We start from the raw sequence: 55,287 nt of genomic DNA, 5'->3' as shown, positions 1-55,287 counted from the left end.
TGCCTCGTACACGTTACAAATCGAGGTTTACGGAGGGGATACTCCCCCACCGGCGCTGATAACACGCGGCGCCGGTTAACTTCTTGGTGTCCAGGCCTTCGCGGTTACTGTTGCGAGGCCCAGCAGTTGACGCCCTGCTTCTTCAGCGCTTTGCAGGTATTCACGGCCGCGGTCTGGTTCTCGAAGCCGGCGAAGCGAGCGCGATAAAGGTTCTGACCGTTCGCATTGACGGCAACGGTGAAGGGTTTGGCGGAACGCAATACCTTTCCGCCCTTGTCCTGCGCTTTCTGCAGGAGTTCCGATGCCATGCCAGCGTCAGGCGAGACGCCGACCTGGATCACCCAGCCCGAAACCGTATCGGCTGGAACTGCAGCCTTGGTCGAAGCGGTGGTTACGACATCGACCTCGCCGGAGGTGTCGCCTTGCTCGGTAACGGCGACGTCTTCAGGCGGAAGATATTCCGGAGCCGGCGTAGGCGTGGCGACATTGGCAATGGCGCGCATGGCATCGCCGCCGCGTTTTGCAGAGGAGGGAGGCGAGTAGGCCGAGGCCACCTGCTGCTCCTCGTAGCGCGCCTGCGGTACCGGCCCACTGCTCGGGAGATCGAAAGCCGCAAGGCGATCGGCTGCGGCGATGACATCACCAACCGGGGCAGAGGGGGCCTGGGCAATCAGGGCGCCCTTGCCACCGCGAGATGCCTTTGGAAGGTACTGCCCAACGAGCTTGCGCATCTGCGCATCGCGGCTAGCGCCTGTACGCCCGCCGATCACGACGGCAACAATCGAGCGACCGTCCTTCTGCAACGAGGTAACCAGGTTGAAGCCCGAGGCCCGGATGTAGCCGGTCTTGATGCCATCGACGCCTTCGACCGAACCGAGCAGGCGGTTGTGATTGCCGATCGTCTGCTTGCCGAACTTGAAGCTGCGTGTGGAGAAGTAGCCGTAATACTGCGGGAAGTGCTGACGGAGAGCCATGCCCAATCGCGCCTGGTCCCGCGCGGTGGTCATCTGCGCGGTGTTGGGCAGGCCGTGGGCGTTGCGATAGGTGGTCCTGGTCATACCAAGGGCGCGCGCCTTGTTCGTCATGATCTGGGCGAAACGCGATTCCGATCCCCCAAGGAATTCGCCGAGCGCGGTGGCGACATCGTTGGCAGAGCGCGTGACCAGTGCCTTGATGGCCTGCTCGACGGTGAGGCTGTTGCCAGCGCCGACGCCAAGCTTGGAGGGCGGCTCCGCAGCTGCCTTCTTCGACATCGGCACCTTGGAATCGAGGCGGATGCGACCAGCTTCGAGCGCCTCGAAGGTCAGGTAGAGGGTCATCATCTTGGTGAGCGACGCGGGGTAGCGAAGGCCATCAGGGTCGTCGCTATAGAGGACCTTGCCCGTGTTGGCGTCGACCACGATGCCCGCATATTTCGGCGCGGCCTGCGCATCGCGGGACGGAGCCCCCACGAGGAAGGTGAGGGTGAGGGCAAGGCCAAGCAAAAGGTTGAGAATATTCGCAGGCCGATTGGGGAGAAGGATCGAAAAGTCTGCTTTCAACACTGTCGCGCTCATTGCTTGCATTAGAATACTCACCTTCCGGACGCGCCCCCGCCACGAACCGTTGGCGTCAATCTAGACAGGCAGCGTTACCAAGAGGTTTATGGTGAACGGCAATTCCCCGGTTTGAATTGCATTTTAGTGATTGCCCCGGCTCGGCCCCGTCGTCCATTCGTAAAAATCCGGTAATGACGGCATGAATATGATGCCGCGGCGCTATTTGCTCCTGATCATGCAGATTGGGGTAGCGAGCCTGACGCGGCATAGGTCGTGGAACGAGAAGAGCGCCAACCCGCTGGTACGGGTGGCGCTCTGGGAAGGGAAGGATCGGTTCGATTATCGGGACACGCTCGATACGGCGGTCGCGCGCCCGTCCTGCAGCTTTACCCAGCGGCCCGCATGATCGGCGGCCTGTCGCTTCAGGAATGTGTACTCGGTATCCGACCAGAGAAGGACGGTGTTGCGCATGTTGTCGAGCACGAAGTCGCCGCGGTCGGTGCGGACCGTGAGGACGGCGTGCCCTTCGCCGTTCGGCTGCAAGACGACGGTGATCAGCAGGTCGGACGGGTCAAATCCCTTCGCCATCAGCATCTTTCGCTTGAGCAGGACGAAATCCTCGCAATCGCCGACGCTGCGCGGATAGGCCCAGCGCTCTTCGACGCCATAGATCTCCTGGTCGGTCAGGGGCTGGATTGCCGTGTTGACGGTATAGTTGATGTCGAGCATCGTCCGCCACCTGTCCTGCGTGAGGGTCATTGGGCCGGGGTCGTGCGATGCTGGCCCGCATTCGCTGGCATAGACGCGGCAGAACTCGTAATGGCCGATAGGCGGATTGGCCTTGCCGATAACCTGCATGCCAAGTGGCATGGCAAATGAAGTCGGTGCTGCGATCAACGCGAAAAGAGCGGTGGCGATGGCGACACTGAGTTTTCTGCCGGTCATGATCTTGTCTCCCCGTGGTGAGGATCAAGATGGCACAAGCATGTTGAGTGCACGAAAAATTACGTAGTAAAATCAATACAGTAATCGATTCAATGTTGCGGCGAATTCGAACTGAACTCGACTCAAATCCGATGAAAACTTGCTGTGAATTTGTCGATCTGTTGATTCAAATTGTCCCGACACAGGTAACGCCCGGAGGAGGCTGCTGGTCACCCCGCAGCCGTGTACCGGATCCTCGGGCGAGCAAAGGGTTAACGGCGATCAGCTATGACAATGGAGCAAGTGTCCGAGACTCGACCGGTGCTGCGGGTCGAACGGGGAGAGTAGCTGCTTCGTTGGCTCGCAGCGGAGCCGGAAGGCGGCACCACTTCTATCCATCTCCATGGATTTTTTTCGCAATTCAGCGCTATGCAACCCGAGCCTGTTCCATTTCGGCGCAGGTGAGTCCGTGAAGCTGAAACAGAAACGGCGGCCCACGGCCGCCGTCTGGTCCTGCATACTGAGACGAAGATCAAAGGAACTCGCGCAGAGACTCCCGTGATTGCACACTGGCGAACTCGATCGCGACACCTTCCATGAAATGCCGCACCACGCGTCCGCGCACGCTTCCGAGGCGCACTGGCGTCCCGAGCGGCGGGCGGATCTCGACATCGATCGCCGCGCCGGACAACGAAAGGTCCATGAGGCGGCAGCTGTAGCGGGTTCCATCCTCGAGGAAGAGCTCGGTCGCGGACTTCCTGGGCGTGAGACGGTCGTGGCGACGATCCTCGGGAAGGCCCAGCTCATGCTTGTTGGCGATCCACGTCAACTGTGCCGCAAGTTTCTCGCGCTTGCGGTCGGTTGCATTGATGACCACCGAGAAGCCGTTGGTCCCGACCTCATTCACCACCCCTTCGATCCGCCCCAGGTGGTCGAGGTAAGCGATCACCCGCTCGTTGATCCTTGGGCGGCCGAAGCAGGAGAATTCGACGTCTCCGGGCGACATCTCGGTCGCCGTGCAGGGGTATTCCTCATGGTCCGCCAGCATAAGTCTGCCCTCGACATTGACCGTGACACGCTGAAACGCACGCGCTGGGGGCGGCTGTCTCTGGCCCACGTTGTGAGGTGTCTGCTGTGAATACATTGCGGGTTTTCCTGTGCGCAGGTTGCCCATGCATAGCACCCGGGGGGTTAAGATTGCGTGTTTTCGCGGGTTGCCATTGCGTGCAATAGCGATTGTTCCCGACTACCGCTTCGCTTCTCGGGTCGGCTTCGCCTATATGACTGACTGATGGCGCAGGAAGGATAGGTAGATGGATCGGCAGAACCAGGTGGACGACAACGGCGACGCGGAATACCGGCCAGAGCGCCAGCCCGTTTTTAACCTGCCGCGCACCCTCGTGCTGACGATCCTGCTGCTCGTGGCGCTCTATCTCATGGAGGCATTCCTCTTGAACGAGGAGGCGGTTGGGGCCTTCATGTTCTACATGGCCTTTACTCCGTTGCGGTATGTCTATCCGCTGGCCGAGCAGGGGCCGGAGTGGTTTACCACGCCTGTGACCTATTCGCTGCTCCACGGGAGCATCGAGCACCTCGCCTTCAACATCCTGTGGCTGACAGCCTTCGGAGCCCCTTTGGTGCGCCGGATCGGCGCGGTGAGATACCTGGTCTTTTGGGTGCTCTCCGCTGCTGCTGCCGCATTCTTCCATGCGGCCCTCCATTGGGGCGCGCAAACGGTGCTGATCGGAGCGTCAGGTGTGGTTTCCGCCCTGATGGGGGCGGCATGTCGCTTCGCCTTTCCCGTCCGTGGCGGCTTCAACCGCACCTATGGACATCTCTATCCACGGCAGTCGGTCCTGGGCGCGTTGCGAAACCGGACGGTCGCCGTCTTTGTGGGAATATGGTTCGCCGGCAACATGCTGATCGCAATTGGTCTGCCGCTGGTGGGGCAAGGCGCGAGCCAGATCGCCTGGGACGCGCATATCGGCGGCTTCCTCTTCGGGTACCTGTTGTTCGCGCTCTTCGACCCGCTTCCGTCCGCCCGCCATTGATGCTGCTGCACCGGTATATTGCAATCCCTCTCATGTAAGGGCACCATCTGTGGACGGATATCGCTCTGATGGGGGAGGGCGCTACCCGCGTGCACTGGTATGCGAGGAGAAAGCCATGGCCATCGTCGTCAAGAACATGCTGGACGCCAAGGGGCGAGATGTCGTCACAGTCAGCCCGGATAAGTCGCTTCTGCAGGTTGCGGGAATTCTTCACGAAAGAAAGATCGGCGCGCTTGTCGTGACGGGCGTCGACGGGCGCATTGCCGGTATCTTCACCGAGCGCGATATGGTGCGCGCACTGGCCGAGAAGGGTGCGGCGATCCTCGATCAGCCCGTCTCCTCCGTGATGACTGTGAATGTGCAGACATGCCGGGAGGAAACGACGGTCAACGCGCTGATGGAGATGATGAGCAGCGGCCGGTTCCGTCACGTGCCGGTAGAAGACGGCGGCCGGCTTAACGGTATCATCTCCATCGGCGACGTCGTGAAGTCGCGCATCCGCGAGGTGGAAATGGAGGCGGAAGAGATCAAGGCCTATATCGCAGGTTGACCGCGGTGCGGTTGCTTTACCGCGCGAACACTTCCTGCATCCGTTGCAGCGCAGCGATCTGGTTCATCGTCTCCATGTAGCCGCGATCGATCGCCTCGCCGGCCCGATGAAATTCGGACAGGCCGATGTCGCTGAGACGCGGGTGCAGGGCAAGATCAGGCGGATCGCCGGCGAGCCTTGCGCGCGAGATGCGCTCCTGGATGATGTTGAATGCCTGTACCATGACGCCCGGAAGGCCGAGGTGATGTTCCTTCACCTTGGTCCGGGGCTGTTCAACCGTCTGGAAGCTGGCGCTGTGCTTCACGACGGCGGATCGCCCGAAGATGTCGTAGTTGAGGTTTACCGCCACGACGAGCGGCTGCTCGTAGGCGCGGCAGACCGATGTCGGAACCGGGTTTACCAGAGCGCCGTCCACCAATGTCCGGTTGTTGCAGGTCACCGGTTCAAAGATGCCGGGCAGTGCGTAGGAGGCTCGCAGCGCCGTGATCAGCGAGCCGTTGCCGATCCAGACCTCATGGCCTGTGTGGAGTTCCGTTGCGACGGCCACGAACGGACGATCCAGTTCTTCGATGGACAGTCCTTCGAGATGCTCCTGCATGCGTTTGGTCAAGCGCATCCCACCGAGCAGACCGCTACCCCCGATGGTAAGGTCGAGGAGTCCGGCAAGTCGGCGCATGGTCAGCGAGCGTGCAAAACTCTCCAACTCATCGAGCTTGCCGGCGAGGTAGCATCCGCCCACCAGTGCACCAATGGATGTGCCGGCGACCATGCCGACTTCGATGCCCGCCTCGTCAAGGGCGCGCAGAACGCCGATATGTGCCCAGCCGCGGGCCGCCCCGCCACCGAGCGCAAGGGCCAGTTTCGCCTTCTTCGGAACATCGATCGCTGTCGGTGGTTCTGAGGGACGTGCGGAAGAGGGATCTGCAGGCGTTACTGCGTGATCACTGCGATTCCAACTCCAGTTCAGCATCGGCACCTCCAGGCTGAACGATTTCCCGACACCCAGGAAAGCACAGACTAGTTGCGAAATGGTGTAGGTGTGCGCCCGCCTGTTACAGAATGCGACGCGCCGCTACTTAGTTCCATCCGGTTTGTAGACTTGGGCGGGGTCGAAGTGCCGGTGATCGTCGGCAATCCTGAGGACGCCCTCATCCCCCTGTTTCTCCACGACACGATAGAAGCAGGAGCGTCGACCAGTGTGACATGTGGCATCATGTCCGGCCACCGAAACCTTCAGCCAGATGGCATCCTGGTCGCAGTCCGTGCGGATCTCATGCACGGTCTGCAGGTTTCCGGAGGTTTCACCCTTCTTCCAGATATTCCGGCGGGATCGGCTATAATAGTGGGCAATACCCGTGTCGATGGTCAGTGCCAGCGCCTCGGCGTTCATGTGGGCGACCATCAGAAGCTCGCCGTCGGCAGCATCGGTCACGACCGCGGTAACAAGGCCATTGGCATCGAAGGCGGGTGCCAGGGGGCCAGCGCCTTCCTGCTCCGCCTTGTCGGAAGAGGGTTCGGGGAATTCGCGAATCATATGTGGCTCAGCGGTTGCGAACGAGCGTGAGGAAGCGGGCCTGTTCGGCGGCGTTGTCCCTGTACTCGCCGGTAAACGTCGTGGTGAGCGTCGTCGAGCCCTGCTTCTGCACGCCCCGCATGGCCATGCACATGTGCTCCGCCTCGATCATCACTGCAACGCCGCGTGGGCGGAGCGTCTTTTCGATGGCAGCTGCAATCTGTGCCGTCAGGTTCTCCTGGGTCTGCAGGCGACGGCCGAAGATGTCGACGACGCGGGCGATCTTCGAAAGCCCCAGGACGCGGCCATTGGGCAGATAGGCGACATGGGCCTTTCCGCTGATGGGCAACATGTGGTGCTCGCAATGGGAGAAGAAGGGAATGTCGCGCACCAGCACCGCATCGCCATAGCCCGAGACTTCCTCGAAGGTGCGCCCGAGAACCTCATCGGCGGAGAGAGAGTAGCCGGAGAAGAGTTCGCGATAGGCAGCGGCGACACGTTTGGGGGTATCCAGCAGGCCTTCCCGCTCCGGGTTCTCGCCGACCCAGCGAAGCAGCACGCGAACGGCCTCCTCGGCCTGTTCCTGCGTCGGGGCGCTATCGGTCTGGCCGGAGGCCGGGAAGTTCTTCACAACTGCATCCATTGCTGTCTCCCGGGAGCGTTCATCGAGCCCCCATGTCGTCATCCGCCGCAGCGAGAGGCGGATGGTCGCTTCAAACCGGGTAATTGACGCCTTGGCGCTTCATTTACAAGATATTATGGTCTCATTTTCCAGCATTTGGCGAGAAAGCATCGCTTTCTTGATACCTGCAGGCGTTCGTCACATATAATGATGACATCATAAAACTGACATCAGCGGAGCCGCGCGAGCCGGATGCGCTCCAGGAAACGCAGCGGGATCGATCTGCAAATGGACGATATCTACAATAGCAAGATCCTTGAACTGGCAGGCAACATCCCGCGTGCCGGCCGGCTTGAGGATGCCGATGCCACGTCGGAGAAGCACTCGAAGCTCTGTGGTTCACGCGTACGCGTCTACCTGAAGCTGAGCGACGGCGTCGTCACCGACTTTGCCCATGAGGTCCGTGCCTGCGCACTTGGTCAGGCATCCTCTTCGGTGATGGGTAGCCAGGTCGTTGGGGCCACGCCTGTCGAAATCCGCCAGGCGCGCGAAGACATGCTGGCCATGCTGAAGGCGGATGGCGAAGGGCCATCGGGACGGTTCGAGGACATGCGCTACCTTAAGCCTGTGAAGGATTACAAGGCGCGGCATGCCTCGACCATGCTGACATTCGATGCGGTGGTCGACGCGCTTGACCAGATCGACGCCAAGACGCCTCAAACAGTGTCCGCGTGACATGTGCGACGAACCCGGCTGCAGGCATTCTCTGCGCGTCGGGCGGTCCCGCAACTGGCAGGGTCCGTTTCGCAGGACCCCGGGCCGGCTGGCGGGAATGGGGCTCATCCGACTTTATCAGCTGACGCTCTCGGGCTTCATCGGGAACTCCTGCCGCCATATTCCCACCTGTTCCGAGTACGGCTACGAGGCAATTGGGCGCCACGGGCTGTGGGCCGGCGGCTGGATGACGCTGTTCCGGGTCGGTCGCTGCGGGCCGGGCGGCACGTCCGGCCTGGACCCGGTGCCGGAGACGCTCCAGCAACGTCAGCAATGGTGGCTACCCTGGCGATATTGGCGTCCTCACCCGTGACGGCCGCGCTTGAATAGGTACGGGAAAAGCACTATCAACCGGCCCGTTCGCACTCGGCAGCGCAAGATCAGCGCCGATCATTCACCACCACCCGCATTCGTTGGCGGGACTGGATCCAGGAGCAGTCATGTCCCAAACCGTTTCCCTTACTTTCCCCGATGGCTCCGTCCGCGCGTTTGATGCCGGTACGACGGGTCGCGACGTCGCGGAATCCATCTCGAAGTCGTTGGTCAAGAAGGCCGTCGCGGTCACCATTGACGGTATGCTGTGCGATCTCTCCGATCCCGTCACCGACGGTGCGATCGAGATCGTCACCCGCACCGATCCTCGTGCGCTGGAGCTGATCCGCCACGATACCGCGCACGTGATGGCAGAGGCCGTGCAGGAACTCTGGCCATCGACGCAGGTAACGATCGGCCCGGTCATCGAGAACGGATTCTACTACGATTTCGCCCGCGATACGCCGTTCACGCCGGAGGACCTGCCCAGGATCGAGGCGAAGATGAAGGAGATCATCGCCCGCAACAAGCCATTCACAAAGGAAGTCTGGCCGCGAAACAAGGCAAAGGAGGTCTTCGCTTCCAAGGGCGAGGACTACAAGGTCGAGCTGGTAGACGCCATTCCGGAAGACCAGGACGTCAAGATCTACTACCAGGGCGACTGGTTCGACCTCTGCCGTGGACCGCACATGGCTTCGACCGGACAGATCGGTACTGCCTTCAAGCTGATGAAGGTGGCCGGCGCCTATTGGCGGGGCGATTCCAATAATCCGATGCTGACCCGCATCTATGGCACTGCCTGGGCGACGCAGGAGGAACTCGATCAGTACCTTCATGTCCTGGCCGAGGCGGAAAAGCGCGACCATCGCAAGCTGGGCCGGGAGATGGATCTTTTCCATTTCCAGGAGGAAGGTCCAGGCGTCGTCTTCTGGCACGGCAAAGGCTGGCGGATGTTCCAGACGCTGGTGGCCTATATGCGCCGCCGGCTTGCCGGTGCCTATGAGGAGGTCAATGCGCCGCAGGTGCTGGACACGTCCCTTTGGGAGACCTCCGGCCACTGGGGCTGGTACCAGGAAAACATGTTCGCGGTGAAATCCGCCCATTCGCTGACTAACCCGGATGACCCGGAGGCGGATGATCGTGTGTTCGCGCTGAAGCCGATGAACTGCCCGGGCCATGTCCAGATCTTCAAGCACGGTCTGAAGTCTTATCGGGAACTGCCTATCCGCCTTGCCGAATTCGGTCTTGTGCACCGCTACGAGCCCTCCGGCGCGCTACACGGTCTGATGCGCGTGCGCGCCTTTACCCAGGACGATGCGCATGTCTTCTGCACCGATGAGCAGATGGCGGCCGAGTGCCTGCGCATCAACGACCTCATCCTGTCCGTCTACGAGGATTTCGGCTTCAAGGAGATCGTCGTCAAGCTCTCCACCCGACCGGACAAGCGTGTCGGCTCGGACGATCTTTGGGATCGCGCCGAATCGGTGATGATGGAGGTCCTGAAGACGATCGAAGCGCAGTCCGGCGGCCGCATCAAGACCGGTATCCTGCCGGGCGAGGGCGCTTTCTACGGGCCGAAGTTCGAGTACACGCTGAAGGATGCGATCGGCCGCGAGTGGCAGTGCGGCACCACTCAGGTCGACTTCAATCTGCCCGAGCGCTTTGGGGCCTTCTATATCGACCAGAACTCGGAGAAGCGTCAGCCGGTGATGATCCACCGGGCGATCTGCGGCTCCATGGAGCGCTTCCTCGGCATCCTGATCGAGAATTTTGCTGGTCACATGCCGCTCTGGTTCGCGCCGGTGCAGGTCGTTGTCGCGACGATCACCTCCGATGCCGACGATTACGGTCGCGAAGTGGCTGACGCCCTTCGCGAGGCTGGCATGGCGGTCGAGACCGATTTCCGCAACGAGAAGATCAACTACAAGATCCGCGAGCACTCGGTCACCAAGGTGCCGGTGATCATCGTCTGCGGCAAGAAGGAGGCCGAAGAACGCTCGGTCAATATCCGCCGGCTGGGGTCGCAAGCACAGACGTCCATGTCGCTCGGTGAGGCGGTGGGCGCGCTCGCTCTGGAAGCCACGCCGCCAGACCTTCTTCGCAAGGCGAAGGCCCGCAAGTCTGCTGCCTGAACAGATATGCGCCCGCCTCGAAAGGGGCGGGCGGAATTTCGGGCCGTGGTCAGTTCCGCAGTTCGGTATCATTGAGCAGCCCCATTTCAGCGGGCTGCTCCTTCATCAGGACCTCGACATCCACGTTCTCGGCGGCCTTCACGCTGAAGGCCCGCTGATAGATCCTGTCCTTGTTACGGGCGATTGCCAGGTAATCGCCTTCCGCGAGTACCATTGTGGAGAAGGCGCTGACGCTTTCGTTGACGATGTCACCGGCCGCCGTGAGCACCGACCACGCAGTGTCGGCGATCGCCTCGCCACCCGGCTGGGAAACGAGCTTCAGGGTGATCTCGGCGGCGCGGTGCTGCAAGGTTGCCTCGAGTAGCTTGCCGGCTTCGACCTGAATATCGGCGCGAACGACCGCGTTGATGTCGCCGTACTCGGAAACGACGTGATAGGTGCCGGCATTGAGGCGGACGATCGTATCGGGGCGGACATCGGCCATGACCAGTCCGCGCTCGCCGTCCTCGCGAACTTCGGATGAGTAGATCGAGAATCTGAGACGATTGGCGGGCACGGGGGCATCGGAATCCGAGACCGCGTCAAGAACGACACCGCCGGCGTCCAGCACGAGAACCTGTGGTTCGACGTCGCCATCCGTCGGCACGGTGAGCTTCTTGGTAACCCCGGCGCGTCCGAACGCGACGTTGACGAAATAGTCTCCGGGCAGGAGCTGGAACGAGGCGTCTCCCCCCTCGGAACTCGCGACGAGAGGCAGCTTTCCGTCCTCGCCCGAGATCGGGCTGAAGACACGCCAGGTCAGGCCTTCCTTCAGCATCTCCTCGCTGTTGACCAACTTGGCACGGAAAGCTACGTCTTTCGCCGTAGCAGTCGCCAGTCCGCCGCCCGTGGCGGAGAACGCGCTGAGCTTCGGCATTTTCGAAGTGCTGCTGAGCTGCTTGAACGTCTGGAAGGCTTCCTCCGCGGAGGCGCCCGTGACCGGCATGAGGAACATGGCGCCGGCCATGGCATAACGGGCCGCGATGGAAATGCCTGTCATTGATCGTGAACCGGTTGACTCTTCTGGTGCTAAGCCTCACTTCAAGACCAATCCTGAGGCAATTTCAAGACCTTCCTACCATGACTGTTCCCCAAGGACGACTCAAGTATGCAAACTGACATCAAGCTTGTGGACTACCTGCGCAACCGCCACTCCACCCCGGTCGCGCAGATCGGCGAACCGGGTCCGTCCACCTCTGAACTGGAATCGATTCTCGCTTTCGCATCACGCGTCCCCGATCATGGAAAACTGGCGCCGTGGCGCTTCATCGTCTACCGCGGTGATGAGAGGGTTAGGCTTGGAGAAGTCTTCCTTTCCCTCCAGAAGCAGTCCGGTGAACTGGAGGAAGCGGCACGTGACGCCGAGCGATACCGGTTCCTGCGGGCTCCAGTCGTGGTCGGGGTCGTCAGCACAGCCGCACCCCATGCGAAAATCCCGGAATGGGAGCAGGTGCTGTCCGCCGGTGCCCTTTGCCTGAACATGCTAATGGCCGCCAATGCCCACGGATATGTAGCCAACTGGCGCACGGAGTGGATCGCCTATGACGATCATGCCCTTGCCGCGCTCGGGGTGAAGCAGGGAGAACGTGTTGCGGGCTTCATCCATATTGGTTCGAGTAATTTTCCTGTTCCGGACCGTCCACGGCCGGACCTCGATAGCATCGTCACATATGCGGGCGAAGGCGAATCCTGATGTTCTATGCGACCGACACCAACGCCCACGGCCTGCGGCATGACCCATTCAAGGCGATCGTCGCACCAAGGCCGATTGGTTGGATCGGTACGAAAGGGAGGGATGGTTCGCTCAACCTTTCGCCCTACTCCTTCTTCAACATCGTTTCCGACACGCCGAAGATCGTAATGTTCTCGTCGAGTGGGAGGAAGGACAGCCTTCGCAATGCCGAGGAGACAGGGGTGTTTACTGCAAGCCTTGCGAGCCGTCATCTCGCGGAGCAGGTGAATGCATCGTCGGTCTCCGTCCCTTACGGAAGGGACGAATTCGAGATCGCGGGGCTGTCGCCGAAAATGGGCTGCCTGATCGATGCTCCATACGTCGAGGAAGCCTACACGGCACTCGAGTGCAGGGTGACCGAGATCATCCAGCCTCGAACCATAGAGGGCGGTCATGCAGACGCTTACATGGTGTTCGGTCAGGTCGTTGGTATCCACATCCGTGAAGAGATCATCCGCGACGGTCGCATCGACATGAGCATCATGCGGCCGATCGCCCGAATGGGCTACCACGACTATTGCGACGGCGGCGCGGACGTATTCCAGATGACCCGCCCTAGTGCCTCCTAGGATCGTGCAGGCGTTAATCCGTATGGTGAACCAATCATAAATATTTACCGGCTACCGTTCGGTCATTCGGTGATGCGCGGCAGGCGCTTCCCGTCAGCCGGGGTTGGTAGTGATTATTCAGGCATTTCTTCGATGGCTCGAAACAGCGGCCGCGTGTGACAGGGCCAGGGCCGCCAATGCGTTGGCGCGAGCCTATTTAGCGTCGCGTCTTCAGTCGGATCAGCAGCATGCGGCGTTGCTTGCCATGTCTCATCTCCTCGATGATCCGGCGCCGCAGGTGCGCCTCGGTCTCGCCCGGGCGCTGGCCACAAATCCCGGCGCACCTCGGCCTATCATCCTTGCCCTTGCCGAGGACCAGCCAGAGATCGCTTGCACGGTGATCGCCCAGTCCCCCGTCTTCCAGGATGCCGATCTGGTTGATCTGGTGGGGCGGGGGGACGGCCTGACCCGGGGGCTCATTGCAACCCGGTCCGGCCTCTCCCGAGTTGTCTCGGCTGCCCTTGTGGAGGTCGGGGAGGTGGGCGAGATTGTCCTTCTCCTCGAGAATGCAGACGCTGCGCTGTCTCGCGGATGCCTGGCACGGATCGCGGATCGATTCGGTCACGACGGTGAGGTGAGAAAACTGTTGCTCGATCGCGCCGACCTCGCTCCCGAGGTTCGCCAACGGCTGGTGTCGAAAGTTGGCGAGGCACTTGCCGAGTCGAGCCTGGTCTCCAACCTGCTAACCGGTTCCCGACTGGAGCGCCTGACGCTGGAGGCAACCGAGACGGCGACATTGGCGATCGCCGGATCCGCCTCCCGATTCGAACTGCCGGCGCTGGTCGAGCACATGCGCTCATCGGGAGCGCTTACGCCTGCGCTTCTCATCAATGCGCTCTGCACCGGCAAGGCAGACTTCCTGTCGGAAGCCATGGCAGCGCTTTCGGGGCTGGACGAGCCGCGCGTGAGAGCTCTGCTGGCGAGCGGTCGGGCTCCGGCTGTCCGTGCCATGTTCCAGGCGGGGGGTCTTCACCGGGACGTGGCGGCTGTCTTCGTGGCCGGAACGCTCCTCTGGCGTCAGGCGGGCATCATGGAAACCGGCGCTGGCATATGCGGGGCACTGCTTTCGGAGTGCCGCCAACTGCGGGCAAGGTCGCCGGTGGTCGCTGACCTGCTGGACATCGTCGACAGGCTTCAGCGCTCAGAACTGCGTGCGGCGGCTCGTTCCTACGCGCAGGAGACCGCGCTAGCGGCCTGACGAGTTCAGTCCCGAAGCTTCTTTGCGACCCAGGAATAGCTTTCCTCGACGAGGCGGATGGGCTGCCGCATCAAGGTGCGCACGCCCTCCGTGGTTGGCAACACGGCACGTACGCGCTCGATAGCCCTCGATGCGAGGTCAGACTTGGCTTCCTGCGTCAGATCGGTTTCAGGATGTTGAGTATTGGACTTGTCTGGGGGCGTTGCCGCGACCTCGTTCTCACCCGGTCTCTGGCAAACCGCGATTACCATCGGATAGGCAACATTGGCGTGACTTGCCAGTTCCTCCTCCGAATCCGCGGTGCACAGCTCGATGGTCGGCCATCGTTTCTCCGAGGTGGAGACATAGTGGCACTCTGTCGCGCTGTCGTCACAGCCGAGGATGGTCAGCACGATGATGGCGGCGTTCATGTTGATTTCCTGTCAACGACGCTGTGGCGGCTCATGGTGACGAGACGGTCCGGATCGGAGCCACCTCCGGGTCGAAGGGAACGCTGCTATCAGTCACCAAGTCCTCGTCGCCTTCCGCGGGATCCACAAGCTTCACTTCGCGGATCCATTCCCGCCAGATCGATACGATCAGGGCCATGAGCACCGGTCCGATGAACAGCCCGAGGAAGCCCATCGTCTTCACGCCGCCGACGAGGCCAAAAAATGTCGGAAGAAAGGGAAGCTTGATCGGCCCCCCGACCAGCCGAGGACGGATCGTCTTGTCGACGATGAAGAGTTCAACCGAGCCCCAGACGAAGAGCCCGATCCCCGCGAAATACGAGCCGCTTGCTACGAGGTAGACGGAGACAAGCGTGAAGGACAGGGGCGCGCCGCCGGGGATGAGGGCCATGATCCCTGTTAGTACGCCGAGGGTGACCGGCGAGGGGACGCCAGCGATCCAGTAGGCAATGCCGAGGACGATGCCCTCGCCGATGGCGATGAGTGTCATGCCTGTCACGGTCGAGCTGATCGTTGCCGGCACGACACGAGAAATCCGCTCCCAGCGCGTCGGCAGGATGCGCTCCCCGAGAAGATCGATCTGCCTGCTGAAGGATGCGCCGTCACGGTAGACGAAGAAGAGAGCGATCAACATGAACAGCAGTGTCAGGAGCAGGTGGAAGGCACCGTCACCAGCCGCGATGACGGCCCGGTAGATGTTGCCGATATTTGCACCACTGACGATCTGGATCAGTTCTCCGATCGCTCCCGGCGAACCGACATGCCGGTCCCACTGCTGCGTCAGCCAGTCACCCACACCCGGAAGAGCCGCTATCCAGGCGGGCACCTCTGCGCCCTGATTGTTGACCTGGAGAACCCAGCCCACCCAGTCCCGCACTTCCCCGATCGTATAGGAGATCGCGATGCCGATCGGTACAACGAGGAAGGCAATGATGAAGATGATGGCGAGGGTGGCGCCGATGGTCGTGTTGCCGCCGATGTTCTGCAGCAACTTGCGGTAAAGCGGCCAGCTGGCAAAGCCGATGACCAGCGCCGCGAGGACCGGTACAAGAAAGCCGTGGAAGAAATAGATCCCCGCGATCACGATGAGGACCAGAAGCCAGCGAGCGGCCGAAATCGGCGGGATCAGGGCCGAGCGGCTGTGGGCCACCGGTCCCAGCCAACGAGGTCCATCCTGTAATTGTGGGGGTCTGCTCACCGGTGCTCCTAGTCCTGTCCGATCGCGCCATTGCGGTATCTGATAACTATTGCACAGGTTACACGCAGGACGATCACAAAATCACTAACTCGCACTTGTCGCAGATGAGGTAGGAGCTAAATATGACGGACATTCAACTCATAGAACTGTTCTGATGAATTTATCTTCACGTCGGTTCCTCGTCAGGGATCGCACTTCGCTGTCCCATGCACGGGTCGAAGCCATTGTCGGATCTTTCTCCACGATAGCAGACTATCATCGCTACCTGAGGGGGACCTACGCGTTTCGTTCCGCATACGAGGAGGCGATGGCAGGTTTTGACTGGCCAGCCGACCTTCCGCCGCTCGACCACGCTCCTCAGCTTTTGCCCCTTCTGCGCCAGGATCTTGGCGATCTGGGATTGCAGCCGCCTGCAATGCATGAATCATCGCTGCAGGTATCGGATCGGGAGACTCTTCTCGGAACTCTTTATGTCGCCGAGGGATCCTCGCTCGGCGCCCGTATTCTCTATCGGCGGGCGCAGGAATTGGGCTTGACCGGCGAGTTTGGAGCCCGCCACCTTTTCGCGCAGTCGGAAAGCCTCGCTCGCTGGCGGCAGCTCGTCAAACTGCTCGACGAAGCTCCGGAGCTCGACCTGGACAAGCTGGTGGCAGCGTCCGAAACAGTCTTTGCCGCCGTCGGTGGAGCCTTCGAAAGGCTGCAGGATGCGTGAGGCTCAAACCGTCGACCTCACGAATTGCGACCGTGAACCAATCCAGATTCCCGGTAGCATCCAGGCCCATGGCTGCCTGATCGCCTGCGACCACGCGGGTGCCGAGGTGAGGCGGTTTTCAGCCAATGCCGCCGAGATGCTAGCGATTCCTGGCCTCACTGCTGGAGCACGGCTGGAGGAAATATTCGGCCGTGAGCTTGCGCACACACTGCGAAACGCCATCGCGACTGCAGGCGACCCAGCGCGTCCGGCGCTTCGCCATGGGATGGAGCTGCCCGACGGCAACAGGTTTGATGTGGCGGTGCATGTCCACGATGCGGGCGCCATCATGGAGTTCGAGCCGGTCACTGCAACCAACGACCAGCCGCTCGAAGTCGCGCGAATGCTCATCAGCCGGATACGGAACATCAGAAATGTGGAGCAGTTGCTTGAGCGCTCAAGCCGCCTGATCCATGCCCTGCTGGGTTATGATCGGGTGATGATCTATCGCTTCGAGGAAGATGGCTCGGGCCAGGTCATCAGCGAGCACAAGCGGCGTGACCTCGAGAGTTTCAAGGGTCAGTATTTCCCGGCCAGCGACATCCCCAAGCAAGCGCGTGTCCTTTATCTGAAGAACACGATCCGCGTCATTTCCGACGCGAGAGACGTGAGGGTCGCGATCCTTCCCGAGCAGGAAGAAAGGGAGCATCCGCTCGACCTGTCCTTCGCCCATCTGCGAAGCGTGTCCTCCGTTCACTGCGAATATCTTCGCAACATGGGCGTGGCGGCATCGATGTCGATCTCGATCGTTGTTGACGGTGATCTGTGGGGACTGATCGCCTGCCACCACTATTCGCCGAAGACGCTTTCGATGCCTCAGCGTATCGCCGCAGAGACTTTCGGCGAGTTCTTTTCCCTTCACCTTGCCGCTTTGTTGCAGAAGCAGGTGGTCGAGAAGAACCGTGAGGTGAGGGTGGCTCTGGATCGTTTTCTGCAGGTCGCCTCTCACCACGCCGACATCCGAGACCTTCTCCGGACCTCGCTGGGCGAATTCGGCGAGATGCTTGCGTGCGACGGCATGGGCCTATGGCTGGGTGGCGTCTGGACAAGCACCGGGGCCGCGCCCTCGGCGGAACAAGCGGTGGAGCTTGTTGAACTTCGCGGCGAAGCCTCCGCCGGACGGACATGGTGGACCGATCAGATTTCTGCGGATCTGCCGGGATCGACCATCTCCCCCGCCGATATTTGCGGCGTCCTCGCCATCCCGCTTTCACAACGGTCCCGGGATTATCTCTATTTCTTCCGAAGGGAATTGGTTCAGACCCTGAACTGGGCAGGGAACCCGGAGAAATCCTACGAGAGCGGCCCGCTTGGTGACCGGCTGACGCCAAGGAAGAGCTTCGCGATTTGGAAAGAGGCAGTCCACAATCGGGCACAGCCCTGGTCGGAGGCGGATCGAGAGGTTGCAGAGGTCATCCGCGGCGTGCTGGTCGAGATCGTCCTTCACCATAACGAGCTCATGGCGGATGAGCGGGGCAAGGCGGACGTCCGGCAGAGGATGCTGAACGAAGAGCTCAACCATCGCGTCAAGAACATCCTGTCCGTAATCAAGTCCCTGATTGGCAGGCCCGTCGACACGCAGCAGGGGCTGGATACGTACATCGCCTCGTTGAAGGGCAGGGTGCAGGCGCTCTCTCTGGCCCATGACCAGATCGTCCGTAGCGGCGACGGAGGCTTTCTTCGCGACCTTTTGCAGGCGGAACTGCAGCCTTACCAGGCTGGCGACCGCCAGATCCTGCTGCAGGGACCGTCTGTCTGGCTCGATGCCCGGTCCTTCTCGGTTATGGCGCTGGTGCTTCACGAGATGGCAACGAACGCCGCAAAATATGGTGGTCTCTCCCTGTCTGGCGGCAATCTTTCTGTCCGCTGGCAGAAGGGCGAAGCGGGCGAGTGCGAGATCTGGTGGAGCGAGAACGGCGGACCCGCCGTGACGGCGCCCGTGCGGACTGGCTTCGGCAGCGTTTTGATCGGTCGCAGCATCTCCTACGAACTGGGTGGGCACAGCCGGATCGACTATGCGCCGACTGGGCTTCAGGGTTACTTCTGCATCCCGTCGAAACATGTGCAGGCCGAGAGCGAGAACGAGGAGGCGCAGTCGGTCGAGGCTGCCGCAGATGGCCACGAACAGGGACAGCCCGATCTTTCGGACGTCGAGTTGCTGCTGGTGGAGGACCAGATGCTGATCGCGGCGGATGTCGAGATGATTCTCGCAGAGCATGGTCTGCAGAAGGTGACGACGGCGCCGTCCGCGGCGGAAGCACTTCGGCGGCTCGAAAAGCTGACGCCGCACCTCGCGATCCTTGATGTCAACCTCGGCAGTGGCACGTCGTTACCGGTGGCGCAGGAACTGCTAAGTCGCAACATCCCGTTCATGTTTGCCACTGGCTACAGTGACCGCTCCACGATTCCCGAACATCTTGACGTTCCGGTCCTGCGCAAGCCGTATGAGAGTTCCGTCCTCATACGAGCGATCGGCCGCGTTCTAGCGGGCCGGCAGGGCAACGCCTAGGGTGCCGCACCGGCCCGCCGTCACGATTTTTCAGATATCCAGATTGTCGGCGAAAGCCGAGCGTTCCTGAATGAAGCGGAAGCGCGCCTCCGGCTTTGTCCCCATCAGGTTCTCCACCGCCTCACGGGTACCCTCGAAGTCCACCTCGTCGATCCCGACACGCAGGAGCGTGCGCTTGGCGGGGTCCATGGTTGTTTCCTTGAGCTGCGCCGGCATCATCTCCCCGAGGCCCTTGAACCGGCCGATCTCCACCTTCTTGCCCTTGAAGACAGTCTCCATCAGCTCGGCTCGGTGGGCGTCATCGCGCGCATAGACGGTCTTTGCACCCTGCCGCAGGACATAAAGGGGCGGGACAGCGAGATAGAGGTGATTCCCGCGAATGAGTTCCGGCATCTCCTGGTAGAAGAAAGTGATCAGCAGGGAAGCAATGTGCGCGCCATCGACATCGGCATCGGTCATGATGATGACGCGCTCGTAGCGAAGATCTTCCTCGCGGTATTTCGTACGCGTTCCGCAGCCGAGGGCCTGGATCAGATCGGCAATCTGCTGGTTGGCGGAGAGCTTGTCCCGGCTCGCGCTGCCGACGTTGAGAATCTTGCCGCGCAACGGCAGGATCGCCTGGTTTGACCGGTTTCTGCCCTGCTTCGCCGAGCCTCCCGCCGAGTCACCTTCGACGATGAACAATTCCGCGCCTTCGGCCGTGCTTTGCGAGCAGTCCGCGAGCTTGCCGGGCAGGCGCAACTTGCGCACCGCCGTCTTGCGGTTGACTTCCTTTTCCTTGCGCCGCCGAAGGCGTTCCTCGGCGCGTTCGATCACCCAGTCCAGCAGCTTTGCCGCCTCACCCGGATTGCCGGCGAGGTAGTGGTCGAACGGGTCGCGGAGTGCATTCTCGACGATACGCTGTGCTTCGACAGTCGCCAGCTTGTCCTTCGTCTGGCCGACGAATTCCGGCTCGCGGATGAAGACCGACAGCATGCCGACGGCAGAGATCATCACGTCGTCGGTCGTGATCTGCGCCGCGCGCTTGTTCTGCGTCAGGTCGGCGTAGTTTTTCAGCCCCTTGGTCAGGGCGATTCGCAAGCCTGCCTCGTGCGTTCCACCTTCAGGAGTTGGGATGGTGTTGCAGTAGGAGTGGACCTGCGGATCGCCGCCATACCACGTAATGGCCCATTCGAGGGCGCCGTGCCCCCCGGTCTTCTCGGTCCGTCCGGCGAAGATCTCGCGGGTAACGGTGAAATCCTTGCCGAGCGTGGCCGAGAGATAGTCCTTGAGGCCGCCGGGGAAATGGAAGACCGCCTTTTCGGGAATGTCACCGCCTGGCGGCACCATGCCGTCATCGCACGACCAGCGAATTTCTACGCCACCGAACAAATAGGCTTTCGAGCGCGCCATCCGGAAGATGCGGCCCGGATCGAACCTGGCATGCTCGCCGAAGATCTGCGGATCCGGATGAAAACGAACGCGCGTTCCGCGTCGGTTATGCACCGGACCGAGTTCCTCCAGCCCGCCCTGGGGCACGCCGCGTGAAAAACGTTGGCGATAGAGCTTGCGGTCCCGGGCGACCTCAACCTCGAGCAGATCCGAAAGCGCGTTGACCACCGAGACTCCGACGCCGTGCAAGCCGCCGGAGGTCTCGTATGCCTTGCCGTCGAACTTGCCGCCCGCATGGAGCTTGGTCATGATGACTTCGAGGGTGGACTTGCCCGGTACCTGCGGGTGGTTCTCGACAGGGATGCCGCGGCCGTTGTCCGTGACGGTCAGGAAGCCTTCGCGGTCCAGATGAACCTCGATGAAGTTGGCGTGGCCGGCCACGGCTTCGTCCATCGAATTGTCGATGACCTCGGCGAACAGGTGGTGGAGGGCCTTCTCGTCCGTACCGCCGATGTACATGCCCGGACGCATACGCACAGGCTCCAGTCCCTCCAGGACCCGGATCGAGGATGCGCCATAGTCATCTGTAGACGGTATCGACCGTTGTACTGGCACTGGTGCCGGCACTGCGTCCTTTGGCGCGTCCTGCTCTAGAGCCGCCGGTCTGGTGAGGGGCAGGTCGGCGAAAAGGTCGTTGTTGTCATCCATCGGGTCAGTCGGTACTACCTGTCGAGGGGCTGAAGGTGAGGCCATCGCCATCTCATGCTGTTTCGAATCACCGGCAATTCTGCCAGAAAGCTGGCTTTTTCGCGATGCGGCAGGGAAACGGTGCTCAGGCAGCAATGCGGCGCCCGCCCGCGAATGGCAAGGCGCCGAGGCGTGATCAGGCAGCCGGAGAGGTGCATGTCCACAGTTCATTTCGCATTAGCCACAGCTTTTGCCCTCGTCATGATCGCCTTCTCCGCAGCACCGGCCTTGCCACAGGAAGGATCGATCAAGCCGTACAAGGATGCCCTGTTCTCCCGCTTCCCCGTCTTGGAAACCGCCGACGGCGGTGCTTACGAAGTGATCGACTACCAGGAACTGCGCGACATCAACGAGCGCGACCAGGTGCCGGAACGACGTGTGAAGTCGAGTTACGTGTCGATGGGCGTCAAGCGTTACCAGGAAAACGAGACGCTACAGCTCGGCGGTCGTCTCATCGACGTCACCCGCGTCGGGAAGCAGAAATACGCCGCCTTTACGGTGATCTTCGTCCACGGCCGCGGCGGCGATAGGCGCCTTGGCGCAAACGACTACAGCTTCGGCGGCAACTTCAATCGCCTGAAGAACCTCGCCGTGATGAATGGCGGCACCTATTATGCCCCGAGCGTCACCTCCTTTGACGGGAGCGGTGCACAGGAGATCGCGCTCCTGATCCGTCACGCTTTCGAACAGTCACGCGGGCGGCCGGTGCTGCTTGCCTGTGCCTCCATGGGCGGGACTGTCTGCTCGCATATTGCCCGGGACCGGGAAGCTGTACATTACCTGAGCGGGCTTGCGGTTCTGGGCGGTCCGCCCGACCCGGGCTACGCCACCACGCCTGCGGCGAAGCGTCGGCTGCCGCTCTACCTGTCCCACGGGAGTTCCGACAGCGTCTACTCCCTGGAGGGGCAGGCGGCCGTGTATCGCAAGCTGCAACAGTCCGGCTACCCGGTGCGACTTACGGTTTTCAACACCGGTGGACACGGGACGCCGATCCGCATGACGGACTGGCGCAAGCTCCTCACTTTCCTGTTGAACGGGAACTGATCGAACATCCCATTTTTCGTGGATTTTCCCGTCTGAGGAACTAAAACGCTTTGGGGAAACAGCGGGCTGCGGCCCGCGGGCAAGGAGCAGATAGATGACGCCTGACGTACGGCCGCTGGTGGCGGGAAACTGGAAGATGAACGGGACCCGGGGTTCTCTGGACCAGATCAAGGCGATCAGCGAAGGCGTGAGGGGAGGGCTGTCCAGCAAGGTCGATGCGCTGATCTGCCCGCCCGCGACGCTGCTCTACGTGGCCACGGCCCTCTGCACCGACAGCCCATTGTCGATCGGTGCCCAGGACTGCCATCAGAATGCAAGCGGCGCCCATACCGGTGACATCTCGGCGGAGATGATCGCCGACTGTTTCGGAACCTACGTCATCGTCGGGCACTCCGAGCGCCGCACCGACCACGACGAGGAAGACGCGCTGGTTCGCGCCAAGGCCGAGGCCGCCCATGCGGCCGATCTGACCGCCATCATCTGCATTGGCGAGACCGAGGAGCAGCGCAGGAAGGGCGAGACGCTCGACGTGCTGAAGCGCCAGCTCGCCGGCTCGATCCCCGATGGAGCCAACGCGGCGCGTACCGTCATCGCCTATGAACCGGTCTGGGCCATCGGCACCGGCCTGACCCCCACCGTTGCCGACGTGGAGGAGGCGCACGCCTTCATGCGCAGGGAACTGTCGGAGCGGTTCGGGGAGCAAGGAAGCACCATGCGCATCCTTTATGGGGGGTCGGTGAAGCCATCGAATGCGAAAGAGCTGATGGCCGTCCCGAACGTCGATGGTGCACTCATCGGCGGCGCCAGCTTGAAAGCGGAGGATTTCCTCGCCATCTACCGGGTCTATGAAGAACTGATGGCGTAAACCTGCCCGCAAGGGCTTGGAATGCGCAACAGCCTCATGTAAAGAGCCGCCAACCTTATGTTATTGCCCTTGCGAAGGGCAGGGATTTTGCCATGCAAACCGTTCTGATCGTCATCCACCTCATGATCGTGCTCGCGCTCGTCGGCGTCGTGCTGATTCAGCGTTCGGAAGGCGGCGGACTGGGCGTTGGCGGCGGCTCCGGCTTCATGTCGGCCCGCGGAACGGCCAATGCGCTGACCCGCACCACGGCCATTCTCGCAACGCTTTTCTTCGTGACGTCCATGACCCTCGGCATCCTGGCGCGCTACGAGTCGCGGCCCACCGACATCCTCGATCGGATTCCGGCAACGCAGGGTACCGGTAGCGGCATTCTCGACGCACTCGGTCCGGCACCGACGTCCGAAGCCCCGGCTGATGCTCCCGCACAGGATGGCGTCCCGACCGGTGGTGAGGCACCTGCACAGGGTGGGGCTGCAGCGCCGTCTGCAGGCCAGGCCCCGGCGCCGGCTGCTCCCGCCAATTCGACGGGCGTGCCGACGGGCCAATAAACGCCCTCGCTGCAACAATCTCCGGCAGGCCAAAAGCCTGCCGGTTTTCTTTTGTCCAGATTCCGTGGACCAGCGTCACCAAGGTGAATTATAGGGCTGGCGGAATCGCTCATGAACAGGTATCCGGTGACTCCCATGGCGCGATATGTATTCATCACAGGCGGCGTGGTTTCTTCCCTCGGAAAAGGAATTGCTGCCGCGGCACTCGGAGCGTTGTTGCAGGCCCGTGGTTATCGGGTACGCCTTCGCAAGCTTGATCCCTATCTGAACGTCGATCCGGGCACCATGAGCCCGACGCAGCACGGTGAGGTCTTCGTCACCGACGACGGCGCGGAAACCGACCTTGATCTCGGACACTACGAACGTTTCACCGGGCGCTCTGCCACCAAGACCGACAACATAACCACCGGCCGGATCTACAAGAACATCATCGACAAGGAGCGACGTGGCGACTACCTCGGCGCCACCGTCCAGGTGATCCCGCACGTCACCAACGAGATCAAGGACTTCGTGGTCGAGGGAAATGACGACTACGACTTCGTCATCTGCGAGATCGGCGGTACGGTCGGCGATATCGAAGCCATGCCTTTCGTCGAGGCGATCCGCCAGCTTGGCAACGAATTGCCGCGCGGCTCGGCCGTCTACCTTCACCTGACCCTGATGCCCTACATCCCGGCTGCCGGCGAATTGAAGACCAAGCCGACGCAGCATTCGGTCAAGGAACTGCAGGCGCTCGGCATCGCGCCGGACATCCTGCTGGTCCGGGCAGACCGCGAGATCCCGGAGGCGGAGCGTCGCAAGCTGTCGCTGTTCTGCAATGTGCGCCCGTCCGCGGTTATCCAGGCGCTGGATGTCGCGAATATCTACGACGTTCCCATGGCCTATCACAAGGAAGGCCTGGATTCTGAAGTGCTCGCCGCATTCGGCATAGAGCCGGCTCCGAAGCCGCGGCTTCAGGCCTGGGAAGAGGTTTGCAACCGTATCCATACGCCGGAAGGCGAGGTCACAATCGCCATTGTCGGTAAGTACACGGGCCTCAAGGATGCCTACAAGTCGCTGATCGAGGCCCTCCATCACGGCGGAATTGCCAACCACGTCAAGGTCAAGCTGGAATGGATCGAGTCGGAGGTCTTCGAGAAGGAGGATCCGGCGCCCTATTTGGAAAAGGTGCACGGTATCCTCGTGCCTGGCGGCTTCGGCGAGCGCGGTGCGCAGGGCAAGATCAATGCAGCCCGCTTCGCCCGCGAGCGAAAGGTCCCGTACTTCGGGATCTGCTTCGGCATGCAGATGGCGGTTCTGGAAGCAGCGCGCAATCTCGCCGGTATCGAGGATGCCTCCTCGACCGAGTTCGGTCCGGCCAAAGAGCCGGTCGTCGGCCTCATGACGGAATGGGTCAAGGGCAACGCGCTGGAAAAGCGCGCCGCGTCCGGCGATCTCGGCGGCACCATGCGCCTTGGCGCCTATGATGCTTCGCTGAAGAAGGAAACGAAGATCGCCGAGATCTATGGCTCGACCGCAATCTCGGAACGGCACCGCCATCGCTATGAGGTGAACGTCGAGTACAAGGACAAGCTGGAAAGCTGCGGGCTTGTCTTCTCCGGCATGTCCCCCGACGGACTGCTGCCGGAGACGATCGAGTATCCGGATCATCCGTGGTTCATCGGGGTGCAGTATCATCCCGAGCTGAAGAGCCGCCCCCTCGACCCGCATCCGCTGTTTGCGAGCTTCATTGAAGCTGCGCTGGAGCAGAGCCGCCTGGTCTGATGGTGATGCCGGCAGGTGAAACCGCCGTCTATCCTTTCCACTATCTCGTCGCTTTGTAGGCGGCGAGGGCGCGTGCGCGGGCACTCCCGTGATCAACGATGGGACGCGGATAGCTCTCCCCGAGCCTGATGCCGGCCTTCTGCAGGATGTGATCCGGCGCCTCGAAGGGTCGGTGGATGTATTTCTTGTTTAGGTGACTCAGTTCCGGCACGTAGCGCCGGACATAGTCCCCGTCCGGGTCGAACTTCTCGCCCTGTAGCGTCGGATTGAAGATACGAAAGAAGGGAGAGGCATCGGCCCCGGAGCCGGCGACCCATTGCCAGCCTGCGGCGTTGTTGGCCGGATCGGCGTCGAGCAGCGTCTCACGGAACCATTCCTCGCCCTTCCGCCAATCGATCATCAGGTCCTTGATCAGGAAGGACGCGGTGATCATCCGCACGCGGTTGTGCATGTAGCCCTCCCGCCAGAGCTGGCGCATGCCGGCATCGACGATCGGATAGCCGGTGAGGCCCTTACTCCAGGCACGGTAGAGCGCACCGTCGAATGACCAGGCAAAGCCATTGAAATCGGCGTTCCAGTTGTCGGTGGCGAGGCGGGGAAATTCGATCAGAAGCGAATAGTTGAAATCCCGCCAGGCGAGCTCCCGGCGAAAATGCGTGATCTGGCCCGGATCACCGTTATCGAACCCGCTTGCCGCATGCCATGCCTGGGCCGGAGTGACCTCCCCATGGGCGAGGTGCGGGGAAAGGCGCGAGGTGATATCGCGAGCGGGTAAATCACGCCCTGACTTGTACTCGCTCAGGCCGTTTTCGACGAAATCCTCCAGGCGGACCCGGGCCCCGGCTTCGCCCGGAGTCCAGATGTCACCGAATCCAGCGGCCCAGTCAGGCTTGGTCGGAAGCAGTCCCCATTCTTCCAGTTGTTCCGATGGCGGCGTGGACGAGACTCCTCTAATCGCATCGGGTGCGGCGAGCGGTTCGCGCGGTTCTCCCAGTGCCTGTAGTGCCTTCCAGAACGGCGTGAAGACCCGGAAGGGTTTTCCGGCTCCGGTACGGACATGTGAGGGATCGTGAAGAAGCTGGCCATGGAAGGCATGCACCGCAATGCCCGCGGACTTCAATCGGCGGGCAAGTTCCCGATCCTGATCATCGCGCTCATAGCTGCGGTTGAGATAGATCTGACTGGCGCCTGTCTGCTGGACAACCTGGATTAAGACCGTCGCTGCCTCCCCGGTGAAAAAGAGCAGATCACCGCCACGATCATGCAGCGCCTGTCGCAGAGCCAAGAGCGAATGATGCAGCCACCATGCCTGGGCTGGTCCGAATGGCATACCCCCGCCGGCACTGCCTTCGCGGATGAACAGGGCGATAACCGGCGCGCCAGTCTCGACGGCGGCTGACAGTGCGGCGTTGTCTGCAAGGCGCAAGTCCCGGCGGAACCAGACGATGACAGGCGGGATCTCGGCAGGCAAGGCGAACTCCGGAGATTGATCTACAGTGCTCTACGCTTGATCAGCGGGCCCGGATCATGGTCTCAGGAGGAGGATGGGGCAGGGGGTGCCGACAGTCAGTGCAGGTGCGTGCGGGGGCCGGACGATCAGCGCATCTGAATGGGCGAGGATCTTCATCATCGACGAATCCTGCTTTTCGAAGGCGTCGGCGACCAGATTTCCTTCGCTATCCCTGCTCAGTCGTGATCGCAGGTAGTCCTGCCGACGGTCGTTGCCGGCAAGATCACGCGCCACGACGGCATGCCCCTCCCGGTTCCTCTCGGGGAGGCGGCCGAGCTCTCTGAGCAAAGGTTCAAGGAACAGCAGGCCGCAGACCAGGCTGGCGACGGGGTTCCCCGGCAGGCCCAAGACCTGCATGTCCCCAAGCGATCCAACCATCAGCGGCTTGCCCGGCCGCATGGCGATGCGCCAGAAATCCAGCTCCATCCCGGCCGCTTTCAGCGTGGATTGTACGAGGTCATGGTCCCCCACCGAGGCGCCGCCCGAAGTGACCAGCACATCCACGCCCGCAGCCTTTGCCGCGTCCACTGCACTCCTTATCGCGTCTTGGTTGTCGGGCACGATCCCCAGATCGACGACTTCGCCGCCATTGTCTTCGATGAGCGCCGAAATCCCGAACATGTTGGACGCGATGATCTGGCCGGCTTGAGGTGTCTGCCCCGGCGGCAGGAGTTCATCACCCGTGGCCAGGAGGGCGACCCGCGGACGGCGATAGACCTCCACCGTGGGGTGGTTCATGGCCGCAGCGACGGTCAGGCGTGAATAGTCGAGGAGCGTGTCCTTCGGCAGCACCGCTTCGCCTTCGACGAAATCCTGGCCGCGCGGGCGGATGTGTCGCCCCGGGAGAACCTCGAACGTCGTGCGAACCTGGTCGCCCCCAAGCAGTTCGGCGTCTTCCTGGAGGAGGACAGTATCTGCTCCAGGGGGTACGGGGGCGCCGGTGAAGATGCGCACCGCCTCGCCCTTGGCAACCGCACCCTCGAACGGATGACCGGCGGCCGCCATGCCTGTGACCACAAGCGTTGCGCCGACGGTCGGTGCATCTTCGGCGCGGAGCGCATAGCCGTCCATGGCAGACGCATCGAAGGGCGGTTGGGTTAGTCGCGCGGTCAGCGGCTTGGCAAGAACCCGCCCATTGGCCTTGGCGAGCGGAACCGTCTCGGTCCTCTCGATCGGGCGCGCCCGCGAAAGCAGCCTCGTCTTTGCCTCGGGCACTGGCAGAAGACTCATGCTCAGCCTCCGCTTCGCCGATAGGCGCCCGACTTGCCACCCGTCTTCTCGATGAGGCGGATGCCACCAATCTCCATGCCCTTGTCGGCGGCCTTGGCCATATCATAGATCGTGAGACAGGCGACGGAAACCGCGGTCAACGCCTCCATCTCGACGCCGGTCTTGCCAGTAAGCTTAGCGGTTGCGGCGACACGAAGTCCCGGCAGTGATGCGTCCTCGGTGATATCAACCGCGACCTTGGTGAGCATCAGCGGGTGGCAGAGCGGAATGAGGTCCGCCGTCTTTTTCGCGGCCATGATCCCTGCGAGTCGCGCCGTTCCGATCACGTCACCCTTCTTCGCATTGCCTTCGCGGATCAGCGCCAGCGTTTCCGGCAACATGCGTACAAAGCCCTCCGCCGTGGCGGATCGCTCGGTATCGGCCTTGTCGCCGACATCCACCATTTTGGCTTCACCGGATGCGCCGATGTGGGTGAGGGAGCCGCCGCCCGACATCATTCAGCCGCCGCTGTCGACGCGCTGTCGCCACTGAGCAGCGCTTGCGTCGCCTTCGCGACGTCATCCTGGCGCATCAGGCTTTCTCCGACCAGAAATGTGGTGATCCCCGACTTCTCCAAACGCAGGCAGTCCCCGCGACTGAAGATGCCGCTCTCCCCAACCAGCAGCAGGTTCTCCGGGACCAACGGAGCAAGGCGCTCAGAGGTCTCCAGACTCACCTCGAAAGTACGCAGGCTCCGGTTGTTGATCCCGATAAGGTGAGAGGAGAGTTTCAGTGCGCGCTCAGTCTCCTCGGCATCGTGGACCTCGACCAGAACGTCCATGCCGAGCGCCATCGCTTCGTCCTCGAGGCGACGCGCCTCATCGTCCGTCAGCGAAGCCATGATCAGGAGGATGCAGTCAGCGCCCCAGGCGCGGGCCTCGTGTACCTGATAGGTGTCGAACATGAAGTCCTTGCGGAGTGCAGGCAAGGAACAGGCGTTACGCGCGGCGACGAGATACTCCGGGGCGCCCTGGAAGCTGGGCGTATCCGTCAAGATCGAGAGGCAGGTGGCGCCGCCCTCCTCGTAGGCCTTCGCCAGTGCAGGGGGATCGAAGTCGGGACGAATGAGCCCCTTTGACGGGCTTGCCTTCTTGATCTCGGCGATCAGGCCGAATGCCCTATTCTCCTGCCTTGCCTTCAGTGCGCGGTAGAAACCCCGCGGGGCCTCCTGTTCCGCGGCCTGGGCCTTCAGCTCCGCCAGAGGCGTGCGGGTCTTGGCGGCTTCGATCTCCTGGCGCTTATAGGCCTCGATCTTCCTCAGGATATCGGTCATCGGCTAGGTCTCAATCTTCATCATTTGACACGGCCACGAGCCGGTCGAGCGCGGCAGCGGCTTCTCCGCTGTCCAGGGCGCGGGTAGCCAGTTGCATGCCTTCTGGGATGTCTGCGGCCTTGCCTGCAACGACAAGCGCGGCGGCTGCATTGCAGAGCGAAATGTCGCGATAGGCGTTCTTCGTTCCGCCAAGCACGGCGCGAAGTGCAGCCGCGTTGGCGTGGCCATCGCCGCCCTTCAACTCATCGAGGCTGGTGCGCCGGACACCGAAATCCTCCGGCGTCAGATCGAACGTTCGGATCTCTCCGGCCTCCAGGGCAACGACATTGGTGGTTCCGGTGGTCGTGATCTCGTCCATGCCATCGCCATAGACGACCCAGACGCGCTCGGAACCCAGATCGCGCAGAACCTCGGCAATGGGCATCAGCCAGCGGGGAGAGAAGACGCCGAGCAACTGCCGACGGGCTCCGGCCGGGTTCGACAAGGGCCCGAGGATGTTGAAGATCGTCCGGGTGCCGAGCTCGACCCGGCTTGGACCAACATGGCGCATGGCCGAGTGATGCATGGAGGCGAACATGAAGCCGATGCCCGCTTCCGCAATGCACCTGCCGATCCGGTCCGGCCCGATCTCGAGGTTGACGCCAAGCGCGGACAGGGCGTCGGCTGCTCCCGATTTCGAGCTCAAGGCGCGGTTGCCATGCTTGGCCACCGGCACGTCGCAGCCGGCGACGATGAGCGAAGCAAGCGTAGAGATGTTGTAGGTGCCTGTACCGTCACCACCGGTCCCGACGATATCCACCGCGTCGGCCGGCGCAGTGACGGGTAGCATCTTTGAGCGCATCGTTGCCACGGCGCCCGCGATCTCGTCGACGGTCTCACCACGGACCCGCAATGCCATGAGGAAGCCACCGATCTGGGAAGGCGTGGCTTCGCCGGACATGAGGACCTCGAAAGCCTCGCGGGCTTCCGCCCGGGTCAAGCTTTCGCCATTAGCGACCTTCGCCAGCAGGGGCTTCAGTTCAGGCATATGTTACCCCCTCCGTCAGCGGATCATGCCGGTTACCTGATCGGCAACAGCCTGATTGATCGAGACGCCGTATTCATTCTGCAGGCGGTTGACCATCTGGTCCAGCATGTCGTCACCGGCAGCGTCGGCGATCTGTCGAAGCGGCTCATCCTGCGCAAGGGCATCCGCCGGAACCTGATCCGTCGAGGTGACCCGGATCAGAAGGCGGCTTTCTCCGTCTGCAGCCGTTGCCGTTGTCACCAGATCGACTGGGCCGGCGAAGACGGCGCTGGTCGCTTCAGGCCCGAAGATCGCATCGTCGCCATTCCGGCGCAGGCCCTGCTTGGTCTCCACGGCGACCCCAAGGTCCTCGGCGATCGCAGCAAGGGTCTCGTCGTTCTCGATCCGCTCCTTCAGTTCGGTCGCGCGAGCGCCGAGAGCTTCCCGCTGCTGTTCGGCGGTCCAATCCGCGACAACCTTCTCACGTACCTCGTCTAGCGTACGATCCCGTTCGGGCAGAACTTCCTCGACCTCGAACCAGACATAGCCGTCATTGCCCAGCGACACCGGGAGAGGCTGGCTACCCGGCTCGGTCCGGAAGACGTGGGCCAGAAGCGTTTCGGCTGCCGGCAGGGTGGCGATCTTCTCGTCCTCCTGGTTGTTGCCGGACGCGTCGGCGGTCACGGTTACGGCCTCGAGCTTCAGCTCCTTCGCCGCTTCAGGCAGGGTCGCGCCCGACGCCCGGACATCCTCAAAACGATCGTGGGTGTTGAGGATTTCCTGAGAGGCGGCGGAAAGCGCCAGCTGTTCCCGGACCTCTTCCTTCACCTCGTCGAACGACTTCGTCGCTTCCGGCGTGATGTCGGTCACGCGGAGGATCACCGGTCCGAAGGCGCCTTCGACAACGGGCGTGGTGCCGCCTTCCTGGGACACGGCAAAGGCGGCGTCCGCGAGCCTCTGGTCGGGCATGGTCTCGCGGCTGAACTGCCCGAGCAGCACGTCCGACGCCGTCTTGCCTTGATCAGCCACGAGTTGGTCGAAGGTGGCGCTTCCATCAGCGAGCTGTGCCGCGGCCGCATCCGCCATTTCCTTGTCCGCATAGGTCAGCTGTTCGATGGTGCGGGTGCCGCGGGTGGTGAAGCTTTCCTTCTTCCGCTCGTACTCGGCGCGAGCCTCCTCGTCGGTAACGGATGCGGGATCGGCGATGTCTTCCGGCCGAAGCGTCACATAGGTAAAGCGGCGGTATTCGGGAGCCCGATAACGAGCCTTTACTCCTTGGAACCACGCAGCGAGAACATCATCCGCCGGCGCCTTGATGGGGTCAATATTCGCGTTCGACAGGAGCAGGTAGTCCACAGTCCGCACCTCGTCGCGATACTGCCGCAGCGCATCCAGCATGACCTGAGGAGGCGTGAAGCCGTCGGAGACCGCCTCGACGATCTGGCTGCGGACCGCCACCTTGCTGCGCTCCGTAATGTAGTCGTCCTCGCGAAGACCTGCATTACGCAGCCGCGAGGTGAACAGATTGCGGTCGAACTGGCCGTTCGCTCCCTGAAAGGCAGGGTCCTCGGCAATCAACATCGCCAGCCGGTCCTGCGACAGGCCAAGGTTCATGTCGTCCGCGAGCTGGTCCAGGGCTGCGCCTGCCGCCAGTTGCGAATAGACCTGCTGGTCGATGCCGAAGGCGCGCGCCTGATCTGCCGTCAACTGCATGCCGAACTGACGCCCGAGTGCGGATACCTGTCGCTGGTAGGCGAGAGCGAATTCCTGCGTCGACACTTCCTGTTCGCCCACGGTGAGCACTGTGTTTGCGTCCGTGGTGACGAGTGACGTTGAAACGCCCCAGACAGCGAAGGATGCGACCAGTAGCAGGAGGAGCGCCTTGGCAACCCAGGATCGGGACGCGTTTCTGAGGGAATTGAGCATTGCCTACGGTACCTTGCGAATATGTCGAGGCCGCGCGAATGGCGGCAGGTCGATTGTCTCTAGAACAATCCGCGAAGGAAATGAAGGCATTTGCGGCAAGGGTGGCGCAGGAGGAACCGGCCACCTTCGGACGGGCTAACGCTGCCTCTCAAGCCGCCTGATCAGATCGGTTGCATCTGCGGGCGCGCGCACTTTTGCGTCATTGTCGAAATAGACATAGACATCACGCCCGCGGGGAAGGTCCGCCGCGGCAGGGAGGACGCGCTCCGCCTCCTCGGGATCTCGCCCCGATGCCCAGGCACGGATCAGCGCGGCCCATCGGTCGAGCGCCGGCGCATCATAGCCGCTGACATAGAGCTCCTCGGATCCGTGGAGACGACAGTAGACAAAGTCGGCGGTCAAATCCATGAGAAGGGGCCATTCGACGGTGTCGGCGACCACAAGACCTGCTCCATGACGTCGCAAGAGCGCAATGAACTCCTCGCAGCGGAAACTCTCGTGGCGGATCTCGAAGGCGTGCCGCAGGGGCCGGTTCAGGTCGGTCTCCGCGAAAGCCCTGCCTTCCAGCCGTCCGTCGTGGCGCCGCGCGAGCCGGGCGGCGTCTTCGGTGTTCTTTGGGAGCATCGCCAGGAATTCCTCGAAACGCGACTTGTCGAAGGACATGCGCGGCGGAAATTGCCACAGCAGGGGACCCAGCTTGTGACGAAGCTTCAGCAGGCCGGACGCGAAGAAGTTCGCCAGCGGAAGCTCGATGTCGCGCAGTCGCTTCATGTGCGTGATGTAGCGAGAGCCCTTGACGGCGAAGATGAAATCTTCTGGCGTCGCATCGTACCACTTGGCGAAGGACTCAGGCCGCTGCAATCCGTAGAAGGTCCCGTTGATCTCGATCGTTGGGAATTTCCCGGCCGCATAGCTCAGCTCACGCTTCTGCGGCAGGTCCTCCGGATAAAAGGCGCCGCGCCACGGCTTGTAGGTCCAGCCTGATATACCAATCCTTATCGCGCCACGCGCCGCCATGGGCTGCGGTGCCTCCTGCCTTGCTGGCCGCCACACGCGACCCGGCAGGTGAAACTGCTGCCCCGGTATTCCGGTTCCGCTCACTTGGCGAAGATGAAGAAGGCGCCGAGCGCAATGAACGCAAAGCCGAGGCCCTGCTTCCAGTGGAAGGATTCCCCGAGGTAGAAGATCGAGAAGAGTACGAAGACAGACAGGGTGATGATTTCCTGGATCGTCTTCAGCTGCGCCGCGTTGAAATAGCCATGCCCGATCCGGTTCGCGGGAACCTGGAAGCAGTACTCGAGCAGAGCAATTCCCCAGCTCGCAAGGATGACGACGTAAAGCGGTGAGGTCTTGAACTTCAGGTGGCCATACCAGGCGAAGGTCATGAACAGGTTGGACAGGAGAAGGAGGCCGATGGTGGCGGCGGGAATCGCGTAGTTTGGCATGTTGGGTGTCCGGTGAGATGCGCGCTACCGCAAGCATGCCGGCGAGGCAAAAACAAGAGGCTTGCGTGGCCGATCTGCCGCGTACCACCCGGCAGACAAGCGGCATTGCCGGGCAAGGCAGCAACTGGTACCAGCCGGATGATGTATTCGGCCGCTTGCGACCTCACCGCTGACCGATGGAAATACAATCCAGACTTAACTGAAGGACCAGGAATTGCCTATTCGTTCAACGCAAGGGGCCGATCGGGTCGTTGCCAGCCGCAAGCCGTCACCGGCCACACGCTTTCTTCTCGGAGCGAGCCTCGTCCTGATCGCCTTCAACCTGAGGCCGGTGTTTTCCAGCGTGTCGGCACTCCTTCCGGAAATTCGGTCGGGGCTCGGGCTGGGAGACATGGGAGCAGGTTTCCTCACGACCTTGCCGGTCGTCTGCCTCGGCGCCTTCTCCCCATTGGCACCGCGCCTGGCGCAGAGGATCGGGTCCGAGCGAACCCTGCTCCTCGTCGTGATCCTTCTGACCGTCGGCACGGCGATCCGTGGCATTCCCTCCCTCCCGCTACTGTTCATCGGAACTGCCGTTGCGGGCGCGTCCATCGCTGTCGCCAACGTTCTGCTGCCGGGGCTGGTCAAACGCGACTTTCCAGACCGCATGGCTCTTCTGACCGGCCTCTACACAATGGCTCTTTGCGGTGGTGCTGCCGCGGCCGCGGGGCTGACGCTCCCGGTCGAACATGCGCTCGGCAACTGGCTGGGCGGTGCCTTGGCCATCTGGGCGCTGCCGGCGGCGATTGCCGCGCTCGTCTGGTTGCCACAGGTGGTGCGGGCAGGACGTCACGACAGGCGTGTCAGCAAGCGGGTCGTCGGTCTCTGGCGAGACAGGCTCGCCTGGCAGGTAACACTCTATATGGGGCTCCAGTCCGCATTGGCCTATTGCGTCTTCGGGTGGCTGGTCCCGATCTTGCGCGAAAGGGGACTGGACGGGATCGCGGCCGGTGGCATTGTTTCGGTATCGGTCATGGTGCAGGCCGCAGCATGCTTGGTCGTGCCCCACATCGCGGTGCGGGGAAAGGACCAGCGGGTCGTCAACGCCGCGCTTTGCGTCATTTCGGTTGGCGCGCTACTCGGCCTGCTGTTCGCGCCCTTGTCGACGGTCTGGCTCTGGGCCGTGCTGCAGGGTATAGGGCAGGGTGGACTGATTGCCGCCGCCATGACCAATATCGTACTGCGCTCTCCCGATCCGCTGATTGCGTCCCATCTCTCGGGCATGGCCCAATGTGTCGGATATCTCCTAGCATCAATCGGTCCACTTATCGTCGGCTTCATTCGCGGTTGGACAGGTAGCTTCGCGGCGACGTCCGTGCTCTTTGTCGCGCTCGGCCTGGGCGCCGCAGTGAACGGCTGGCTCGCCGGCCGCGCGAGATACGTTAACGTAAGGGTGGAGGAGACGGCTGTTTCGTAAGAAGCGCGAAACCGATGCGGTCTCCAAGAGGACTTTCCGCCTTCGCTGCAAAATTGATGGCGAGATACTCGCCACGGCGCGCGAGGGCCCCATATCTATTTTTCGGCGAGGCTGGACGGGGTACTTGGGAACCCCGTCACGATAATTTCAGGACGGAGGGTTATTTGATGCATTCGATTATCAGGACGGCCGGACTCGCATTTGCGCTGGCCTTGGGAACTGGAAGCGCCTTTGCGCAGGTCGTCGTGTCATCCAAGATCGACACTGAAGGAGGCGTTCTCGGAAACATCATCCTTAAGGTGCTGGACACCAATGGTATCCCAACCACCGATCGGATTCAGTTGGGGGCGACACCGGTGGTGCGCTCCGCGATCACTGCTGGAGAGATAGACATCTATCCGGAATACACGGGCAACGCCGCATTCTTCTTCGAAAAGGCGGAAGATCCGGCCTGGAAGAATGCGGAACAGGCTTATGCCCTCGCAAAGCAGCTTGATTACGACGCCAATCAGATTGTCTGGCTGACGCCGTCGCCCGCGAACAACACCTGGGCAATCGCCGTGCGCAAGGACCTCGCGGAAGAGAACAACCTCAAGTCTCTGTCCGACTTCGGCGCCTATGTCGCCGGTGGGGGAGAGGTGAAGCTCGCCGCTTCGTCGGAGTTCGTGAACTCCGCCGCAGCCTTGCCGGCTTTCCAGTCCACCTACGGATTCACATTGCAGCCGGAGCAACTGATCACGCTCTCCGGCGGTGACACCGCAGCGACGATCGCCGCAGCGGCCAACCAGACCAATGGCGCCAATGCGGCGATGGTCTACGGGACCGACGGGGGTATCGCGCCATCGGGTCTGGTGGTGCTGGATGACGACAAGGGTGTGCAGCCCGTCTATCAGCCCGCTCCGATTGTGCGTGAGTCCGTGCTGAAGGAACATCCGGAGATCGAGACGCTTCTTCAGCCAGTCTTCGAGAAGCTCGACCTCGTCACGCTTCAGGATCTGAACGGACGGGTGCAGGTGGGCGGTGAGCCGGCCAAGGCCGTCGCCGAGGACTTCCTGACGAGCAACGGCTTCCTCAAATAGTTGTCTGCCCGTCGCAGCGATGCCAACATGCGGCCATGACCGGGCGAGCCGACAGGACTGGCGAGTGACCACACGGATCGACAAGCTCGGCATTGCGATCGCGCTGCTCGTCGCCTTGGGCGTCGCTTCCCCATTTGCGACAGCCAGGGCGAACAGGATCGTGCAGGGCGAGGCGGTCGGCCTTTTCTCTGCTTTGCCCGCATGGGCAGCCGGGGCGATTTTGACCATGGCGACTCTCGCCGCGCTATCCGGCCTCATGGTCACCCGAACGTCGATGCGCCTGCTTATGGCCGTTATGGGAATCGCCGCAGTCTTCCTCGGCATCGGCCTTGCGGGGCAGTTCCTGGCGCCGGACGGTAACAGCTATGCCCGCATTTCCCCTGCCTCGGGGTTCTGGATCCTGTTTCTCGCGCTCGCTCTTCTGGCGATCGATGCCATAGCGCGCTCAAGGCCGCGCCCCGTGGTGCGGCTCCTCTATCTCGTCGCGACAGCGGCAACGCTGATGCTCGTCCTGTTGTCCGGTGTCTGGAATGATCTCTCGATCATGAAGGAATACGCCGCTCGTGCCGACGTCTTCTGGACCGAAATGACGCGGCATCTTCTGCTGGCGATGGGCTCCCTTGCTGCCGCGACCGTCGTGGGGCTTCCGATGGGTGTTTTCTGCGAGAGAACGCCTGCCGTCAGGTCCGCCATGCTCAATACGCTGAACCTGATCCAGACCATCCCTTCCATTGCGCTTTTCGGCATTCTCATCGGTCCACTGGGCTGGATTGCAGCCAATGTTCCTGGAGCGTCGGCGGTCGGCATTCGCGGCATCGGTGCGGCTCCGGCCTTCGTCGCACTCTTCCTTTACTCGCTCCTTCCGGTGGTCGCCAACACGGTGGCGGGACTGGATGGAGTACCGAGGGCCACGCGGGAGGCGGCGAGGGGCCTCGGCATGACGTCGGCCCAGCGGCTCTTCCGGATAGAATTCCCGCTGGCTCTGCCCGTAATTCTGACTGCTGTCAGGATCGTGCTCGTCCAGAATATCGGACTTGCAACGGTGGCTGCCTTGATCGGAGGAGGAGGTCTTGGAACCTTCGTCTTCCAGGGATTGGGGCAAACGGCTACGGATCTCGTTCTACTGGGAGCCTTGCCGACCGTGATGCTCGCCTTTGCCTCGGCGGTCGTATTCGATGCGCTGAGCGAGATGACTGCGTCACGCACACAGGGAGGAAGGGCCTGATGATCGAGATAGAGTCCGTCACTAAGCTCTATGACGGAAGGCCCGTGGTGGACGACGTTTCCATGGTGGTGGCGCCGCGTACCATATCGGTGATCGTCGGCACGTCCGGGTCGGGCAAGACCACACTGTTGCGGATGATCAATCGGCTGGTGGAGCGGGATGCAGGTTCGATCCGGATCGACGGCGAGGACAACCGGTCGATCCCCGGCCACGAACTGCGCCGCCGCATCGGCTATGCCATCCAGGGGCACGGGCTCTTCCCGCACCGGACCGTATTCGAGAACATTGCCACGGTGCCTAGATTGCTGGGGTGGGAGCCCGCACGGATCGACGCAAAGGCGGGGGAACTCCTGTCGCTCTTTCAGCTTGACCCCGAGAAATTCGGGCCTCGCTACCCGCACCAGCTTTCAGGTGGCGAGCAGCAGCGCGTCGGCGTCGCGCGGGCACTTGCGGCCGAGCCAAACATATTGCTCATGGACGAGCCCTTCGGTGCGCTCGACCCGATTATCCGGGCGAAGGCCCAGGACGATCTGCTGACCATCCAACAGCATTTCTCCACCACCATCATCCTGGTCACGCACGACATGGAGGAAGCCTTTCGGCTCGCTGACAAGATTGCGGTGATGGATGGTGGCCGGCTTCTTCAGTACGGACGCCCGAACGAACTTGTGCGGCGGCCGACCACGCCATTCGTCGAGGCGCTGATCGGTACGGCAGAGCGTCCCTATCGCCTGCTGGCGCTCGCCACGCTCGAGGAGGCGGTCGAGGCGGGAGAGGCCGACGGCCCTGCCATGCCGATACGGACAAGCCAGAAGGACGCGCTCGCAGAGCTCCTATGGTCGCGTCGGGAGGCCCTGCCGGTGGTGGCGGGCGACGGCAGCCCGGCGGGTCGAGTCACCCTGGAAGCGCTCCTGAGGCGAGCGGGCGGTACGGGATGAAGAAATGGCTGCCACGCACTCTCCGTCTTGCCCTTTTCGCACTGCTGCTCGCATTTTTGCTGGCGCCGCAGAGCTTCGAACCTCTTCTCAAGCCGCTCGTGCAGCGAAACGCGCCGGCCATCTACAATCAGGGCAGCCTGTTACTGCTGACCACCCAGCACCTTCTGACGGTTGCGATCGCGATTACTGCGGCTGCGATTGTCGCGATCGGTCTGGCGATCCTGGTGAGCCGGCCAGTGGGACGCGAATTCCTTCCATTGTCGCGAAGCCTGGTCAACATCGGCCAGACATTTCCCCCCGTCGCCGTCCTCGCTCTCGCCGTACCGATCTTCGGGTTTGGCGAGAAGCCCACCTTGATCGCACTCTTCCTCTATGGCCTGCTGCCGATCTTCGAGAATAGTCTGACCGGACTGACGACACTGCCTCAGCCGGTCATGGAAGCGGCCCGCGGTACGGGAATGACCGACTGGCAGCGTCTGCTGAGGGTCGAGTTGCCGCTCGCCTTGCCGGTCATGCTCGCCGGTATCCGCTTGTCCGTCGTCATCAGCCTTGCGACGGCCACGATAGGATCGACCGTGGCGGCCAAGACCCTGGGTGAAGTGATTATCGCCGGGCTTCAGTCCAACAACCTTGCCTTCGTGGTGCAGGGTGGGTTGATCGTTGGGGCCTTGGCGGTGCTGATATATGACGCATTGGCCGCACTGGAGCGCCGAGTGGCGGTACGGCTTTAGCCAGCCGGCACCGTCCGTGGATTCTCATCCAAGAAAGGTACCGTGATGCCCGTCCAGCGCTTTAGTTTCTATGTCCTGCTGGTACTGGTTACGATCGCATTCGTCGCGGTCATGTTGCCGTTCTATTCTGCCATCTTCTGGGCCGTCGTCCTGGCGATCATCTTCTTTCCCGTGCATGCCAGGCTGGAGGCGCGGCTGGGTAAGCACCGGAACCTGTCCGCATTGCTGTCCGTCACCATCTGCGTCTGCTTGGTCATTATACCCGGGATGATTATCCTGAGTTCGCTGGTGAGGGAAGGAAACAACCTCTATCAGCAGATCGATACCGGCCAGATCGACATCAGACGCATCCTTCAGCAATTGCAGAACTCTCTCCCGGAATTCGTGAGAGAGCCGATCGAAAGCCTGGAACTGATGGGTTTCGATGAGATTAGAGACCGAGTTGCGTCGGTCTTCATGGAGGGTGGCCGGTTCTTCGCCGGCAGGGCCCTGAGCATCGGTCAGAATACTTTGCAGTTCTTCATTGTCTTCGGCGTGATGCTGTATCTGCTCTTCTTCCTGTTTCGCGATGGGCGGTGGCTGATCGGAATGCTTCGGCGGTCGTCACCGCTCAGCGAGGGCCATACGCAGCGATTCGCCGCAAAGTTCGCCTCTGTGGTCCGCGCGACCGTTCGCGGCAACCTCATCATCGCGCTCATACAGGGTGCAATTGGAGGACTGACATTCTGGGCGCTCGGGATTTACGCGGCGCTTCTGTGGGGCGTGCTGATGGCCTTCCTGTCGCTCCTTCCGGCCGTTGGCGCGGCTGTCGTCTGGGTGCCGACAGCTATCTACCTCGCCCTGACGGGCGCCTGGTTGAAGGCCGCCATCCTCGTCTTCGTAGGCGTCCTGGTGATCGGGCTCGTCGACAATCTGCTGCGCCCGCCGTTGGTCGGGAAGGAAACGCGGCTTCCGGACTACGTGGTGCTGATCTCGACCATCGGCGGCCTGTCACTGTTCGGGGTGAACGGCTTCATCATCGGCCCGCTCGTTGCCGCTCTCTTTATCTCCGCCTGGAGCATCTTCACGGAAGAGAAGGGACTAAGTGATCACTGACAAGAATGTGCGGATCGCAAGCCGCTTGCGGTCACGCGGCGCGCTAGTGGCGGGCGGGAGACGAAGAAACCGAGAACTACACCTACGCTATAGCCCTCCAAAATGACACCTGAAAGCCGCCGAAGATCGACAGAAGGGGCACGGGTTGGCATTATGTTGCCCGTGTCCAACCGCAGGAGCGATGCAAGGACAATCCGCGCGCAGCGTGAAGGAGCAGAACCATGGTAGTCGTGATGTTGATGAGCGTGGCGCTAGTCGCCGTCCTTTGCGTCGTGGCCTATAAGCTCGCAGTCTATGCTCTGCCCTTCATGCTTGGATTGACTGCTGCGCAATTCGCCTATCAGACCGGCCCCGGCGTGATAGGTGCCGGGCTGGTCGGCCTCGTTTCCGCTGGCGTGGCGTTTGGCATCCTCGCTCTGCTGTTCGAGACGTTGCGCACGCCCATCCTGCGCTTGATCGTGGCGCTGATCTTTGCCGCACCCGCCGCCGTCGCGGGCTATGCGCTGGTCCATGGCATCACCAAAGAGGCGGTGCCCTCTGAAATCTGGCGGCAAATCTTCTGTCTGGTCGGCGGCGGATTCGTTGGCGTGTCGGCTTTGATGCGACTGGCCACACCATTGCCCTCCAGTCCCGCGCCTGCTCGCTGAGGTTGGCAGAAGCAGCGAGGGGCCGTGACCGAGCAATTTAGCGATACCGATCATTGGAAGCTGCTCGCAACGGCCAAGCGATTCTTGACCGCAGCAGACGTGCTCCGGCGGTCGGAGGAATACCAGTCATCCAGAGTGCTATTTACTCCGGTCCTCCATCTCACAGCGCACGGAATTGAGGTGCTGCTAAAAGCAAATCTGCTTGGGGCGGGACTCACGCTTGACGATGTGAAAAAGAAATATGGTCACAGCATCGCGGCGCTTTGGGCGGATGATCTGAACCAACTTCTGCGAGATGAGGCTGCATCGGAAGCTCGGAAGGTTTGGCAGAACGCCCAAGCCGATGGGAAATGGCCGGATCGTTTTGATGATGATCCCGTGGCCCTTCTGGAAGAATACCTCGCTGCCATCAATGCGCTGCACACGGCGGCGTCCGAATACGCCTTGAGATATGTCGCTGCATCCGAAATGACCGCACCAAGGCCGCACCTTCTCATAGAGACGTTCTTGCCGGTTTCCGATCTTTGCGTTCGGCAACCACGCGCGTTTGTGCCTTCAAGCTGATATGCAGACCCGGCGCTAATGCGCCGGGACATTGTTACTGGCGGCCCTCCGGCTCTCTACAGCGCAATGTGGAAGCGCGTTCGCCTCCGGGCCGGCGCGGCTGCCGCCGCGTCTCATCTTAGGAAGAAGGTTGCTAAGGGCGTTGCCCTCGCGCGGCGCAAGAAAACTCTCCGGCCTTTCGCGGCATAAACGGCCCGCTCCCCGCAAGCGGGTCCCCTCCATTTATTCCACGGTGCCAAAGACTTCTCCTGCACCTTGCTACCCGTGGCTCGCCGCCGGGCAAGGGTTCAGGAGCGGCGCTTCGCTGCTCTGAACCCCAAACCCGAGGATCAGAGACATGACCAACCTTTCCGACAGCAATCCCCGCATCTATGTCGCCTGCCTTGCCGCCTACAATAACGAGTATCTGCACGGCGCTTGGATCGACGCGGATCAGGGCGCGGACGAAATCAGGGACGAGATTGCCGCGATGCTAGCGCGCTCGCCGATCAAGGGCGCGGAGGAATACGCCATTCATGACTATGAGGGTTTCGAAGGCGTCAGCATCAAGGAATATGCCGGCATCGACACCGTGGCACGCATGGGCGCTTTCATCGCCGAGCATGGCGCGCTAGGCGCTGGCTTGCTGGAGCAGTTCGTCGGTGACATGGACCAAGCCGAAACCGCTTTGCGGGACTGCTATCATGGCCAATTCCCCAGCCTTGCCGACTTCATGGAGGATTTGACCGCTGAAAGCGGCGTCACGATTCCCGAGGCGCTGCGCTACTATATTGATTGGAAAGCAATGGCCCGTGACGCTGAAATGAACGGCGAGTTTTTCACAGTCGAAACCGCACATGACGAAGTGCATGTGTTTTCCAGCCAATGAAAGCCGGAGCGCCTTGCCCGCACTTTTGCGGGCGGGCGTGTCGCGGAAACATCGAAATAGTGTTAAGCAGAAAATAACCAATATTGATCGGGTTGGCCGCTCAACGTATCTGCTTTGAGCGGCTTCTATATTTCTAGCGATCTTTGAACCTCTAAGGGCTGGGCGCTGCCTTGCGCGCCCCGGCTTTGGGAGGTGACGCCATGCTTAGCATCGACTGGCGTTCGCCGGCGGCATACAGGCACGCGAAGCACATTTCGGCCGCCGGTTTCGCTTGGGAATATCTGCGCCGGAATAACGATTATCGTCAGGATTTCCTGACCATCGCACTAACCGGAGGACCGTCCGGCCGTGACCTTGAAGCGTTCGCGGATCGCTGGGGGTTGCGATTTCCCATGCGATCCCGACGCGCCGCATGACCGGCCGCCGCCAATCTGGAGTCCGAACCTTCAACCGCAAGCGGTGATGCTGTCGCCCGTCGAGCATAAGGACGGCGACACCGAACCGATATTGACGCTTGCGCAACTCGCCGGCCTCGATCTGCGCCGCGCTGCCGATGGCTGGCATGGTATCTGGCAGGTTGATGGCGTCACACATCAATTCTGGCTTCCCGAGGCGGTGCCCGACGCAGCCGCCTTCTATGCCGTCACCCTGCCGATGGATTCCTTTCTGGAGCTTCGCGCTCACGCTGCCCGCCGTTTCTGGCGGTCCCTCAACGGCCGCGCGCCCGGTCCCGACTTCCGGGCCGTTCCTGCCCAACTCCGGCAATGGCATATCCTGTCCCTGCGCGCGCTCGACGCCCGACTGCGCGGAGAAAGCTATCGCACCATCGCCGAAGTCCTGCTCGGCTTTCGCGGCTCCAAGGAGGATTTCGAGAACGACCCGCGCAAGAACAAGGCCCGCCGTCTGGTTGCGCACGGCATCAAGATGATGTGCGGCGGCTATCGCCTGTTGCTCCACTACCCTATCAAGCCCGGCAAGCGTTGATCGTTAGCGAGCACCGTCTTGTTGCAAGTCGCAAACTTACTGCCAGTTGCAACAAAGAGGTGCGACACGAAAAGAGCCGGAAAGCCAGCCCTCGGGGAAATGTTGCGGACTTTAGAATTCCTGTGAGAACTTCAGCAGGAATGGAGTGGAGCTAACAGACTGCTTCATGTTTCATGAACGGCAAGGCGGCTGCTCAGCTGAATAACTCGTTGCGCAATCCATGATGTCGCACGACCATGCCTGAAATTTATTTTGAGGAAATTTACCATGACCTTACTAAAGACGCTGCGTTTGATTTTCAGTCCTTGCGCCCCGGTGGATCGTGTTAACTTCATCCAGCTAGAGCTTGACCCAGAAGTGATGCGGTTTCTTAACAATGGTGCGGTTGATCATGACAGGATCGATTCGACGACCGCGCCGTTTCTCATGCCACGAGGAACCGAGCCGAACGTCTGGACAGCGCGACGCAATGAGGATGACGAGTTCGTCGGCTGGTTCTGCTTGTTGCCGAAAGGGAGGGCGTTAGCTGAGATCGGATATCGACTGCGCCGGGAAGCTTGGGGTCAGGGGCTGGCAACTGAAGGAGCTTTGGCTCTTATCGGTTGGGGCTTCGAGGTTGCGGGATATGACAAGATTGTGGCCAATACAATGGCGGTCAACCAAGGGTCACGCCGTGTAATGGAGAAGGTTGGCATGATACACACGCGGACGGATTTCTTGGATTTTCCCGACCCCATACCCGGCACGGAGCACGGCGAGGTAACGTATGAGTTGTCCTGTTCAGAATGGGCCAACAATTGAGAGACATATCAGCTTTTAGGACGCGACAAAGCCACTCGAAACGTCAGCGATGAGGTCGATTCCTGCCGGTCGGATATTGTGAAATTCCAAAGCTTGCGAGGTGAAGTAAGCTAAAAACCGCCGATGCTCACGCCTTGTTAGCTGCCGCCTGTTCCAGAATCTTCCTATAGCCCTCATGCGAAAGCCATTGCGCGCGTTCGAGATGGCTTTGCCAACAACGATAGGTCCGAAGTTCCTCGGCAGCCGGATCGCGGTGAAGCACGATCCGCGCGACTACCTTCCAGTCCGCGCCCTCGGCCTTGGCATCCAGCAAGCGTAGATAGGTCACGAAATGCCGTTCGTCATAGACGGTTATGGTGTCGCCGGTCGGCGCTTCGTCGTCCACATCGGGATCGAGTTCGACAGGAACCCGCATAGTCATTCCCCGTATCTGACAGAGCTTGTCTGCGGTGCGCCCCCGCAAACGATTCTCTCTGACTCTTGGTGATCGGGGAGTTAGTAACCGTCACGAAACGGCCCCATGGCCTTTAGCTCGGAAAGCCTGTTGTATACGCCACAGGCTCCCCGACCATAGGTCAAGGAGTTGGTGCCGTTCTGGCTGGCACCGGCCATCCGTGAGGGGTTACTACGCCCCAGAGCAGCGCGTCTGCTCCACCCGCAATCTTAGCCGAACTGCGCGGGAATGTCTTTGCCTTTTCGGCGTGACACCGCGACGGGCCGCTGAAATCCCACACCAATTAGCCGCAAGATGCCCCGAGGGGGGTGCCGCCAACGCATAGGCGCAAATGCGGCACGCTACGCGCCGCCGATCCCTCGCCATGGTTCGCCACAGTCCGCTGCCGCCCCCCGGCAGCCCAATCCCGACTGGAGGTGATCCATGCCCAACCCGCTTGCGGGCCTGCCGCCGCGCCTGTTGCGCACCAAGGAAGCCGCGCGCTTCCTCGGCATATCCATCCGCACCCTTGAGAAACATCGCACCTATGGCACCGGCCCGACCTATCGCAAGGTCGGCGGTCGCGTCCTCTACACCGTCCGCGATCTGGAAGACTGGAGCGCGGTCGGCGAACGCAAATCCACCCGCGACAAGACCGCCGGCACAGTCTTTCCCGCCCGTCCGCTCACGCCCGAAGAACGGGACGAGTGCTAAATGCTGCGCGAGGACGATCACGCCCCCGCGCCGCCGACCGAGGACAGCGAGCGCAGCCGCCTAGACCCTTTCGTGGTTGCCACGGGCGATGCGCCGCCGCGCGACCAGCGCGACTTGATGGAACGGCCGTTTTTCTCGCTGGCGAAGACCCCGCGCACCAAGCCGATTCTCTATAAGGCCGCCGACATAGAGGTGCAGGTGTTCGGGATGCCCGAGCATGGGATGGCGACCATTTGGGACGCCGACGTGCTGATATGGGCGGCCTCGCAGATCGTCGCGGCCGAGAACAACGGCCTCACCACATCGCGTTTCTTCCGCTTCACGCCCTACCATCTGTTGCGCGCCATCGGCCGGCCGACCGGCAACCGGCAATATCTATTGCTCAAGGCCGCGCTGGCGCGGCTGCAATCGACTGTCATCGCCACCACGATCCGCAACGGCCCGCATTGGCGTCGCCGGCAATTCTCATGGATCAACGAGTGGGAGGAAATGACGACGCGCGCCGGCCGCGTCGAGGGCATGGAGTTCGTCCTGCCCGAATGGTTCTACAACAGCGTCATTGACCGCTCGCTGGTCCTGACCATCGACCCGGCCTATTTCCGGCTGACTGGCGGCATCGAGCGATGGCTTTATCGCGTCGCCCGAAAGCACGCCGGGCACCAGCGCCATGGCTGGATTTTCGAGGTCGCGCACCTTCATCAGAAATCCGGCAGCCTCGCCCGGCCGTCCGACTTCGCGCTGGACCTGCGCCGGATCGCGGCCCGCCAGCAACTCCCCGGCTACCGCCTCCAGATCGAGCGGGAAGACGGCCGCGAGCTGCTGCGCATCCGCCCCGAAAACTTATCAACAGGCACTGTTGATAAGGGTGTGAATACCATCGGCACATCAGGCGCACGGGGTATCGGCACATCAGGCGCACGACTATCGGCACATCAGGCGCACGAACCACAGCTAACGCTTTGGCCTGAAACGCGGAATCCGACCGCTAACTTATCTAACAGAGAATCTAACTCTTTTTCTTTGACGCGCGCGCAGGCGAAGCGTGGTGCCGGTTCTGCCGGGAACGGCGAGCTATGACGCCCGCCGTTGACGCAGCGCACGCGCGCAATCCCCACCAGCACATCGCCGGAGACGCACAATGACCTGTCGCGCCCATCGCAGCGCGCACGGCCGTCCGCTGCCGGACGGGCCTGCGCCCTTCACCACATTGGTCGAGCTGACTTTCGAGAAACGCCGCATCGAGCATTGGATCAGGTTCGGCCGCAAGAGCTATGAACAGATCATCGACCGCCGCCGCAGCGTCGTCGGGTTCGCGCCGGGCAGCGTCTTCGCCTTCGTCCGATGGGCGAATGGCGAGCATGGCACGGTCGTTTCCCGCATCGACATTGTGCGGGCCATCGGGCGCGGCGAGCCGTTCCAGACATTGCCATTCGTCCGCCCCGGCGGCGAAATCCTGTTGCGCCTCGACGGCTGGCCCAAGGTGCAGCGCGGGCTTGCCGCCATCGACGCCGTGGAATCGCTCGGCCTCGACCCAGCTGACGCCGCACCGGAGCATTGGCGGCACGTCCACAACCGTTTGACTGCCAATCTGGAGCCGCACGCCTACACGCCCGAGCGACATGCCGCGTGGCTTCACCGCCGTAGGATCGAGCCGTGACGCGCCGCCGCATCCTCACGGTGACGGCGCTCGCCGCCATCGGCATCGCCGCCGCCAGCGCCGTCGATTGGCCCGTGAAACTCATCTGGAACGCCACGGCCAGCGTACCCATCGGCTTCTACACCATCGAGCCGGCCGACGCGCTCGGCGTGCCCGAGCTGGTCGCCGTCATGCCGCCCGAACCGCTCGCCGCCTTCATGGTCGAGCGCGGTTATATCGCGCGCGGCGTCCCGCTGTTGAAGCGCGCCTTGGGCCTGCCGGGACAGCAGGTTTGCCGCACCGGCCGCGCGATCACGGTTGACGGGATCGAGATGGGCGAGGCGCTGGAGCGTGACAGCCTCGGCCGCGATCTGCCCGTCTGGCAGGGCTGCCGCGTGATCGGCGACGGCCAGCTTTTCCTCATGAATTGGGAAGTCCGCGACAGCCTCGACGGCCGCTATTTCGGACCCATCCCCGCAGCTTTCGTCATCGGCCGAGCGATCCCGCTCTGGACCGATGAGGAAGGCGTCGGCCGCTACGAGTGGCGCGCACCGACGCATTGAAACCACCCCCGAAAGCCAACCACAGGAGATTTCCCATGGCAGAAATAGGCACCTTCACGCGCACCGAAACCGGCTATGCCGGGGAGCTTCATTCGTTCGGCCTCCACGAAAAGCTGTTCATCGTTCCGGCCAAGCCGAGCGACATGAAAAACGCGCCCGACTATCGCCTGCGCCTCGATAGCGAGGACGGCCCGGACGCTGGCCCCGCATGGAAAGACTCCAGCGAAAATGCCGGCGACTTTGTGTCCATGAGACTGGAGGGGCCGATCTTCCCGTTCCCGATCCGCGCCAAGCTGTTCCAGTCCAACGACGATTCATCGGTCTGGACGCTACGTTGGAAGCACCCCCGGAAAGTCGAGGACGAGGAATGACGGCCGCGCGCGTCCGGCCCGCCATCCGGTCCAAGATCGTCATCCCTTTGTTCGCGGAAAAGCCGTCTCATCCCTCTGTCCCGCTCGGCCACCGGACGGCCGGCGCTTGCGCCTTGCCCTTGACCGCAGCGAGCACGCTGGCAGGCTGGTGTCGAAGCGGAGACAGGACTGCATGGCATTATGCCGTCCTGATACTGGCCGGCGCGCTTTCCGTCTGCGCCGGATCGGGCGTCGCGGTCGCGCAATCCGCGCCCGTCGAGCGCCCGGCCGCCGCTCATCCCTATGCGACCCACGTCGCCGAGGCGTCGCAGCGGTTCGGCATCCCCGAGCACTGGATTCGTGCCGTGCTGCGCGCCGAGAGCGCGGGCGACGTGCGCGCGATTTCGTCGGCTGGCGCGATGGGATTGATGCAGGTGATGCCCGACACATGGGCGGGCCTGCGCGTCCGCTACGGCCTCGGCCGCGATCCCTACGACCGGCGCGACAATATCCTCGCAGGCACGGCCTACCTGCGCGAAATGTTCGACCGCTATGGCAATGTCGCGGCGATGCTGGCGGCCTACAATGCCGGTCCCGGCCGCTATGACGAATACCTTGCGACCGGCCGCACGCTGCCGGCCGAGACGCGGGCCTATGTCGCCGCGCTCGCGCCGATCCTCGGCGGCGCGGCTGCAACCGAACCGCCGTCATCGGCACCATCACCGCCGCCCGATTGGCGTGAATCACCGATGTTTGTCACACGCTCGACCGACGCCCAAACTGCGCCTGCGCTGCCGGCCGAGGCGCAATCTGGCGATCTGTTTGCTGCCGTTTCGGAGCCGGATCGCCGATGAAGATCGCCTATGCCGACCCGCCCTATATCGGCTGCGCGCACCTCTATCGGGACCATCCAGACTACGCGGGCGAGGTCGATCATGTGCGCCTAATCGAGCGGCTGGAGCGCGACTATGACGGTTGGATATTGCACGCCGCCGCCACGCCGCGCTCCATCGCAACGCTTGCCCCGCTGGTCGAGCGGACGGGCGCGCGATGGATGGCATGGGTGAAGGGATTTGCGGCGTTCAAGCGCAATATCCCGGTCGCCTTTGCATGGGAGCCGGTCATCGTGAAGGCAGCGCGAAAGCCTGTCGTCAGCAAGCGGCTGGTGATGCGGGACTGGATTCAGGAGAGCATTACGCTTCGCCGTGGCCTCACTGGCGCGAAGCCCGAAGCGGTCTGCCATTGGGCTTTCGAGATGGTCGCCGCGCGTCCCGACGATACGCTCGACGACCTGTTTCCCGGCACCGGGGCGGTTGCCCAAGCGTGGCGCACATGGCGGCTCAAATTCGCTTTGCCGGACGAGCCGGCGGCGCGCTCCGCAGCGCCTCGCGGTGTGCAGGATCGTGCAGCGGATGGAGCAGGATCATGAAGGCTGGAGGGGCAGAAAAGGCAGGAAGGGTGGAGGGCAAGATTAAAGAAGACGGCACCATATCGGGCCGCTTCTGGAAATTATTGTTGTCTGCACACTGGTTAGGTTGCCGGTTCCGGCACCATGGTTTTGAGGGGCCGCGTGCCGCGATTTCGCGCAAAGCCTTGGCTTTGCAGGGTTTCGAGCGGCACCATAGGCCGATATCGGCCGTTTTTCGGCGGTTTCGTCAGGAGTCGCGCCCGTGAGCGCCGACGACGAAAACCGCTTCCGTCCGAAGCCCGGCCGCATCCGATCCGACACGCCGAAGGCCGGCAAGACCAAGAGCTTTTTCACGCAGGTCAAGAAGATCACCCGCCAGCATCAGGCGGCAGCCTCCCGCGATCCTTCCATGCCGTCATCCGCTCGCCCGTCATCGCCGGGGCGGTCCCGCGCCATGGTCGCCAGCGGCAAGGGCGTGAAGCGCGGGCGTGGCACGAGCTTCGTGCGCGCCCGGAACATCTCCGGCCACTGGCATCATCGCCAGCCGGGCAGCCGCCGCGTGATCGTCAAGCAGCGCAGCATCCGGGCCGCATGGAAGGGCGGCCGCGCCCGCGCACATCTGCGCTATGTCCAGCGCGACGGCACGTCACGCGATGGCGAGCGCGGCAGGCTCTATTCGGCGACCGAGGACCGCGCCGATGGCGACGCCTTCCTTGATCGCGGCAAGGACGACCGCCACCAGTTCAGATTCATCGTCTCGCCCGAGGACGGCGCGGAGTTGTCGGACCTCACGGCCTACACCCGCGATTTCATGAAACAGGTGGAAGCCGACCTCGGCACGAAACTCGATTGGGTCGCCGTCAATCACTACAACACCGGCCATTCCCATGTGCATGTCATTGTCAACGGCCGCGACGATACGGGCGGGGATCTAGTCATCAATGGCGACTATCTGTCCGCTGGCCTGCGCGAACGCGCCAGCGAGCTTGCCAGTCTGGAACTCGGCCCCGTCACCGAGATCGAGCAGACCCGCAAGCTGTCCGCCGAAATCGACCAAGACCGTTTCACCCGCATCGACCGCGCCATGGTCGAGGAAGCCGATGCCCGTTTCCTCGACCTGCGCCATGAACCGGCGGAGCCGAAGCGGCAGTTCGAGCGGACGCTGCGTTTGCGCAGGCTCGGCAAGCTGGAGAAGATGGGGCTGGCGACCGAGCACGCGCCCGCCGTTTGGGAATTGAGCAAGGACATGGAGCCTGCCCTGCGCGAGCTAGGCGAGCGTGGCGACATTATCCGCACCATGCAGAAGGCGCTCGGCCCGCAGGGAGGCGAACGCGATCCCATGAGCTTCCAAATCCATGACGGAGCGCCCGAGACGCCTATCGTCGGTCGCGTCGTGGACAAGCACCTGTCCGACGAGCTGGGGGAGAACCTGACCGTTGTGGTGGACGGGATCGACGGCCGCACGCACCACATCGCCGGCATCGCGCCCGAGCGGCTGGAGGATGTCCGCATCGGCAGCGTCATTGAGGTCGGCCCGGCCGAGGCCACGGCCCGACCGTCCGACCGCTCCATCACAGCCATCGCCGAGGACGGCATCTATCGGCCGAGCCGCCATCTGGAGCAGGCGAAGTTTGAGGGCCGCGTTCCGAGCGGCGACTATGAGGGCTATGTCGATGCCCATGTCCGCCGACTGGAGGCGCTACGCCGGGCCGGGATCGTCGAACGCATCGACGCAGATCAATGGCGCATTCCCGATGATCTGGTCAGCCGCGCCGCCGTCCATGACGCCGGCCGCGACCGGCAGGCCAGCGTTCGCGTCCTGTCCCCGTTCGATCTAGGCAAGCAGGTCGGATCGGATGGCGCGACCTGGCTGGACCGGCGATTGGTCCATAGCGAAACGGACGATCTTGCGCCGGCCGGCTTCGGACAGCAAGTGCGTGAGGCGATGGACCAGCGCCGCGAGCATCACATCGAAGAGGGCGACGCTGCCCGAGCGCGGAACGGCCGCATCTTCTATCGGCGCAGCCTTCTCGCCACCTTGCGCGAGCGGGAGGTCGCCCGCGTCGGCGCGGAGATGGCCGAAAGGAAGGGGCTGCCGTTCCGCGCCGCCACGGACGGCGAGAACGTCAGCGGCAAGTTCACCGGCACCGTGCAGCTATCGAGCGGCAAGTTCGCGGTGGTCGAGCAATCTCATGAGTTCACCCTTGTCCCTTGGCGGCCAGTCATCGACCGCCAGCTCGGCCGCGAGGTCATGGGCGTCGTGCAGGGCGGATCGGTGTTGTGGCAGCTAGGGCGGCAAAGGGGGTTGGGACTTTAGAGCACCTGAAACGGCGTTGCGACACCGGCGCTATTCGGATAGGAGATAGATATTCGTATTGCCAAGTGTGGAGCTATCAGCATGGGAAACGCTAAGTCAGCAGACAAGTAAGCCGCAACAACAAGCACTGTTGTTGCGGCGTTCTGTAAGATCAATCCCAATCTGATTGTTGACGAGCAGACGCCGCCCGGAATCTTTAATCGAGCGGTTGATTCGTCATGACTATCACACGCCCCGCGTGGGCCTATACGTTGCCGGCAGCCCTGCTGCTGATGGCTCCCTTCGACATCCTCGCGTCACTGGCGATGGATATTTATCTCCCCGTCGTCCCAGCGATGCCCGGCATCCTAAACACGACGCCATCCATGATCCAGCTCACGTTGAGCCTCTACATGGTCATGCTCGGCGTGGGACAGGTGATCTTTGGCCCAATATCGGATCGCATCGGGCGACGGCCGATCTTGCTTGCGGGTGGGGCGCTTTTCATCGTCGCTTCTCTCGGAGCGGCATGGTCGTCAACGGCCGCAGCCTTCGTCGCTTTTCGCCTGCTACAAGCGGTCGGCGCGTCGGCGGCGTTGGTAGCGACGTTCGCGACGGTTCGCGACGTTTATGCCAGCCGCCCCGAGGGTGTCGTCATCTACGGTCTTTTCAGTTCGATGCTGGCCTTCGTGCCCGCCCTTGGCCCCATCGCCGGAGCACTGATCGGCGAGTTTTTCGGATGGCGGGCGATATTCGTCACGCTGGCTGCACTTGCGTTGCCTGCACTCTTGAACGCCGGTTTCAGATGGCACGAAACCCGCCCCTCGGATGAAGTAAACACACGCCGTTCCGTTTTGCCTATCTTCGTGAGTCCAACCTTTTGGGTTTACACGGTCGGCTTTAGCGCTGGCATGGGCACCTTCTTCGTCTTCTTCTCGACAGCCCCCCGAATGCTCATAGGCCAAGCCGATTATTCCGAAATCGGGTTCAGTTTGGCTTTCGCCACTGTCGCACTGGTCATGATTGTGACAACCCGTTTCGCGAAGTCCTTTGTAGCCAGATGGGGCATTGCGGGATGCGCGGCGCGTGGGATGGCGTTGCTCGTTTGCGGGGCGATTCTGTTGGGAATCGGTGAACTTTTCGGCTCACCATCGTTCCTCAGCTTCATCCTGCCAATGTGGGTAATGGCAGTCGGTATTGTCTTCACGGTGTCCGTCACCGCCAATGGTGCTCTCGCACAGTTCGACGACATCGCAGGATCGGCAGTCGCCTTCTACTTCTGCGTCCAAAGCCTGATCGTCAGCATCGTCGGGACACTAGCGGTAACGCTGTTGAACGGAGATACGGCTTGGCCCGTGATCTGTTACGCCACGACGATGGCGATGCTAGTTTCGACGGGTCTTGCGCTACTTCGATTCCGTGAGGTTCACGCCGAGAGGTCGCCGGTCGTCTGACCGGCGACTGGCAGGACGGTCGGCACCCATGCGGCGCACCCGTCATCGCAGCTTCATGAATGGCGGTATCCTAACCGGCAGGATACCGCTCATTTCCCTTGTTCAGTTCATGGCCGTTGCCGAGCATCTGAATTTTCGGCACGCGGCCAACGCGCTCGGCGTCAGTCAGTCGAGCGTCAGCGCGCGCGTGAAGGCGCTGGAGAAAAACTTGGTGTCCTGCTGTTCGAGCGCCATGCGCGAGGCGTCCGGCTAACGGATGCAGGCAGACATTTCATGGAGCTGGTCGCGGTGGGCGTCGATCAGCTCGATCACGCCGTCAAGACCGCCGGCATGACAGCGCAAGGCGAATGCGGCCGGCTACGCATCGTTGTCTATGCCCTGATTCCGGCAGCTTCCTTGCAGAACTGGTCGCCAGTATCGGAAGGGCCATCCCAATCTCGACATCGAAATCACGGAGGGCACCGCTGGCGGCCGGTCATCGACCGCCAGCTCGGCCGCGAGGTCATGGGCGTCGTGCAGGGCGGATCGGAATCGTGGCAACTCGCGCGGCAGAGGGGGATAAGCCCCTAATCTGTTGTAGATGAACGTAGCCGCTCGAAACCGGTGATGAGGCTGTCAAGTCCGAAGTTGAACGCAGCATCTATGCCTTCTGTTTCCAACTCGTGAAACAGATCGTGCAGGAAGGACGACGGTGCTTGCTCGGACACATCTGGCCTGTCCGGAACTCTCTCATCGGCATCAGATGCCTGCTGCTCGAGAACGGAACCGACCACATAGTGACTGACCGCCCGGAGCGCCCAAACAGCGTGCTTCGGACCAAAGCCCGCCGCGCAGAGAAAGCGTATTTGTGTCTCGGCAGCGCCAAAATTCGGTTCTGTCGGTCGAGTGCCGGCATGGATGCGCGCCCCGTCGCGATAATAGAGCAACGCCGTTCTGAAACTCTGGGCGTTCTCTTTCAGGAATAGCCGCCAGTCTTCGTTCTCTTCGGGTAGCGAGCGGGTGTGGCGTTCCGTCAGCATTGCCTCGGCCAGTGCGTCAAGCAGCGCGCGCTTGTTCTGGAAATGCCAGTAAAGCGCAGGCTGCTGAACCTTGAGGCGTTCAGCGAGCTTTCGCGTCGTCAGGTTGTCCATGCCAACCTCGTTCAGCAGCTCCAGCGCCGCTGCGATCACGGTGCCCTTGTCCAGTTTGGTCATTCACGTTCCTTCGCCAACGCTTGACAATTTATCACCGATAAGTTCTATGTCCATGTCCTTATCATTGATAAAGTCGCTCGCATTGAGCGGCGCTGGAGTTTCAGGTGCGCAGCTCTGCCATCATCGCCCTGCTGATCGTCAGTCTCGACGCCATGGGACTCGGCCTCATCATGCCGGTCCTTCCGACGCTTCTGCGCGAGCTTGTGCCGGCGGAGCAGGTCGCTGGTCACTATGGTGCTTTGCTGTCACTCTATGCGTTGATGCAGGTCATCTTCGCGCCCGTGCTTGGACAATTTTCAGATGCTTACGGTCGGCGTCCGGTGCTTCTGGCTTCCCTTGCGGGGGCCGCAGTCGATTACACGATTATGGCATCAGCGCCGGTCTTATGGGTGCTCTATATCGGCCGGCTCGTCTCCGGCATCACGGGCGCAACCGGAGCTGTAGCTGCCTCAACCATTGCGGATTCGACGGGGGAAGGTTCTCGCGCACGCTGGTTCGGCTACATGGGGGCCTGTTATGGGGCAGGCATGATTGCCGGGCCAGCACTTGGTGGTATGCTCGGTGGTATTTCTGCCCATGCTCCGTTTATCGCCGCTGCCCTTCTCAACGGCTTCGCGTTCCTGCTTGCCTGCATTTTTCTCAAGGAGACTCATCACAGCCATGGCGGGACCGGAAAGCCGGTTCGCATCAAACCATTCGTTCTGTTCCGGCTGGATGATGCATTGCGCGGGCTAGCTGCGCTTTTCGCAGTCTTCTTCATTATTCAACTGATCGGCCAAGTGCCTGCGGCCCTATGGGTCATCTATGGCGAGGACCGTTTTCAGTGGGACACCACGACTGTTGGTTTGTCGCTTGCGGCATTTGGAGCAACACATGCGATCTTCCAAGCGTTTGTTACCGGCCCGCTTTCAAGCCGGCTTGGAGAGCGGCGCACGCTACTCTTTGGCATGGCTGCGGATGCGACTGGCTTCATTCTTCTGGCTTTTGCCACGCAGGGATGGATGGTGTTCCCGATTTTGTTGCTGCTTGCCGCCGGAGGTGTTGGCATGCCGGCCTTGCAGGCAATGCTTTCAAACAATGTCAGCAGTAACAAGCAAGGAGCTTTACAGGGAACGCTTACAAGCCTCACCAATCTAAGCTCTATCGCGGGACCGCTTGGCTTCACGGCACTCTATTCTGCCACC

The 55,287-nt window shown here is 62.0% G+C and carries 58 protein-coding genes and 1 pseudogene; 39 read left to right on the top strand and 20 right to left on the bottom strand.

Annotated elements, in window-relative coordinates; translation table 11 throughout:
- Positions 1 to 104 precede the first annotated feature (104 nt).
- The 3 genes from ACEPP2_RS19570 to ACEPP2_RS19560 form a co-directional block, all read right to left on the bottom strand.
- Positions 105 to 1,565 carry a serine hydrolase gene (locus ACEPP2_RS19570; RefSeq protein ID WP_395517663.1) on the bottom strand — a complete coding sequence of 487 codons (1,461 nt, stop codon included), beginning with the start codon at positions 1,563 to 1,565 and terminating at the stop codon, positions 105 to 107.
- A gap of 312 nt (positions 1,566 to 1,877) precedes the next feature.
- Positions 1,878 to 2,483 (bottom strand): transglutaminase-like cysteine peptidase, encoded by a 606-nt coding sequence (locus ACEPP2_RS19565; RefSeq protein WP_152340197.1) that lies wholly within the window; start codon positions 2,481 to 2,483, stop codon positions 1,878 to 1,880.
- A 511-nt stretch (positions 2,484 to 2,994) separates the two neighbouring features.
- Positions 2,995 to 3,606 (bottom strand): PilZ domain-containing protein, encoded by a 612-nt coding sequence (locus ACEPP2_RS19560; protein ID WP_395517662.1) that lies wholly within the window; start codon positions 3,604 to 3,606, stop codon positions 2,995 to 2,997.
- 169 nt (positions 3,607 to 3,775) lie between these two features.
- Between ACEPP2_RS19560 and ACEPP2_RS19555 the strand changes: the two genes are divergently transcribed.
- Both ACEPP2_RS19555 and ACEPP2_RS19550 read left to right on the top strand, forming a co-directional pair.
- Positions 3,776 to 4,513, top strand: a complete 738-nt coding sequence (locus tag ACEPP2_RS19555; RefSeq protein ID WP_395517661.1) for a rhomboid family intramembrane serine protease — start codon at positions 3,776 to 3,778, stop codon at positions 4,511 to 4,513.
- 115 nt (positions 4,514 to 4,628) lie between these two features.
- Positions 4,629 to 5,063 (top strand): CBS domain-containing protein, encoded by a 435-nt coding sequence (locus ACEPP2_RS19550; protein WP_152340194.1) that lies wholly within the window; start codon positions 4,629 to 4,631, stop codon positions 5,061 to 5,063.
- A gap of 16 nt (positions 5,064 to 5,079) precedes the next feature.
- Here ACEPP2_RS19550 and ACEPP2_RS19545 read toward each other — a convergent pair whose 3' ends face one another.
- From ACEPP2_RS19545 to folE, 3 genes are all read right to left on the bottom strand, one after another.
- Positions 5,080 to 6,033 (bottom strand): patatin-like phospholipase family protein, encoded by a 954-nt coding sequence (locus ACEPP2_RS19545; protein WP_395517660.1) that lies wholly within the window; start codon positions 6,031 to 6,033, stop codon positions 5,080 to 5,082.
- Between the two features lie 102 nt (positions 6,034 to 6,135).
- The gene (gene hisI, locus ACEPP2_RS19540; protein WP_395517659.1) at positions 6,136 to 6,597 is read right to left on the bottom strand and encodes a phosphoribosyl-AMP cyclohydrolase; all 462 of its coding nucleotides are present in this window, start codon (positions 6,595 to 6,597) and stop codon (positions 6,136 to 6,138) included.
- A 7-nt stretch (positions 6,598 to 6,604) separates the two neighbouring features.
- On the bottom strand, positions 6,605 to 7,219 hold the full coding sequence (gene folE / locus ACEPP2_RS19535) for a GTP cyclohydrolase I FolE (RefSeq protein WP_395517658.1): 615 nt from the start codon (positions 7,217 to 7,219) through the stop codon (positions 6,605 to 6,607).
- A gap of 267 nt (positions 7,220 to 7,486) precedes the next feature.
- Here folE and ACEPP2_RS19530 point away from each other — a divergent pair, with 267 nt between their 5' ends.
- The 3 genes from ACEPP2_RS19530 to thrS all read left to right on the top strand — a co-directional run bounded on the left by ACEPP2_RS19530 (position 7,487) and on the right by thrS (position 10,416).
- On the top strand, positions 7,487 to 7,933 hold the full coding sequence (locus ACEPP2_RS19530; protein WP_395517657.1) for an iron-sulfur cluster assembly scaffold protein: 447 nt from the start codon (positions 7,487 to 7,489) through the stop codon (positions 7,931 to 7,933).
- A gap of 1 nt (position 7,934) precedes the next feature.
- Entirely contained in the window at positions 7,935 to 8,285 is a 351-nt protein-coding gene (yidD, locus tag ACEPP2_RS19525; RefSeq protein WP_395517673.1) for a membrane protein insertion efficiency factor YidD, read from the top strand.
- A 127-nt stretch (positions 8,286 to 8,412) separates the two neighbouring features.
- A complete protein-coding gene (thrS, locus tag ACEPP2_RS19520) occupies positions 8,413 to 10,416 on the top strand; it encodes a threonine--tRNA ligase (protein WP_395517656.1) in 2,004 nt (667 codons plus the stop codon).
- A gap of 49 nt (positions 10,417 to 10,465) precedes the next feature.
- Here the strand turns inward: thrS and ACEPP2_RS19515 are convergent, their stop codons facing one another.
- A complete protein-coding gene (locus ACEPP2_RS19515; RefSeq protein WP_395517655.1) occupies positions 10,466 to 11,455 on the bottom strand; it encodes a hypothetical protein in 990 nt (329 codons plus the stop codon).
- Between the two features lie 108 nt (positions 11,456 to 11,563).
- Between ACEPP2_RS19515 and ACEPP2_RS19510 the strand changes: the two genes are divergently transcribed.
- From ACEPP2_RS19510 to ACEPP2_RS19500, 3 genes are all read left to right on the top strand, one after another.
- The gene (locus tag ACEPP2_RS19510) at positions 11,564 to 12,148 is read left to right on the top strand and encodes a nitroreductase family protein (RefSeq protein WP_395517654.1); all 585 of its coding nucleotides are present in this window, start codon (positions 11,564 to 11,566) and stop codon (positions 12,146 to 12,148) included.
- Positions 12,148 to 12,756 carry a flavin reductase family protein gene (locus ACEPP2_RS19505; protein WP_395517653.1) on the top strand — a complete coding sequence of 203 codons (609 nt, stop codon included), beginning with the start codon at positions 12,148 to 12,150 and terminating at the stop codon, positions 12,754 to 12,756. Before ACEPP2_RS19510 ends, ACEPP2_RS19505 begins: the two co-directional genes overlap by 1 nt.
- A 109-nt stretch (positions 12,757 to 12,865) precedes the next feature.
- Positions 12,866 to 13,993 carry a DUF2336 domain-containing protein gene (locus ACEPP2_RS19500; protein WP_395517652.1) on the top strand — a complete coding sequence of 376 codons (1,128 nt, stop codon included), beginning with the start codon at positions 12,866 to 12,868 and terminating at the stop codon, positions 13,991 to 13,993.
- A gap of 5 nt (positions 13,994 to 13,998) precedes the next feature.
- Here the strand turns inward: ACEPP2_RS19500 and ACEPP2_RS19495 are convergent, their stop codons facing one another.
- Together ACEPP2_RS19495 and ACEPP2_RS19490 are read right to left on the bottom strand one after the other, a co-directional pair.
- Entirely contained in the window at positions 13,999 to 14,403 is a 405-nt protein-coding gene (locus ACEPP2_RS19495; RefSeq protein WP_395517651.1) for a hypothetical protein, read from the bottom strand.
- A 31-nt stretch (positions 14,404 to 14,434) separates the two neighbouring features.
- Entirely contained in the window at positions 14,435 to 15,640 is a 1,206-nt protein-coding gene (locus ACEPP2_RS19490; protein WP_395517650.1) for an AI-2E family transporter, read from the bottom strand.
- A 154-nt stretch (positions 15,641 to 15,794) separates the two neighbouring features.
- Between ACEPP2_RS19490 and ACEPP2_RS19485 the strand changes: the two genes are divergently transcribed.
- A complete protein-coding gene (locus ACEPP2_RS19485; protein WP_395517649.1) occupies positions 15,795 to 16,352 on the top strand; it encodes a biliverdin-producing heme oxygenase in 558 nt (185 codons plus the stop codon).
- Positions 16,345 to 18,900: an HWE histidine kinase domain-containing protein gene (locus ACEPP2_RS19480; protein WP_395517648.1), complete on the top strand. Its 2,556-nt coding sequence runs from the start codon at positions 16,345 to 16,347 to the stop codon at positions 18,898 to 18,900. The genes ACEPP2_RS19485 and ACEPP2_RS19480 overlap by 8 nt, the downstream gene beginning before the upstream one ends.
- Before the next feature lie 30 nt (positions 18,901 to 18,930).
- Here ACEPP2_RS19480 and parE read toward each other — a convergent pair whose 3' ends face one another.
- Positions 18,931 to 20,979 (bottom strand): DNA topoisomerase IV subunit B, encoded by a 2,049-nt coding sequence (gene parE, locus ACEPP2_RS19475; RefSeq protein ID WP_395517647.1) that lies wholly within the window; start codon positions 20,977 to 20,979, stop codon positions 18,931 to 18,933.
- Positions 20,980 to 21,174: 195 nt separating this feature from the next.
- Between parE and ACEPP2_RS19470 the strand changes: the two genes are divergently transcribed.
- The 4 genes from ACEPP2_RS19470 to ACEPP2_RS19455 all read left to right on the top strand — a co-directional run bounded on the left by ACEPP2_RS19470 (position 21,175) and on the right by ACEPP2_RS19455 (position 25,239).
- The gene (locus tag ACEPP2_RS19470) at positions 21,175 to 22,062 is read left to right on the top strand and encodes an alpha/beta hydrolase (RefSeq protein WP_395517646.1); all 888 of its coding nucleotides are present in this window, start codon (positions 21,175 to 21,177) and stop codon (positions 22,060 to 22,062) included.
- Between the two features lie 94 nt (positions 22,063 to 22,156).
- Positions 22,157 to 22,927 (top strand): triose-phosphate isomerase, encoded by a 771-nt coding sequence (tpiA, locus tag ACEPP2_RS19465; RefSeq protein WP_395517645.1) that lies wholly within the window; start codon positions 22,157 to 22,159, stop codon positions 22,925 to 22,927.
- A gap of 92 nt (positions 22,928 to 23,019) precedes the next feature.
- Positions 23,020 to 23,475 (top strand): preprotein translocase subunit SecG, encoded by a 456-nt coding sequence (secG, locus tag ACEPP2_RS19460; RefSeq protein WP_395517644.1) that lies wholly within the window; start codon positions 23,020 to 23,022, stop codon positions 23,473 to 23,475.
- 126 nt (positions 23,476 to 23,601) lie between these two features.
- Complete coding sequence (locus ACEPP2_RS19455; RefSeq protein ID WP_280514326.1) at positions 23,602 to 25,239, top strand: CTP synthase; 1,638 nt, start codon at positions 23,602 to 23,604, stop codon at positions 25,237 to 25,239.
- A 40-nt stretch (positions 25,240 to 25,279) separates the two neighbouring features.
- Here ACEPP2_RS19455 and ACEPP2_RS19450 read toward each other — a convergent pair whose 3' ends face one another.
- The 8 genes from ACEPP2_RS19450 to ACEPP2_RS19415 all read right to left on the bottom strand — a co-directional run bounded on the left by ACEPP2_RS19450 (position 25,280) and on the right by ACEPP2_RS19415 (position 33,668).
- Positions 25,280 to 26,710, bottom strand: coding sequence for a cryptochrome/photolyase family protein (locus tag ACEPP2_RS19450; protein ID WP_395517643.1), 1,431 nt, complete (start codon positions 26,708 to 26,710; stop codon positions 25,280 to 25,282).
- A 54-nt stretch (positions 26,711 to 26,764) separates the two neighbouring features.
- On the bottom strand, positions 26,765 to 27,979 hold the full coding sequence (locus ACEPP2_RS19445) for a molybdopterin molybdotransferase MoeA (protein ID WP_395517642.1): 1,215 nt from the start codon (positions 27,977 to 27,979) through the stop codon (positions 26,765 to 26,767).
- A 2-nt stretch (positions 27,980 to 27,981) separates the two neighbouring features.
- Complete coding sequence (gene moaC, locus ACEPP2_RS19440; protein ID WP_395517672.1) at positions 27,982 to 28,473, bottom strand: cyclic pyranopterin monophosphate synthase MoaC; 492 nt, start codon at positions 28,471 to 28,473, stop codon at positions 27,982 to 27,984.
- Positions 28,473 to 29,291 carry an indole-3-glycerol phosphate synthase TrpC gene (gene trpC / locus ACEPP2_RS19435; protein ID WP_395517641.1) on the bottom strand — a complete coding sequence of 273 codons (819 nt, stop codon included), beginning with the start codon at positions 29,289 to 29,291 and terminating at the stop codon, positions 28,473 to 28,475. Before trpC ends, moaC begins: the two co-directional genes overlap by 1 nt.
- A 10-nt stretch (positions 29,292 to 29,301) precedes the next feature.
- Complete coding sequence (gene trpD, locus ACEPP2_RS19430) at positions 29,302 to 30,318, bottom strand: anthranilate phosphoribosyltransferase (protein WP_142587593.1); 1,017 nt, start codon at positions 30,316 to 30,318, stop codon at positions 29,302 to 29,304.
- A gap of 15 nt (positions 30,319 to 30,333) precedes the next feature.
- Positions 30,334 to 32,223: a peptidylprolyl isomerase gene (locus tag ACEPP2_RS19425; RefSeq protein ID WP_395517640.1), complete on the bottom strand. Its 1,890-nt coding sequence runs from the start codon at positions 32,221 to 32,223 to the stop codon at positions 30,334 to 30,336.
- Positions 32,224 to 32,358: 135 nt separating this feature from the next.
- Positions 32,359 to 33,240: a DUF72 domain-containing protein gene (locus tag ACEPP2_RS19420; protein ID WP_395517639.1), complete on the bottom strand. Its 882-nt coding sequence runs from the start codon at positions 33,238 to 33,240 to the stop codon at positions 32,359 to 32,361.
- Between the two features lie 80 nt (positions 33,241 to 33,320).
- Positions 33,321 to 33,668 carry a DMT family protein gene (locus ACEPP2_RS19415; RefSeq protein WP_077545986.1) on the bottom strand — a complete coding sequence of 116 codons (348 nt, stop codon included), beginning with the start codon at positions 33,666 to 33,668 and terminating at the stop codon, positions 33,321 to 33,323.
- 220 nt (positions 33,669 to 33,888) lie between these two features.
- Between ACEPP2_RS19415 and ACEPP2_RS19410 the strand changes: the two genes are divergently transcribed.
- From ACEPP2_RS19410 to ACEPP2_RS19355, 12 genes are all read left to right on the top strand, one after another.
- A complete protein-coding gene (locus tag ACEPP2_RS19410) occupies positions 33,889 to 35,124 on the top strand; it encodes a CynX/NimT family MFS transporter (protein ID WP_281977472.1) in 1,236 nt (411 codons plus the stop codon).
- Between the two features lie 167 nt (positions 35,125 to 35,291).
- Positions 35,292 to 36,203 carry a glycine betaine ABC transporter substrate-binding protein OsmF gene (gene osmF, locus ACEPP2_RS19405; protein WP_395517638.1) on the top strand — a complete coding sequence of 304 codons (912 nt, stop codon included), beginning with the start codon at positions 35,292 to 35,294 and terminating at the stop codon, positions 36,201 to 36,203.
- A gap of 64 nt (positions 36,204 to 36,267) precedes the next feature.
- Positions 36,268 to 37,428: an ABC transporter permease gene (locus tag ACEPP2_RS19400; RefSeq protein WP_395517637.1), complete on the top strand. Its 1,161-nt coding sequence runs from the start codon at positions 36,268 to 36,270 to the stop codon at positions 37,426 to 37,428.
- Entirely contained in the window at positions 37,428 to 38,366 is a 939-nt protein-coding gene (locus tag ACEPP2_RS19395) for an ABC transporter ATP-binding protein (RefSeq protein ID WP_395517636.1), read from the top strand. The genes ACEPP2_RS19400 and ACEPP2_RS19395 overlap by 1 nt, the downstream gene beginning before the upstream one ends.
- Complete coding sequence (locus tag ACEPP2_RS19390; protein ID WP_395517635.1) at positions 38,363 to 39,097, top strand: ABC transporter permease; 735 nt, start codon at positions 38,363 to 38,365, stop codon at positions 39,095 to 39,097. The genes ACEPP2_RS19395 and ACEPP2_RS19390 overlap by 4 nt, the downstream gene beginning before the upstream one ends.
- Positions 39,098 to 39,142: 45 nt before the next feature.
- Positions 39,143 to 40,192 carry an AI-2E family transporter gene (locus ACEPP2_RS19385; RefSeq protein ID WP_281977474.1) on the top strand — a complete coding sequence of 350 codons (1,050 nt, stop codon included), beginning with the start codon at positions 39,143 to 39,145 and terminating at the stop codon, positions 40,190 to 40,192.
- A gap of 221 nt (positions 40,193 to 40,413) precedes the next feature.
- Positions 40,414 to 40,839, top strand: coding sequence for a hypothetical protein (locus tag ACEPP2_RS19380; RefSeq protein WP_395517634.1), 426 nt, complete (start codon positions 40,414 to 40,416; stop codon positions 40,837 to 40,839).
- A gap of 24 nt (positions 40,840 to 40,863) precedes the next feature.
- A complete protein-coding gene (locus tag ACEPP2_RS19375) occupies positions 40,864 to 41,403 on the top strand; it encodes a hypothetical protein (protein WP_156134371.1) in 540 nt (179 codons plus the stop codon).
- Positions 41,404 to 41,740: 337 nt separating this feature from the next.
- On the top strand, positions 41,741 to 42,271 hold the full coding sequence (locus ACEPP2_RS19370) for an antirestriction protein ArdA (RefSeq protein ID WP_395517633.1): 531 nt from the start codon (positions 41,741 to 41,743) through the stop codon (positions 42,269 to 42,271).
- Positions 42,272 to 42,471: 200 nt separating this feature from the next.
- The gene (locus tag ACEPP2_RS19365) at positions 42,472 to 42,687 is read left to right on the top strand and encodes a transcriptional regulator domain-containing protein (RefSeq protein WP_082009501.1); all 216 of its coding nucleotides are present in this window, start codon (positions 42,472 to 42,474) and stop codon (positions 42,685 to 42,687) included.
- A 46-nt stretch (positions 42,688 to 42,733) separates the two neighbouring features.
- Positions 42,734 to 43,255, top strand: coding sequence for a DUF2285 domain-containing protein (locus ACEPP2_RS19360; RefSeq protein ID WP_023511901.1), 522 nt, complete (start codon positions 42,734 to 42,736; stop codon positions 43,253 to 43,255).
- Between the two features lie 267 nt (positions 43,256 to 43,522).
- Positions 43,523 to 44,056 carry a GNAT family N-acetyltransferase gene (locus tag ACEPP2_RS19355; RefSeq protein WP_395517632.1) on the top strand — a complete coding sequence of 178 codons (534 nt, stop codon included), beginning with the start codon at positions 43,523 to 43,525 and terminating at the stop codon, positions 44,054 to 44,056.
- Between the two features lie 127 nt (positions 44,057 to 44,183).
- On the opposite strand, the gene ACEPP2_RS19350 is transcribed toward ACEPP2_RS19355, so the two are convergent.
- Positions 44,184 to 44,471, bottom strand: a complete 288-nt coding sequence (locus tag ACEPP2_RS19350; RefSeq protein ID WP_023517584.1) for a DUF2285 domain-containing protein — start codon at positions 44,469 to 44,471, stop codon at positions 44,184 to 44,186.
- A 462-nt stretch (positions 44,472 to 44,933) separates the two neighbouring features.
- Between ACEPP2_RS19350 and ACEPP2_RS19345 the strand changes: the two genes are divergently transcribed.
- From ACEPP2_RS19345 to ACEPP2_RS19290, 12 genes and pseudogenes are all read left to right on the top strand, one after another.
- Positions 44,934 to 45,203 carry a helix-turn-helix transcriptional regulator gene (locus tag ACEPP2_RS19345; protein ID WP_023516906.1) on the top strand — a complete coding sequence of 90 codons (270 nt, stop codon included), beginning with the start codon at positions 44,934 to 44,936 and terminating at the stop codon, positions 45,201 to 45,203.
- Positions 45,204 to 46,280: a replication initiator protein A gene (locus ACEPP2_RS19340; protein ID WP_395517631.1), complete on the top strand. Its 1,077-nt coding sequence runs from the start codon at positions 45,204 to 45,206 to the stop codon at positions 46,278 to 46,280.
- Between the two features lie 61 nt (positions 46,281 to 46,341).
- On the top strand, positions 46,342 to 46,860 hold the full coding sequence (locus tag ACEPP2_RS19335) for a DUF2840 domain-containing protein (protein WP_395517630.1): 519 nt from the start codon (positions 46,342 to 46,344) through the stop codon (positions 46,858 to 46,860).
- Entirely contained in the window at positions 46,857 to 47,402 is a 546-nt protein-coding gene (locus ACEPP2_RS19330) for a S26 family signal peptidase (RefSeq protein WP_023512087.1), read from the top strand. Before ACEPP2_RS19335 ends, ACEPP2_RS19330 begins: the two co-directional genes overlap by 4 nt.
- 35 nt (positions 47,403 to 47,437) lie before the next feature.
- On the top strand, positions 47,438 to 47,773 hold the full coding sequence (locus ACEPP2_RS19325; RefSeq protein WP_023512088.1) for a DUF736 domain-containing protein: 336 nt from the start codon (positions 47,438 to 47,440) through the stop codon (positions 47,771 to 47,773).
- Entirely contained in the window at positions 47,770 to 48,606 is an 837-nt protein-coding gene (locus tag ACEPP2_RS19320) for a lytic transglycosylase domain-containing protein (protein WP_023512089.1), read from the top strand. The genes ACEPP2_RS19325 and ACEPP2_RS19320 overlap by 4 nt, the downstream gene beginning before the upstream one ends.
- Positions 48,603 to 49,181 carry a hypothetical protein gene (locus tag ACEPP2_RS19315; protein ID WP_023512090.1) on the top strand — a complete coding sequence of 193 codons (579 nt, stop codon included), beginning with the start codon at positions 48,603 to 48,605 and terminating at the stop codon, positions 49,179 to 49,181. The genes ACEPP2_RS19320 and ACEPP2_RS19315 overlap by 4 nt, the downstream gene beginning before the upstream one ends.
- Complete coding sequence (locus tag ACEPP2_RS19310; protein ID WP_156031792.1) at positions 49,178 to 49,426, top strand: hypothetical protein; 249 nt, start codon at positions 49,178 to 49,180, stop codon at positions 49,424 to 49,426. The genes ACEPP2_RS19315 and ACEPP2_RS19310 overlap by 4 nt, the downstream gene beginning before the upstream one ends.
- Before the next feature lie 143 nt (positions 49,427 to 49,569).
- Positions 49,570 to 51,477: a relaxase/mobilization nuclease domain-containing protein gene (locus ACEPP2_RS19305; RefSeq protein ID WP_369523895.1), complete on the top strand. Its 1,908-nt coding sequence runs from the start codon at positions 49,570 to 49,572 to the stop codon at positions 51,475 to 51,477.
- A 218-nt stretch (positions 51,478 to 51,695) separates the two neighbouring features.
- On the top strand, positions 51,696 to 52,910 hold the full coding sequence (floR, locus tag ACEPP2_RS19300; RefSeq protein ID WP_395517629.1) for a chloramphenicol/florfenicol efflux MFS transporter FloR: 1,215 nt from the start codon (positions 51,696 to 51,698) through the stop codon (positions 52,908 to 52,910).
- Positions 52,911 to 52,938: 28 nt separating this feature from the next.
- A complete protein-coding gene (locus ACEPP2_RS19295; RefSeq protein WP_449619209.1) occupies positions 52,939 to 53,163 on the top strand; it encodes a helix-turn-helix domain-containing protein in 225 nt (74 codons plus the stop codon).
- Between the two features lie 212 nt (positions 53,164 to 53,375).
- Positions 53,376 to 53,480 (top strand): annotated as a pseudogene (locus tag ACEPP2_RS19290) (DUF3363 domain-containing protein); the annotation flags it as partial.
- Here the strand turns inward: ACEPP2_RS19290 and tetR(G) are convergent.
- A complete protein-coding gene (gene tetR(G) / locus ACEPP2_RS19285; protein ID WP_395517628.1) occupies positions 53,477 to 54,103 on the bottom strand; it encodes a tetracycline resistance transcriptional repressor TetR(G) in 627 nt (208 codons plus the stop codon). The pseudogene ACEPP2_RS19290 and the gene tetR(G) overlap by 4 nt on opposite strands.
- A gap of 104 nt (positions 54,104 to 54,207) precedes the next feature.
- Here tetR(G) and tet point away from each other — a divergent pair.
- Positions 54,208 to 55,287, top strand: a 1,080-nt coding sequence (gene tet / locus ACEPP2_RS19280; protein ID WP_395517076.1) for a Tet(A)/Tet(B)/Tet(C) family tetracycline efflux MFS transporter, incomplete at its 3' end; no start/stop codon positions are given.

It is taken from the genome of Pseudorhizobium flavum, assembly GCF_044142885.1.
Taxonomy (GTDB): Bacteria; Pseudomonadota; Alphaproteobacteria; order Rhizobiales; family Rhizobiaceae; genus Neorhizobium; species Neorhizobium flavum.
Note: the sequence above shows the minus strand (reverse complement) of the source record. Positions and strands in the feature narration are given on the sequence as shown.

Bases quoted from the DNA above. Each gene is read 5' to 3' on its own strand.
- ACEPP2_RS19570 (WP_395517663.1), bottom strand. From the start codon at position 1,565: ATGCAAGCAATGAGCGCGACAGTGTTGAAAGCAGACTTTTCGATCCTT.
- ACEPP2_RS19565 (WP_152340197.1), bottom strand. From the start codon at position 2,483: ATGACCGGCAGAAAACTCAGTGTCGCCATCGCCACCGCTCTTTTCGCG.
- ACEPP2_RS19560 (WP_395517662.1), bottom strand. From the start codon at position 3,606: ATGTATTCACAGCAGACACCTCACAACGTGGGCCAGAGACAGCCGCCC.
- ACEPP2_RS19555 (WP_395517661.1), top strand. From the start codon at position 3,776: ATGGATCGGCAGAACCAGGTGGACGACAACGGCGACGCGGAATACCGG.
- ACEPP2_RS19550 (WP_152340194.1), top strand. From the start codon at position 4,629: ATGGCCATCGTCGTCAAGAACATGCTGGACGCCAAGGGGCGAGATGTC.
- ACEPP2_RS19545 (WP_395517660.1), bottom strand. From the start codon at position 6,033: ATGCTGAACTGGAGTTGGAATCGCAGTGATCACGCAGTAACGCCTGCA.
- hisI (WP_395517659.1), bottom strand. From the start codon at position 6,597: ATGATTCGCGAATTCCCCGAACCCTCTTCCGACAAGGCGGAGCAGGAA.
- folE (WP_395517658.1), bottom strand. From the start codon at position 7,219: ATGGATGCAGTTGTGAAGAACTTCCCGGCCTCCGGCCAGACCGATAGC.
- ACEPP2_RS19530 (WP_395517657.1), top strand. From the start codon at position 7,487: ATGGACGATATCTACAATAGCAAGATCCTTGAACTGGCAGGCAACATC.
- yidD (WP_395517673.1), top strand. From the start codon at position 7,935: ATGTGCGACGAACCCGGCTGCAGGCATTCTCTGCGCGTCGGGCGGTCC.
- thrS (WP_395517656.1), top strand. From the start codon at position 8,413: ATGTCCCAAACCGTTTCCCTTACTTTCCCCGATGGCTCCGTCCGCGCG.
- ACEPP2_RS19515 (WP_395517655.1), bottom strand. From the start codon at position 11,455: ATGACAGGCATTTCCATCGCGGCCCGTTATGCCATGGCCGGCGCCATG.
- ACEPP2_RS19510 (WP_395517654.1), top strand. From the start codon at position 11,564: ATGCAAACTGACATCAAGCTTGTGGACTACCTGCGCAACCGCCACTCC.
- ACEPP2_RS19505 (WP_395517653.1), top strand. From the start codon at position 12,148: ATGTTCTATGCGACCGACACCAACGCCCACGGCCTGCGGCATGACCCA.
- ACEPP2_RS19495 (WP_395517651.1), bottom strand. From the start codon at position 14,403: ATGAACGCCGCCATCATCGTGCTGACCATCCTCGGCTGTGACGACAGC.
- ACEPP2_RS19485 (WP_395517649.1), top strand. From the start codon at position 15,795: ATGAATTTATCTTCACGTCGGTTCCTCGTCAGGGATCGCACTTCGCTG.
- ACEPP2_RS19480 (WP_395517648.1), top strand. From the start codon at position 16,345: ATGCGTGAGGCTCAAACCGTCGACCTCACGAATTGCGACCGTGAACCA.
- parE (WP_395517647.1), bottom strand. From the start codon at position 20,979: ATGGATGACAACAACGACCTTTTCGCCGACCTGCCCCTCACCAGACCG.
- ACEPP2_RS19470 (WP_395517646.1), top strand. From the start codon at position 21,175: ATGTCCACAGTTCATTTCGCATTAGCCACAGCTTTTGCCCTCGTCATG.
- tpiA (WP_395517645.1), top strand. From the start codon at position 22,157: ATGACGCCTGACGTACGGCCGCTGGTGGCGGGAAACTGGAAGATGAAC.
- secG (WP_395517644.1), top strand. From the start codon at position 23,020: ATGCAAACCGTTCTGATCGTCATCCACCTCATGATCGTGCTCGCGCTC.
- ACEPP2_RS19445 (WP_395517642.1), bottom strand. From the start codon at position 27,979: ATGAGTCTTCTGCCAGTGCCCGAGGCAAAGACGAGGCTGCTTTCGCGG.
- moaC (WP_395517672.1), bottom strand. From the start codon at position 28,473: ATGTCGGGCGGCGGCTCCCTCACCCACATCGGCGCATCCGGTGAAGCC.
- trpC (WP_395517641.1), bottom strand. From the start codon at position 29,291: ATGACCGATATCCTGAGGAAGATCGAGGCCTATAAGCGCCAGGAGATC.
- trpD (WP_142587593.1), bottom strand. From the start codon at position 30,318: ATGCCTGAACTGAAGCCCCTGCTGGCGAAGGTCGCTAATGGCGAAAGC.
- ACEPP2_RS19425 (WP_395517640.1), bottom strand. From the start codon at position 32,223: ATGCTCAATTCCCTCAGAAACGCGTCCCGATCCTGGGTTGCCAAGGCG.
- ACEPP2_RS19420 (WP_395517639.1), bottom strand. From the start codon at position 33,240: ATGGCGGCGCGTGGCGCGATAAGGATTGGTATATCAGGCTGGACCTAC.
- ACEPP2_RS19415 (WP_077545986.1), bottom strand. From the start codon at position 33,668: ATGCCAAACTACGCGATTCCCGCCGCCACCATCGGCCTCCTTCTCCTG.
- osmF (WP_395517638.1), top strand. From the start codon at position 35,292: ATGCATTCGATTATCAGGACGGCCGGACTCGCATTTGCGCTGGCCTTG.
- ACEPP2_RS19395 (WP_395517636.1), top strand. From the start codon at position 37,428: ATGATCGAGATAGAGTCCGTCACTAAGCTCTATGACGGAAGGCCCGTG.
- ACEPP2_RS19390 (WP_395517635.1), top strand. From the start codon at position 38,363: ATGAAGAAATGGCTGCCACGCACTCTCCGTCTTGCCCTTTTCGCACTG.
- ACEPP2_RS19385 (WP_281977474.1), top strand. From the start codon at position 39,143: ATGCCCGTCCAGCGCTTTAGTTTCTATGTCCTGCTGGTACTGGTTACG.
- ACEPP2_RS19380 (WP_395517634.1), top strand. From the start codon at position 40,414: ATGGTAGTCGTGATGTTGATGAGCGTGGCGCTAGTCGCCGTCCTTTGC.
- ACEPP2_RS19370 (WP_395517633.1), top strand. From the start codon at position 41,741: ATGACCAACCTTTCCGACAGCAATCCCCGCATCTATGTCGCCTGCCTT.
- ACEPP2_RS19365 (WP_082009501.1), top strand. From the start codon at position 42,472: ATGCTTAGCATCGACTGGCGTTCGCCGGCGGCATACAGGCACGCGAAG.
- ACEPP2_RS19360 (WP_023511901.1), top strand. From the start codon at position 42,734: ATGCTGTCGCCCGTCGAGCATAAGGACGGCGACACCGAACCGATATTG.
- ACEPP2_RS19355 (WP_395517632.1), top strand. From the start codon at position 43,523: ATGACCTTACTAAAGACGCTGCGTTTGATTTTCAGTCCTTGCGCCCCG.
- ACEPP2_RS19350 (WP_023517584.1), bottom strand. From the start codon at position 44,471: ATGCGGGTTCCTGTCGAACTCGATCCCGATGTGGACGACGAAGCGCCG.
- ACEPP2_RS19345 (WP_023516906.1), top strand. From the start codon at position 44,934: ATGCCCAACCCGCTTGCGGGCCTGCCGCCGCGCCTGTTGCGCACCAAG.
- ACEPP2_RS19340 (WP_395517631.1), top strand. From the start codon at position 45,204: ATGCTGCGCGAGGACGATCACGCCCCCGCGCCGCCGACCGAGGACAGC.
- ACEPP2_RS19335 (WP_395517630.1), top strand. From the start codon at position 46,342: ATGACCTGTCGCGCCCATCGCAGCGCGCACGGCCGTCCGCTGCCGGAC.
- ACEPP2_RS19325 (WP_023512088.1), top strand. From the start codon at position 47,438: ATGGCAGAAATAGGCACCTTCACGCGCACCGAAACCGGCTATGCCGGG.
- ACEPP2_RS19320 (WP_023512089.1), top strand. From the start codon at position 47,770: ATGACGGCCGCGCGCGTCCGGCCCGCCATCCGGTCCAAGATCGTCATC.
- ACEPP2_RS19315 (WP_023512090.1), top strand. From the start codon at position 48,603: ATGAAGATCGCCTATGCCGACCCGCCCTATATCGGCTGCGCGCACCTC.
- ACEPP2_RS19310 (WP_156031792.1), top strand. From the start codon at position 49,178: ATGAAGGCTGGAGGGGCAGAAAAGGCAGGAAGGGTGGAGGGCAAGATT.
- ACEPP2_RS19305 (WP_369523895.1), top strand. From the start codon at position 49,570: ATGCCGTCATCCGCTCGCCCGTCATCGCCGGGGCGGTCCCGCGCCATG.
- floR (WP_395517629.1), top strand. From the start codon at position 51,696: ATGACTATCACACGCCCCGCGTGGGCCTATACGTTGCCGGCAGCCCTG.
- ACEPP2_RS19295 (WP_449619209.1), top strand. From the start codon at position 52,939: ATGCGGCGCACCCGTCATCGCAGCTTCATGAATGGCGGTATCCTAACC.